General features: G+C 47.5%; 36 protein-coding genes and 1 other annotated feature. Of the genes, 28 read left to right on the plus strand and 8 right to left on the minus strand.

Going from position 1 to position 51,431, the window contains the following annotated elements; genetic code table 11:
* The first annotated feature begins 464 nt into the window (after window positions 1-464).
* From H8730_RS12915 to H8730_RS12935, 5 genes are all read left to right on the plus strand, one after another.
* Window positions 465-3,230: a YfhO family protein gene (locus H8730_RS12915; protein WP_249289896.1), complete on the plus strand. Its 2,766-nt coding sequence runs from the start codon at window positions 465-467 to the stop codon at window positions 3,228-3,230.
* Window positions 3,231-3,242: 12 nt separating this feature from the next.
* Entirely contained in the window at window positions 3,243-3,923 is a 681-nt protein-coding gene (locus H8730_RS12920) for a response regulator transcription factor (RefSeq protein WP_249289897.1), read from the plus strand.
* A gap of 27 nt (window positions 3,924-3,950) precedes the next feature.
* Window positions 3,951-4,949: a sensor histidine kinase gene (locus tag H8730_RS12925; RefSeq protein WP_249289898.1), complete on the plus strand. Its 999-nt coding sequence runs from the start codon at window positions 3,951-3,953 to the stop codon at window positions 4,947-4,949.
* Window positions 4,950-5,036: 87 nt separating this feature from the next.
* On the plus strand, window positions 5,037-5,720 hold the full coding sequence (locus tag H8730_RS12930) for an ABC transporter ATP-binding protein (protein ID WP_249289899.1): 684 nt from the start codon (window positions 5,037-5,039) through the stop codon (window positions 5,718-5,720).
* Window positions 5,717-8,317, plus strand: coding sequence for an ABC transporter permease (locus H8730_RS12935; RefSeq protein ID WP_249289900.1), 2,601 nt, complete (start codon window positions 5,717-5,719; stop codon window positions 8,315-8,317). Before H8730_RS12930 ends, H8730_RS12935 begins: the two co-directional genes overlap by 4 nt.
* Window positions 8,318-8,376: 59 nt before the next feature.
* Here H8730_RS12935 and H8730_RS12940 read toward each other — a convergent pair whose 3' ends face one another.
* A complete protein-coding gene (locus H8730_RS12940) occupies window positions 8,377-8,727 on the minus strand; it encodes a helix-turn-helix domain-containing protein (RefSeq protein WP_249289901.1) in 351 nt (116 codons plus the stop codon).
* A 33-nt stretch (window positions 8,728-8,760) separates the two neighbouring features.
* On the minus strand, window positions 8,761-9,069 hold the full coding sequence (locus tag H8730_RS12945; RefSeq protein ID WP_249289902.1) for a helix-turn-helix domain-containing protein: 309 nt from the start codon (window positions 9,067-9,069) through the stop codon (window positions 8,761-8,763).
* A 328-nt stretch (window positions 9,070-9,397) separates the two neighbouring features.
* Window positions 9,398-9,616, plus strand: a binding site (T-box leader).
* A 53-nt stretch (window positions 9,617-9,669) separates the two neighbouring features.
* On the opposite strand from H8730_RS12945, the gene leuS reads away from it, so the two are divergent.
* Both leuS and H8730_RS12955 read left to right on the plus strand, forming a co-directional pair.
* A complete protein-coding gene (gene leuS, locus H8730_RS12950; RefSeq protein WP_249289903.1) occupies window positions 9,670-12,078 on the plus strand; it encodes a leucine--tRNA ligase in 2,409 nt (802 codons plus the stop codon).
* Between the two features lie 54 nt (window positions 12,079-12,132).
* Window positions 12,133-13,659 (plus strand): alpha-isopropylmalate synthase regulatory domain-containing protein, encoded by a 1,527-nt coding sequence (locus H8730_RS12955; protein ID WP_249289904.1) that lies wholly within the window; start codon window positions 12,133-12,135, stop codon window positions 13,657-13,659.
* Window positions 13,660-14,111: 452 nt separating this feature from the next.
* Here the strand turns inward: H8730_RS12955 and H8730_RS17925 are convergent, their stop codons facing one another.
* From H8730_RS17925 to H8730_RS12970, 3 genes are all read right to left on the minus strand, one after another.
* Complete coding sequence (locus H8730_RS17925; protein ID WP_249289905.1) at window positions 14,112-15,176, minus strand: ArsR family transcriptional regulator; 1,065 nt, start codon at window positions 15,174-15,176, stop codon at window positions 14,112-14,114.
* A gap of 120 nt (window positions 15,177-15,296) precedes the next feature.
* Window positions 15,297-16,367 (minus strand): winged helix-turn-helix domain-containing protein, encoded by a 1,071-nt coding sequence (locus tag H8730_RS12965; protein ID WP_249289906.1) that lies wholly within the window; start codon window positions 16,365-16,367, stop codon window positions 15,297-15,299.
* Window positions 16,368-16,545: 178 nt separating this feature from the next.
* Window positions 16,546-17,841 carry a threonine/serine exporter family protein gene (locus tag H8730_RS12970; protein WP_177717043.1) on the minus strand — a complete coding sequence of 432 codons (1,296 nt, stop codon included), beginning with the start codon at window positions 17,839-17,841 and terminating at the stop codon, window positions 16,546-16,548.
* A gap of 155 nt (window positions 17,842-17,996) precedes the next feature.
* On the opposite strand from H8730_RS12970, the gene H8730_RS12975 reads away from it, so the two are divergent.
* The 13 genes from H8730_RS12975 to H8730_RS13035 all read left to right on the plus strand — a co-directional run bounded on the left by H8730_RS12975 (window position 17,997) and on the right by H8730_RS13035 (window position 35,870).
* Entirely contained in the window at window positions 17,997-19,235 is a 1,239-nt protein-coding gene (locus H8730_RS12975; protein ID WP_249289907.1) for a serine hydroxymethyltransferase, read from the plus strand.
* Between the two features lie 275 nt (window positions 19,236-19,510).
* On the plus strand, window positions 19,511-20,767 hold the full coding sequence (locus tag H8730_RS12980; RefSeq protein WP_177717039.1) for a condensation domain-containing protein: 1,257 nt from the start codon (window positions 19,511-19,513) through the stop codon (window positions 20,765-20,767).
* A gap of 22 nt (window positions 20,768-20,789) precedes the next feature.
* On the plus strand, window positions 20,790-21,887 hold the full coding sequence (locus H8730_RS12985; RefSeq protein ID WP_249289908.1) for a saccharopine dehydrogenase NADP-binding domain-containing protein: 1,098 nt from the start codon (window positions 20,790-20,792) through the stop codon (window positions 21,885-21,887).
* A complete protein-coding gene (locus H8730_RS12990; protein WP_177717036.1) occupies window positions 21,880-22,623 on the plus strand; it encodes an SDR family NAD(P)-dependent oxidoreductase in 744 nt (247 codons plus the stop codon). Before H8730_RS12985 ends, H8730_RS12990 begins: the two co-directional genes overlap by 8 nt.
* 26 nt (window positions 22,624-22,649) lie before the next feature.
* A complete protein-coding gene (locus H8730_RS12995; protein ID WP_177717033.1) occupies window positions 22,650-28,871 on the plus strand; it encodes a non-ribosomal peptide synthetase in 6,222 nt (2,073 codons plus the stop codon).
* Window positions 28,868-29,632 carry a thioesterase II family protein gene (locus H8730_RS13000; RefSeq protein ID WP_177717031.1) on the plus strand — a complete coding sequence of 255 codons (765 nt, stop codon included), beginning with the start codon at window positions 28,868-28,870 and terminating at the stop codon, window positions 29,630-29,632. Before H8730_RS12995 ends, H8730_RS13000 begins: the two co-directional genes overlap by 4 nt.
* Complete coding sequence (locus H8730_RS13005; RefSeq protein ID WP_177717029.1) at window positions 29,622-29,852, plus strand: acyl carrier protein; 231 nt, start codon at window positions 29,622-29,624, stop codon at window positions 29,850-29,852. The genes H8730_RS13000 and H8730_RS13005 overlap by 11 nt, the downstream gene beginning before the upstream one ends.
* Complete coding sequence (locus tag H8730_RS13010) at window positions 29,853-31,085, plus strand: beta-ketoacyl-[acyl-carrier-protein] synthase family protein (RefSeq protein WP_177717027.1); 1,233 nt, start codon at window positions 29,853-29,855, stop codon at window positions 31,083-31,085.
* Entirely contained in the window at window positions 31,082-31,861 is a 780-nt protein-coding gene (locus H8730_RS13015) for a hypothetical protein (protein ID WP_177717025.1), read from the plus strand. The genes H8730_RS13010 and H8730_RS13015 overlap by 4 nt, the downstream gene beginning before the upstream one ends.
* Before the next feature lie 19 nt (window positions 31,862-31,880).
* Window positions 31,881-32,582 (plus strand): ABC transporter ATP-binding protein, encoded by a 702-nt coding sequence (locus H8730_RS13020; RefSeq protein WP_177717023.1) that lies wholly within the window; start codon window positions 31,881-31,883, stop codon window positions 32,580-32,582.
* A 32-nt stretch (window positions 32,583-32,614) separates the two neighbouring features.
* Window positions 32,615-34,855 (plus strand): ABC transporter permease, encoded by a 2,241-nt coding sequence (locus H8730_RS13025; RefSeq protein WP_249289909.1) that lies wholly within the window; start codon window positions 32,615-32,617, stop codon window positions 34,853-34,855.
* A 23-nt stretch (window positions 34,856-34,878) separates the two neighbouring features.
* Window positions 34,879-35,109: a phosphopantetheine-binding protein gene (locus H8730_RS13030; protein ID WP_177717019.1), complete on the plus strand. Its 231-nt coding sequence runs from the start codon at window positions 34,879-34,881 to the stop codon at window positions 35,107-35,109.
* Window positions 35,106-35,870, plus strand: a complete 765-nt coding sequence (locus H8730_RS13035) for a thioesterase II family protein (RefSeq protein WP_177717017.1) — start codon at window positions 35,106-35,108, stop codon at window positions 35,868-35,870. Before H8730_RS13030 ends, H8730_RS13035 begins: the two co-directional genes overlap by 4 nt.
* An 84-nt stretch (window positions 35,871-35,954) precedes the next feature.
* On the opposite strand, the gene H8730_RS13040 is transcribed toward H8730_RS13035, so the two are convergent.
* The 3 genes from H8730_RS13040 to H8730_RS13050 all read right to left on the minus strand — a co-directional run bounded on the left by H8730_RS13040 (window position 35,955) and on the right by H8730_RS13050 (window position 39,476).
* Window positions 35,955-36,857, minus strand: coding sequence for an alpha/beta fold hydrolase (locus H8730_RS13040; protein WP_177717015.1), 903 nt, complete (start codon window positions 36,855-36,857; stop codon window positions 35,955-35,957).
* Window positions 36,858-36,872: 15 nt separating this feature from the next.
* Window positions 36,873-38,810 (minus strand): molecular chaperone HtpG, encoded by a 1,938-nt coding sequence (gene htpG, locus H8730_RS13045; protein ID WP_249289910.1) that lies wholly within the window; start codon window positions 38,808-38,810, stop codon window positions 36,873-36,875.
* 192 nt (window positions 38,811-39,002) lie between these two features.
* Window positions 39,003-39,476, minus strand: a complete 474-nt coding sequence (locus H8730_RS13050) for a DUF5721 family protein (RefSeq protein ID WP_177714019.1) — start codon at window positions 39,474-39,476, stop codon at window positions 39,003-39,005.
* Between the two features lie 269 nt (window positions 39,477-39,745).
* Between H8730_RS13050 and H8730_RS13055 the strand changes: the two genes are divergently transcribed.
* The 8 genes from H8730_RS13055 to H8730_RS13090 all read left to right on the plus strand — a co-directional run bounded on the left by H8730_RS13055 (window position 39,746) and on the right by H8730_RS13090 (window position 50,924).
* On the plus strand, window positions 39,746-44,062 hold the full coding sequence (locus H8730_RS13055) for a 2-hydroxyacyl-CoA dehydratase (RefSeq protein ID WP_249289911.1): 4,317 nt from the start codon (window positions 39,746-39,748) through the stop codon (window positions 44,060-44,062).
* Window positions 44,063-44,129: 67 nt separating this feature from the next.
* Window positions 44,130-44,294, plus strand: coding sequence for a hypothetical protein (locus H8730_RS13060; protein WP_177714017.1), 165 nt, complete (start codon window positions 44,130-44,132; stop codon window positions 44,292-44,294).
* A 151-nt stretch (window positions 44,295-44,445) separates the two neighbouring features.
* Window positions 44,446-45,108, plus strand: coding sequence for a zinc dependent phospholipase C family protein (locus H8730_RS13065; RefSeq protein ID WP_177714016.1), 663 nt, complete (start codon window positions 44,446-44,448; stop codon window positions 45,106-45,108).
* A gap of 37 nt (window positions 45,109-45,145) precedes the next feature.
* Window positions 45,146-45,583 (plus strand): RbsD/FucU family protein, encoded by a 438-nt coding sequence (locus H8730_RS13070; protein ID WP_177714015.1) that lies wholly within the window; start codon window positions 45,146-45,148, stop codon window positions 45,581-45,583.
* Window positions 45,584-45,679: 96 nt separating this feature from the next.
* Window positions 45,680-46,342: an HAD family hydrolase gene (locus tag H8730_RS13075; protein ID WP_177714014.1), complete on the plus strand. Its 663-nt coding sequence runs from the start codon at window positions 45,680-45,682 to the stop codon at window positions 46,340-46,342.
* Between the two features lie 73 nt (window positions 46,343-46,415).
* The gene (locus H8730_RS13080) at window positions 46,416-47,150 is read left to right on the plus strand and encodes a tyrosine-protein phosphatase (protein ID WP_177714013.1); all 735 of its coding nucleotides are present in this window, start codon (window positions 46,416-46,418) and stop codon (window positions 47,148-47,150) included.
* Window positions 47,151-47,550: 400 nt separating this feature from the next.
* Window positions 47,551-49,140: an ATP-binding cassette domain-containing protein gene (locus H8730_RS17930; protein WP_177714012.1), complete on the plus strand. Its 1,590-nt coding sequence runs from the start codon at window positions 47,551-47,553 to the stop codon at window positions 49,138-49,140.
* A gap of 2 nt (window positions 49,141-49,142) precedes the next feature.
* Window positions 49,143-50,924, plus strand: coding sequence for an ABC transporter ATP-binding protein (locus H8730_RS13090; protein ID WP_177714011.1), 1,782 nt, complete (start codon window positions 49,143-49,145; stop codon window positions 50,922-50,924).
* The last annotated feature ends 507 nt before the right edge of the window (window positions 50,925-51,431 follow it).

Raw genomic sequence — 51,431 nt, forward strand, 5'->3', positions numbered from 1 at the left:
TTCTCAGGGCAGCGCCCTGAGCCCTCGGAGAGCTTTTCGGAATCAATATCTGCAATTTTCAAGGTTCATTTGAGCCTGTTTTTTTCGGCTCAGTTTTTCATAGATTACTTGACACTACCACTTAGTATACGGACTGTAAAGCTAAATGAAAGTTGAAGACCCGTCAGCCCTTCCGGTACAATAGTTTCACCACAAAACCAAGTACCTCCAGAAAGAAGACGAGTCTTCATGGCAAAATTATACCAAGTACGCTGTCCTGAGTGCAACAACAAAATGGACGTCCACTGTGATGGAAAGACCAACACCCCGGCTTGCACCGCCCTTTGTCCATTCGGCGGCGTTTTGCAGTTTCCTTTTGTGTATCACTCCAAAAACTTTAAAAAAACGTAATAGTTTATTCAAAAGTTTTTTATGTTTTTGGCATATACTAGGAGCTGTATACTATTGTGACAGGAGATTCGAATGTGATACAAGATGGCCGTAACGCTGAGAGAAAAAGCTGCAAAGCTCCCGCAATCAGATTGGAATACATATTGGCCCCACTTGTTATACTGGGGCTCCTTTTTCTTGTCTATTTTCTCTTTGATCTGTATCCCTTTGGAGACAAGTCCGTAGCCTGGTGTGATATGCGCCAGCAGGTCATACCGCTTCTGATTCAATTTCGGGATGTTCTGCTGGGGGACGCGGACATGTTTTTAAACATGGAAAACGCAGGTGGAATGAATTTCTGGGGCGTCTTTTTCTTTTTTCTGTCCAGTCCCTTTACGTTTTTAACCGCGGTTGTGGATAAAGAGCAGATGTATGTCTTCGTCAATCTGATGGTGGCGTGGAAGATGATGTTGGCCGGGGTAACGGCTTCGATCTGCCTGGGCAGGCTGTTGAGAGGACTTTCCAAGGGGCAAAATATCGCCTTGTCAGTGATGTACGGCTGCTGTGGCTATGCGCTGCTGTACTATCAAAATATGATCTGGCTAGACGTCCTATATCTGTTTCCGCTCATGATTCTAGCGCTCGTCCATCTTGTCATGAAGGGGCGGTTCGGCTGGTATACAGTGATGTTGACCGCGTTTATGTTCGTCAACTATTATATCACCTATATGTTGGTGATCTTTATCATTCTGAGCTTCGGGACGTATATTTTTGCATTTTTTCCGGGAGATCGGGGGATGAAGCGCCAGCGGATTTTTGCGCTGGCGGTGGGAAGTATCTGGGCCCTTTTTCTGTCGGCTGCGGTGTGGCTTCCGGCGATCTTCCAATTTACAGTGTCGGCCAGAGGCGGCAATCTGGTAGACAGTTTGCAGTCAGGAGGGATCCTGACCCACATTGAGACGAAAATGGCGGTCCTGCTGGGGACCGCATTCCTGACCGTACCCGTGCTCTATCTGCTAAAAAAAGAATACCGCCGGGATAACGCGTACCGCTACCTCTGCGTGCTGCTTTTCCTTCTGTTTCTCCCGGTCTTTGTCAATCCCATCAACAAAATGTGGCATACGGGAAGTTATCAGGCCTTTCCGCTGCGGTTTGGATTTATCCTAATCTTTCTTGGGCTACTTCTTGGGGGGATTTTGATACAGTCCATCAATCTGGATCAACCAGCAGCCAAAAGCAAAGGCTGGGCGATCTTGATCCTCCTGGTCATGTTGGGGTTGTACGGCGGCGTTATCTATATGTTGTCGTCTCATGACTTTGACACGCTGACGCGCTACACGAAGAAATTGTGGGTTCCAGAGGATACGTATAAACTATTGCTATTTTTATTCGCCAGCGCCGCCGGCGTATATTTCCTCAGTACGTTTTTTTATAAAGAACGGTGGGTGACAAAGCGCATTTTCACGTGGATTTTGTTGCTCACCACCTGCCTGGAAAGCGGGGTCGGAATCAGTGTGTATATGGGGTCGGCGGCCAATGAAGAGCACAGCTATGAGATCCGTCTCGACTTAGCGGACCGTCTCGAAGAGGATACCTTTTACCGGGTCAAATATCTAGAAAAATATTTTGATGCGAATCTGCTGGGGGGACTTGGCTACAATACGCTGAATCACTATACATCCCTGACGAGCGAGCGCTATATGTCCTTAGCGAAGTTACTGGGATACTCCTCATACTGGATGGAGGTTACCTCCAATGGCGGGACGACTCTGACGGACGCCCTGTGGAGCAATCGGTATGTGATTGCCAAAGATGCCGCAGTAGACCCAGACTGGAACACCGTCTATTCCAACACGAATTATATAATCTACGAAAATCCCAGCGTCTTCCCTCTCGGCATTGTCTCCTCCTCCAACCTGGCCGAGATTTCAGAATTGCCGGGAAAGGACAGGGCCCTCAACCAACAATTTCTGGCGGACATTTTGTTTGGACCGGACAGTCTTGCCCTGCACCGGTACGAATGGACGTCCATCCAGAATCTCCAGTACGAGTATGGCGAGAACCGCCATTCTCTTCAGCGGATCAACCAGTCGATGGAATCCGCAATTCGCTATACCATACAGGTTGGAGCGAAAGAGACGTTGTATTTTGATTGCTTTGATAATGTGAGCACAGCGCTGAAAGAAAAGGTCTATTCCAGCGTATCCGTCTATGTGAACGGGGAGAAAAGGATCGATGCATACCCCAAGCAGAGCGCCAATGGGATTCTGGAGCTTGGAACTTTTGAGCAAGAGATTGTCACAGTGGAACTGGAAGTCTTGAAAGATGTTTCGGCGGAGTCTTTCGGCATTTTTGGCATTGAAACCGGCAGCCTGGAAGCGCTGGTCTCCAGCGCCAATACAGCACAGCTGGAAATCGAGGGGAACCGGATCACCGGAACCGCGCGCGGCACATCGGAGGGCGATTTCCTATTTCTCGCCATCCCCTATGAAAAAGGCTTCTCTGCAACGGTGAATGGGGTTGAAGTTGAGGCAATGGACACCCTGGGGGGCTTTCTAGCCATTCCGCTGCAAGAAGGGGAAAATCAGATATCCGTTCTGTATTGGCCCCGAGGAATCCGGGCAGGCCTCGTCCTGTCAGCGGTGTCGCTTGTAGCCTTTGCTGGATTTCGACTAAAAAAGTTCGTTTCGCCCACGGCGGTCGTTCCCACAGAACATCAAAGGGTGCCGCGCAGGAAGAAAAAAGTGCCAGTCCGCCGTGAGTTCGCGGAGAAATTTATGGGGGTAGCCTTTATTCTTATCTTTATCGGCGTCGCCGCAATCATTTACGTGATGCCGATGGTCATCTTTTTACTGCGGTAGAGGAGAGGTTGGATGGATACAATCTTATTGACAGAGGACGATCAGAGCATCGCCATGGGGCTGATCTATTCGTTGACACAGGAAAATTTCACGGTTCTCCACTGTAAAACGGTGGAGGAATCCTTGCAAGCTTTAACCGATACCACCGTTGCCCTTGCAATTTTGGATATTACCTTGCCCGATGGAAATGGGTACGATATCTGCCGGAAAATACGGGAAACCAGCGATATACCGGTGATTTTTCTGACAGCCTGTGACGAGGAGGTTAACGTTGTCATGGGATTGGATATGGGGGCGGATGATTATATCACAAAGCCATTTCGCATCCGTGAACTGATCTCGAGAATCAAAACCGTGTTGCGGCGGTATCATCAGCATGAGCACAGGGGGGCGGTATTAGAGTTGGGGGATCTCACCATTTTTCCGGAACAGGGAAAGGTCTTTCAGAACGGTCGCGAAGTGGTGCTCACGGTGCCAGAATACAGGTTGTTGCTGGCGCTTGTCAACAATAAGGGGCAGATTTTGACAAGAAGTCAGCTTTTAGAGGCCATCTGGGATGTGGATGGCGAATTTGTCAATGACAATACGCTCTCTGTCTGCATCAAACGGCTCCGAGAAAAAATTGAAGCGAATCCGGGAGAGCCCGCTCACATCCTCACTGTGAGAGGGTTGGGATATAAAGCTATATCATAGAGAGAAACCGAAAGGAATGATGAAGCAATGTGGATTGCCAGAAATCGGGAACTGATCCGCTTTTTCGCGCTGCTTGTCTTGATCACCGCTGCGGCGTCGGGCGCGGCGGCTTTTTTTGTCAGCGCCGCAGCTGGCATCGCGGTAGGGGGACTTGGCTTTATTCTGTTGCTCCTCTTTTTTCTGTTTTCCTACTACCGTTATGGGAAATTGCGGCAGTTGGCAGACTACCTTCGGGATATTCGCCAGGGCCAGTACCGCCTTGCAGTGCAGAACTATGAAGAGGGGGAGCTTAGCATCCTGCGAAGCGAGATCTATAAGGTCACCGTTCTGTTGGAGGAACAGGCTAAGACTTTGGAAAAAGAAAAGCAACAGCTTGCAGACTCCATGTCCGATATCTCCCACCAGCTAAAAACTCCGTTGACGTCCATGCTCATGATGACAGATCTATTGTGCGAACAGCCCATGGACGCTGCCACAGGCAAGACTTTTTTGCTCCAGATTCGGGAGCAGCTGGAGAGGATGCAGTGGTTAGTATCCTCTCTTTTAAAGTTAGCCAAGTTAGATGCGGGGGCCGTCACCCTAAAACGGGAACCTCTGACGGTCTTTCCCCTGATCCATAAGGCGGTTGCGCCCTTGCTCGTCATGATGGAGGACAAAGGCCTGTCTCTCGAAATTTTAGGACAGGACGACGCGTGGATTGTGGCGGATGATCATTGGACTATCGAGGCCCTGACCAATATCATAAAAAATTGCATTGAACATACGAAAGTGGGCGGCTTAAAAATCAGAGCCGTGCAAACGAATCTCTATACCCAGATTCAGATTGAGGATACAGGGGAGGGCATCGCGAAGGCCGATCTTCCCCATATTTTTAAGCGCTTTTATAAGGGGAAAAATGCGGATGAAAATAGCGTAGGAATTGGGCTTGCCATGGCGTACAGCATCATCCGTGAACAGATGGGGGATATAGCGGTCGTGAGTCAAGAGGGAAGAGGGACTCAGTTTACAATCCGTTTCTACCGCTAAGTGACAGAATTGTCACATTCCAGGTCACGTCCGTGTCACGTAGCGTCTGTATACTGAAAGCATCAAAGGATACGGAAGGGAGATAGTATGGAGATCTTACGGGTTGAGCATTTATCAAAGGTATATGGAAAAGGAGATACGCAGGTTAGGGCGCTGGACGGCGTCTCATTTTCAGTGAAAAAGGGAGAGTTTATCGCAATCGTGGGACCTTCTGGGTCTGGAAAATCGACCTTACTTCACATTCTAGGTGGTGTCGATCGCCCCACAAGCGGTCGGGTCTGGATCGACAATACGGATATTTATTCTCTCAATGAAACGAAGCTGGCGATCTTCAGACGGCGTCAGATCGGGCTAATCTATCAGTTTTATAACCTGATTCCCGTTTTGAACGTGGAAGAGAATATTACGCTGCCCCTATTGCTGGATGGCCGCACCGTTGACAGTGCTCATCTGGATGAGATTCTGAGGACTCTGAATTTAAACGATCGGAAGGGACATCTTCCAAACCAGCTTTCCGGCGGACAACAGCAGAGAGCCTCCATCGGCAGAGCTTTGATCAACAACCCGGCCTTGATTTTGGCGGATGAACCCACTGGAAATCTGGATCGGAAGAATGGAGAAGAAATTCTTGAACTATTAAAATATTCCAACAAACGGTTTAACCAGACGTTGATTATGATCACGCATGATGAGAGTATGGCACTGCAGGCGGAGCGCATGATTTTTGTAGAAGATGGACATATCATTCGGGACGAGGTGACAAAGCGATGAATGTCATGAGCAAAATCACCCTTTATAACCTTCGCCGCAACAAGAAACGAACCGTTGTGACCGTGATCGGCGTCATTTTGTCCGCCGCCATGATTACAGCCGTGGCCACCCTCTGCGAAAGCTTTGTCAACACCATGCTGACAGAATCACAGCAGCGGTACGGATATTGGGAGGCGGAGCTGAAGGAAGGGGAGTATGGGCGCGCCGAGAGCTTAGAGGAGCGCTCTGACCTGGAGGAAGTGCTCTATAAGAGATCCGTTGGGTTCTCGCCCCTTAGAGATGGACAAAATGAGTACAAACCTTACTTGTATGTGGAGGAGTGTACCCCTCAGGCATTGGCGCGGTATCCTTACCGCATCTTGGAGGGCCGGCTGCCAGAAAATGATCAAGAACTGTTGATTTCAAACCACCTTATCAGCGACGGAGGCGTTGCGTGGAAGGTCGGAGACACGGTTACCCTACCGCTAGGCCAGCGAGAGCGGAGCGGGGAGCGCCTGACCAATGAGGATGGCTTCTACAAGGATTACCCGGAAGTCTGGACACAGGAGCAGGAGCGGACGTATACCATTGTTGGTATAATGGCACGCCCAGGATCTGAGAATATCATGTCGCCAGGTTACACCGCTGTCAGCTATCTGGATATGGGAACTGTACAGGAGCAAGACATGATGAATGTAGGACTAATCTTTAAAAATCCAACGCGAACCTTGTTTTCCACCTGTGATGAATTAAAACAGGATCTCGGTTTTCTTAAGCTGACGACCAATGACGATGTGCTTCGCTATATGGGACTGAATTCTAGAGACGGATTTTACTCTGTGCTGTATGGAATGGCCACAATTTTATTCGCATTGATCATCATCGGCTCCATCTCTCTGATCTACAATGCATTTGCCATTTCTGTCAGCGAGCGCTCGAAGCAATTTGGTATGCTAAAGAGTGTCGGCGCCACACAGAAACAGGTGTTGCGGACAGTCCTCTTTGAAGGGCTTGTGATCAGTGGAATAGGCGTTCCGCTCGGGATTTTAGCCGGGATCGCGGGGATTGCCGTCACACTTCATCTTTTAGCGCCCTTCATGTCGTCAATATTGAAATACGTAGATGCCATCCATTTACATGTATCGGTACAGGCGGTCGTTCTCGCGGCGGTGCTGGGCATTGCAACCGTTTTGATCTCCGCTGTAATACCGGCTCGCCGGGCGGCTCGAATGTCAGCCATTGAAGCCATCCGGCAGGTTAAGGATGTCTCAATAAAGGGAAAACAGGTTCAGACATCCCGATTGTCCAGACGGATCTTTGGGATGGAAGGCGTGCTCGCGCTTAAAAACTTAAAACGGAGCCGAAAAAAATACCGAACTACGATTTTTTCCCTATTCATCAGCATCGTACTCTTTATTGGCGTCTCCACCTTCACAGAATATATGAAATCATCCACGCAGGTTGTATACTCTGTCGATAATTACAAATTGAGCTTGCACCTTTCCAGCTCGAAGGAGACGGAGCAGGTTCGGAATATGTCGGAAAAATTAGGAGAGATTCAAGGTATCGATCGCTGGTCACTTGTTCGAAATATGTACGTATTTGCCGAAATCCCGAAGGCCTCCATTTCAACAAAATATCTCCAGAACTCTGGGCCATTGGAGGGGGAGAATCCTGATTTTCTTCAGATCAGCATCCCCGTCGTCTCCGTGGGTGATGCGGAATTTGAGCGGTTTGCCGGGGAGCTTGGCCTGGATCCCCTGGAGTATGAGGATCTACAGAATCCGAAAGCGATTCTGCTGAACGAACAACTCCTGTTTCCTGAAAATGAAACGCCTGGACTGTACGAATTTCTTGCGACCCTGCCCTCCTCACCTGTTACCCTGCAGGAGGACGGCATAGAAGGAGAGTCCACATCAGCCGAGGCATCGATCACCATCGGAACCAAAACGGAAACGGCGCCCACAGGTGTCTCGTCTCAGAGGATAGCCATGGTAGTCTCTGACATTATATTCGATGCATATTTACAGAAGCAGTTTCCGTCGGAGGAGTCAACCGGTTCCCGCTTATATATTAATACGGTGGAGGAAAATCCAGCTAGCGTGATCCCATCTGTCCAGGACTTGATCAATCAGTATTTGCCGGTGGGAAGGGCGGACGAATTGTATAACCGCTATGAAGTGGACCAGAGCAATCGAAATCTACTGATTATGATCTCGGTTTTTTCCTATGGATTTATTGCCTTGATCACGCTGATCTCGGTGGCCAATATTTTCAATACAATCTCCACCAACATGAATTTGCGGCGCCGTGAATTTGCGATGCTGCGCTCGGTGGGCATGACGCCGAAAAGCTTTAACCGCATGATCTATTTTGAGAGCCTTTTCTACGGACTCAAAGCACTGCTGTACGGATTGCCGGCGGCGCTGTTGCTCAGTGTCCTAATGGCGATGTCCATCGCTTCCGGCATAACGGGGATCGGAGTGTTGATTCCGTGGGCCCATGTCGGCATCTGTATCGCAGGTGTTCTGCTTATTGTATTCGTCACCATGATGTATTCCATGGCAAAAATAAAAAAAGAAAACATTATGGATGGCCTCCGGGTAGAGGCGCTATAGGGCGCCAAAGAAAAATCCCCCTCTGTGCAGCGCAGAGGGGGATACCCGCGAGAAAAAATTCACTTTTGGATCCGATGTTGTTCTCGCAATAGAGAATCCATATGATCGATGGCTTGAATCATAAAAGTCTGGTACTCCGGCGGAAACGATTGGAGTTTGAGCAGCGCACTCTGAAGCTGATAGTCAGACTGCATATCGCTGGCGGGTGAACTGAGCAGTAGGCCGAGATCTTCCCCCACAGCGCTTGCGATTTTTGCCAAGGTGGAGACGCTTGCATGACTTTGTCCGTTCTCAAGCCTTGAAATAAAGGACCAAGAAACGCCGGACCTTTCCGCCAAGGCTTTCTGCGTCATATGTTTTTTTACTCGGAGTTGCTTCACCCGCATCCCAATTTCCGATGGTTCTGTCATAGATTTCCTCCTAAAATCCTGGTATCCCTGTAATTATTGTTTCATGCGTTTGATAATATATTGTATATGAGAAAGATCATCATTGGATAAGTTCTTTAAATCGTCTACAATTTGATGAAGAAGTTGCGGATTTTTAGTGTCCATTTCGAAAAACTCTGATGGTGTAATTTCAAAATAATCACAGATTTTTAGAAATGAATCCATGGATGGAAGCGCTTTCCCAGATGAGATTCCTTGGATATATGTACGATTCTGTCCCAGGTCCAGACTCATTTGATATTCAGAAACTCCTTTTGAAATCCTTAATTCTGTAATTCGCTCGCGGATTATCTGTCCTTCCATATATGATCACCTCGTTAAGATTATATCCTAAATTTGCCATTAATGATACGGATTTATTGCTTGATCAATGGTAAATTTGAAGGAATGATTCCGCATTAAGTTTAAATTAACTTATCACAAACGATTGGTTTGAAGAATTAAGGATAAAGTTTAAAACTTTTTGTGGAAGAACATATTGTTTGACAAACGCATTGTTGCTCAACAATTTTTGGTCGTGAATTTCCGTTGTCGCGCACGCAGCCCCATAGCGGGGATTTTAAAATTTTCTATCGGTTCTCAAAAAGGAGCTTGCTTTTTTTCGTGACCTCTGATAAAATAAAAGAATCGTAGAATAGTTTAGAAAAGGAGTAGTACGGTACGATTCGTTTTCAGAGAGTTGCCGGCGGGTGCGAGGCAATAGCGACTTGTATTGGAACTCGCCTTGGAGCTGTGGAGGTCAACGCCGGAAGGTCAGTAGTCCCCATCGGGCCTGCCCGTTATAGCAGTGAGAGATGAAAGACCGTCTGGACTTTCGAGTAGAGTGGTACCGCGAGCCGTCGCCTCTATGTGGAGGGGGCGTTTTTTTGTCTTACAGGAAATTCTGAAAAGGAGTGAAGGAAAGTGAAGTCATATGATCACAAGGCGATCGAAAGGAAATGGCAGGGGATCTGGGAGCAAGAGGGGGCTTTTCACGCATCCGATGACAAATCCCAGCCCAAGTTTTATGCGCTGATTGAATTTCCCTACCCATCAGGGCAGGGATTGCATGTCGGTCACCCGAGGCCGTACACGGCGTTGGACATCGTCGCGCGCAAACGCCGGATGCAGGGGTACAATGTACTCTTTCCCATTGGTTGGGATGCATTTGGCCTGCCGACGGAGAACTATGCCATTAAAAACAAGATCCACCCCAAGATTGTAACAGAGAACAATATCGCAAGATTTAAAGCACAGCTCCAGTCACTGGGACTTTCTTTCGATTGGTCTCGGGAGATCAATACCACAGATCCATCGTACTATAAATGGACACAGTGGATTTTTTTGAAGCTTTTTGAGAAAGGATTGGCCTATAAAAAAGAGATGGCCATCAACTGGTGTACATCCTGTAAAGTCGGCCTTGCCAACGAAGAGGTTGTGGGCGGCGTATGCGAGCGCTGTGGTGGGAAAGTTGAACGCCGTATGAAAACCCAGTGGATGCTGAAAATTACGGAGTATGCGCAGCGCCTCATAGATGATTTGGACGATTTGGACTACATTGAAAGAGTCAAAATTCAACAGAAAAATTGGATCGGCCGCTCCGAAGGGGCAGAGGTTGATTTTACGGTGGGTGATAAAAAGCTGCGCATATACACAACCCGTCCAGATACGTTGTTCGGCGCCACCTATATGGTGATGTCGCCTGAGCATCCATATCTTGAGGACTGGAAAGAACAGCTGGAGAATTATGATGAAGTGGTGGCCTATCGGGAGTATGCCAATTCAAAATCTGATTTTGAGAGAACGGAGCTTGCGAAAGAAAAGACCGGAGTTGAGTTGAAAGGAATTCGGGCGATCAATCCGGTCAACGGGCAGTCAATCCCCATCTGGATTTCCGACTATGTTCTGATGAGCTATGGCACAGGCGCGATTATGGCGGTTCCAGCCCACGATACGCGAGACTGGGAATTCGCTAAGAAATTCGGCCTTCCCATTATAGAAGTCGTATCCGGAGGAGAGGTGGAAAAGGAAGCCTTCACGGATATTGCCAATGGCGTCATGGTCAATTCCGGCTTCTTAGATGGAATGCAGGTGAAAGAGGCGAAGAACGCCATCATCGCCTATCTGGAAGAGAAGGGACTCGGGGAGAGAAAGGTCAACTACAAGCTACGGGACTGGGTTTTCTCCAGACAGCGGTATTGGGGGGAGCCGATTCCTCTGGTCTACTGCGAACACTGTGGCAAGTGGGTCCCACTGCCGGAGAGCGAGCTGCCGCTCATGTTGCCGGAGGTTGACAGTTATGAGCCGGGGCCCAACGGTGAATCGCCGTTGGCCAGCATGGAGGAGTGGGTCAACACCACATGTCCTGTCTGCGGTGGACCGGCTAAGCGGGAAACGGACACGATGCCACAATGGGCGGGATCGTCCTGGTATTTTTTGCGCTACATGGACCCGCACAATGATGAATGCTTGGCCAGCAAAGAGAATCTAGAGTATTGGAGTCCGGTGGACTGGTATAACGGAGGCATGGAGCATACGACGCTGCATCTGCTGTATTCCCGGTTCTGGCATAAATTCCTGTATGACATTGGCGTGGTTTCCACGCCGGAGCCATACCAGAAACGGACATCCCACGGAATGATTCTAGGGGAAAACAATGAGAAGATGTCCAAATCCCGTGGAAACGTGGTCAACCCCGATGACATTGTGGAGGAGTTCGGGGCGGACACCATGCGGCTGTATGAGATGTTCATTGGCGACTTTGAGAAAGCGGTCCCGTGGTCACAGAACGGCGTGAAAGGCTGCCGGCGGTTTTTGGAGCGAGTTTGGAAGCTCCAGGACATGGTGTCAGAGGAAGATGACTATACAAAAGAGCTAGAGATTGCCATGCACCGAACGATCAAGAAGGTTAGCCAGGATGACGAAACTCTAAAGTTTAACACGGCCATCGCTGCGCTAATGGCGCTCTTAAACGACTTTTACAGTGCTGGTAAAGTATCGAGAGCTGAGCTTCGAGACTTTTTGATTTTGTTGAATCCGGCTGCGCCCCACATAACGGAAGAGATGTGGGAAAATTGCGGATTTGAAGGACGGATTTATCAGCAGGAATGGCCTCGGTACGATGAGAATAAAACCATAGAGGATACCATTGAAATCGGTGTGCAGATCAATGGTAAGGCGAAGGGAACAGTCAAGATTGCAAAAAATGCGGCCCAGGAGGAAGCCATCGCAGCGGCGAAGGCGGATGAGAAAATTGGATCATTCCTTCAGGGCAAAACCGTGGTCAAAGAGATCTACGTGCCAGGACGGATCATCAATCTGGTAGTGCGGTAGAAGGCCGGGAGGGCACCGTCCCTCCTTTTCTATTTGGAAGGGAGACAAAACGATATGAATCCAATATATGTTTGGGATACGACGCTCAGAGACGGGTTACAGGTTCCCGGCGTTGGACTGACGAGGGAGGACAAAATCGAACTGGCGCGCAGAATAAAAGGATTGGGCGCGGACTATATGGAGATTGGATATCCTGCGGTGTCTGACAAAGCGGTGAGCGAGATCAAAGCCATTGTGGAAGCCATCGGACAGCAGGAGGACTCTCCGATTTTGACGGTCTACGCGCAGCCGGTGAGGGAAGAGCTGGAGAAAGCCTACGAGAGCCTGGAGGGAGCAAGGCATAAAATGCTTCACGTGGTGGTCGGCGCGTCGGCGCAGCAGATGGAACAAAAACTCAAAATGACAAAGGAGCAGGTTTTGTTCCAGGGAATGGAGGCGCTGGCCTATGCCAAGTCCCTCACGGAGATGGTGCAGTACACCATTGAGGATGCGGGAAGAGCGGATGAGGAGTTTGTCCTGCAAATGGCGGAGGCCGCGGCGAGAGAAGGCGCCACGGTCATCAATCTGACGGATACTGTCGGAGCTGCCGTCCCGGAAGTATATGGGGCCCTTTTTGCCAAGGTTCGCCGGCGCCTGGACACCGTCGATCCGGCTATCCTTTTGAGCACACACTGCCACAATGACATGGGCCTCGCCGTGGCCAATACCCTCAGCGCTGTGAAGAACGGCGCTGGAAAAGTGGAATGTACCGTAAACGGAATCGGGGAGAGAGCAGGTCTGGCCGCGCTGGAGGAAGTGGCTGTGGCCCTTCGGTATCATCAGGAGTACTATCAGGGGGAGACGCGAATTAAGATGAACAGCATCCCCAAGGTGTCCCAGTTTGTCAGCTATGTAACGGGTTTATCCGTGCAAGTCAATAAAGCGATCATTGGCGCCAACGCCTTTGTCCATTCCCAGGGAATGCATCAAAAAAATGCCAGCGCCTATGAGGCATTTTCTCCGGTGGAGTACGGCGTCCACAAGCAGGATGTGGTGATTAACGCAGAAAATGCAACCCCGGCGTTGCTGCGCGATGTTCTGGAAAATATTCTGGACTATCACTGCAATGATGAGGGAGAATTCCGGCAGATCGACTCCAAGCTTAAGCTGTTGATTCAGAAAAAAAAGCAGGTTTATCTGCACGATCTGTATTTTCTTTTGCAGCGAAATCACTATGTACAGAAGGACGAGTCCATTGTATATGAACTCAAAAATTTTAAGGTTATCTCCAGCGATGAGTTCCCCTCCGCGTGGATCCGGATTCGAAAGGGTTCAGAAACGATAGAAGAGAATTCCTATGGAGATGGCCCCATCGATGCGCTGTACACGGCCATCAAGAATGCGGTGCAGATGGATTTTCATCTTCTAGAGTATAAGATCAGCAGCGTTTCAAAGGGAAAAGAGGCTCTGGGGCGGGTTTCGGTGCTATTGGAATATGAGGGCGAGCAGTATTACGCCCATTCGACCGATACCGATACGATCAAAGCCAGCGCCATCGCGCTGCTCAATGGAATCAACAATTGTATCCTATCACGCCTGTAACGCAAGTGTCAGGCGGATCATGGATTGACACAGGTGAGCTTGTTTGGATAGCAAAAAATAGATAGAACGAAAGGGGCTGTTTGGAAATAGATAGTCCCAAACAGGTGCCGGTGGGACTCACATGAGCCATACCGGTACCTGAAAAATTTCTCTAAAAAGAAAAAAGATGGCTGACACCACCACCTTTTCTCCCGTTCCATGTTATAATGGAACTATGCTTACCAATGATTATTATAACGACTTTTTTGAGATTGGACAACAAAAATTAACTTCAGTATCTTCGAATTGAGGCCTGCCGCCGGTGGAGGCTATCGAGGAAATTAAGGAAGAAGCGTAATAGGGCGCTTATAATCGGGACAAAATGGGAATCCTCGAACGAGTCGATTCCCACCTTGTCCCGAATTTAAAAGTAAGAGAATTTTTCGTCAAGCAGCGAAAACAGAATGCAAATATCACAATGCTTTATCAGAATCAAGAATCGCTTGATCTAAAAACTCATCAAGGGTAGCTTTTGCGTACCGCAGATATGTCGAATTTAAAGTATAATAAATCTCTGGACCAGATTTGCGTGACCTAACAATGACAAGTTCATTCAATAAATCCTGTACATAGCGTGAAATAGAGGTTCGCGCAAGATGCAGACGGCGGGCTAGCTGAGATATGGTTAAATCTCGTTTTCGAAGTTCATTTACAATCTCAACTTTGACCGGATGACCTAAGGCAATCATGACGGATTGCATAGTGACATGGGGTTGATTGAGCGCGAGGGAAAACACCCTAGACCAATCGACGCCAAGGATAAAAATATATTTTTTGTCGATGCAGAAGTCTGCAACGATATATTGGTTAAGATAACATACACTATATACCTGTTTTTCGAGCTGAACTTCGTGGCTGTCATCAGACTTTAGCCGTCTTTTTTTGACTAGAAGTTGGATGTCATTTACCATAAATTTTTGGAGAGTCTCCACCGTTTCTGCTTTATGTTTGGAGTGATATGTTTGGATGAAAGGAGTAAGCTGGCGCAAGAATTCTATAGCGATATCGACTAATTTACTGAAATGATAAAATAGATCTGTATAATATGTAATATCTACTTTTTTACTGAGAATCGTGGCTGCCTTTAAGACAGTTTCGCCTTCACATAAACACAATTTTTGTAATCCTTTATCATCAAAATCATTGCCGAAATAATACATCATAATAAATTTTTTAAATTTGGATTTATCAAGAAGATTGGAATAAAAACTATCTACTGTATCATTAAAATAGTCAAAGTATTTGTCAAAGTAGGCAGTCATAGGACAACATCTGCGACCATCATAATAAAACAAAGGGAATAAACAGTTAGGTGGATCTGGTACTCGCGTCGTCGCTCTAAGACTGTCATAATGGAATAGTTGTATATGCTCATCAATATTAATTACGGGATCCGCAATTAAGGTTTTTCTATTAAAATAGGTAACGCAATAGAAAAAAGCATCATATATTATCCCAACAGATTCGTTTATATTCACGTTATCCACTCCAATCCACATAATGTATTTTAAGATTACCACGAATATGTAAATGATGTAAGAATACTAACAAATTAATATACTCTCAGATCGTAGTAGAATGATTTATCCCACTCGATCTTATTCTATGTTAGCACACAGTTCAAACAAGATGGTATCGACATAATTTATAAAAGCAGATTTGGATTGAATAAAATATTCCGGGTTCAAGCGCAAATAAATATCGGCGCCCACCTTTTTGACTCTGACAATGGCCACTTCCTCAACCAGATCCTCCACATATCGACCGATGGACGAGCGAGATAAATGCAACTTTCTTGACAACTGTGAAATTGTCATTTCCTTCTTACTCAGTTCGCGTATTATTTCAAGCTTGGTGTCATTGCCATAGGACTTGATCACGGAATATATGGTTATATATCGGTAATTAACTATCTGAGACAGAAGTGAGCAACAATCGTATCCCAAAAGAAATGCATGCTTATTTTTATCTGCACTTCTTTGTCGTACAATTAGATATTTATTAAGTAAGCTCACAGAATAGGTCTGGGATTCAAAATGGACGAGATCATCCATTCTATCAGGACAACATTTCCTGACCATTGCTTGATTATCTTCCGAAATAAAATCTTGAACAACTTGAATCTTATTTTTTTGTGTGCTATGAAAGGCTTCAATAAACGGCTTCAACTGGTTGAGATACGTGACTAAACTATTGATGACTTCGTTAAAATGGTAAAACATATAGGTAAACTGTTCGATATCGATTCGCTTGCTAAGGAGAGCTAATGCCTTGCCAATACTTTCACCGTCGCGTCGCAGAACCTCATCAAGGGACAGCTGTTCGAGAAAATCCGATAAATAATAGGAATACACAAATCGTTTAAACGATGCCTTATCGGACAGCTTAGCAAGGAAAGAATCTATGGTATCATGAAAGAAATCAAAGGCATCTTGGAAAAATTCACTCATTACACATGGTTTATCATTATAAAAACAAAAAAAGGGAAAAAACTGAGGTGGGGGATCTAGATGATTTCTCGCTCTCCTAAGCGTATCATAATTTATAAAAAATGCTTCTCGGTCATAATTAAGGCCAGGATATTTAAGTTCTAGGGACTTTCTATTGAAATAGATGAGATTGTAATAGATCATATCATAGAAAATACCAACGGATTCATTTATATGCAATATTACCCGCTCCAATCCACACAATATGTCTTAAGATTACCACAAACATGTGAATGATGCAAGAGAATTTACAAATTTTCTAGTAAATGGGAAAACGAAAAGCACAGTGGCAACATACGAAGAGATTTGAAAGTAAAAAATGATTGATAAGGGCAATGCGCTAAAGAATGGAATTAAACTATTTTGTACTTCGCCTTCGAATTTGCCGCCAAATCTGTCCAAAAGAATAATGAATTGCGATTCCGACGGCGAGGATCGCTGCAATTTCCATGGTCTCGATAAAAATCCGCCCGCCCCTTGCGTATTCACCGCCAAAGATATAGAACATGGTTCGATACATTCCCGCGCCAGGGACAAGGGGAATAATGCCGGGGGCGAGAAAAACTGTGATGGGAGCTTTTTTAAGGCGGGCTAGATGGCCGGTTAGAATGCTAAGGCCTAAAACAGCAATGAAATTGGCCATCAGGGGACTGAAACCTTGTTGAAGCATGACCGCATACAAGAACCAGGAACAAGCGCCGGCGATTCCACAGCAGATTAAATGGGTCCGGCTTGCGTTAAAGAGGATGGAAAATCCAAGAGAGGCGCCGAAAGCGCAGACGGTCTGAAATAGAATGTCAGGGGAAACCGGCCATTCCCAACCAAAGGAGAACCAATGGACCACTTCAGCCGGCGCCATGGGGGAGAGGGGGGTAAAGGCATAGAAGTGGAGGATGAGGCTGACACCGGCGGCGATGGAAACGGCAGTCAAAGCCGCCTCAACGCCCTGGGCAACGCCGGACAGATAATCGCCATTGAGGGTATCCCGAACGGCATTGGTAATGGCAATTCCGGGAACTAAGGGCATGAGAGCGCCGATGATAATGGGGTCCAGATATTCGCCTAGCCCTAGGGTATACACGAGCAAAACGCCGGAAAATCCAATGAGTACGGAGGAGGCAAAATCTTTCATAAATCGGGGAATCTTGAGGTGGCCAAGGGCCAAAACGAGCAGGCCCAGAAGAACGCCTGTCACACAGGAACTAGCAAAATCCCGGGGACTTCCATTGAACAGGATGGTAAAGAATCCACAGACAAGGCTGTATGTCAGGAGAAGGAGAGGCCAGGGGTACGCGGAGAGGGACTTCAAGCCCGCCAAGGCTGTTTTAGCCTCCTCCAAGCTGAGAGCGCCGGATACCAGTTTTCGGGATATATCATTGGCGACGGAGATCTTGTTGAGATTGGTGGTGTGGGTATAAACACGGCGAACGGTAGTCAGAGGTTGGTCCAGGGCCGGATCTTCTAAAGTCACGAAAATTCCCGTTATTGTGACAAAGGCTTCCGTGCGGGCAAAGCCAGAGATGGACAGAATCCTTGTGATGGTATCTTCCACGCGGTACGTCTCCGCGCCATTTTGTAACATGATCTCACCGGCTAACAGGGCGATATCATGGATCAGCCGGTATTGAACCTGAGTGGGGGATGGGGTCGTCATAATCGGTTTTCCTCGCCAGTTCTAGATAATATCAAAGCAGTATTATTATATGATAGAATAAAACGAAATGCAACTTAAAAATGCAAGGGATTCCGCCGTTGCCAAGTTGCGGAATCTATGCTATAATGGTGGAAAACTAATTGGAGGAAAGCAGAATGTATGAGTTTGAGGAAATTCTGAAAGTTGATCCCGAAGTAGCGGCGTCCATGCAGTCGGAGATCGGCCGTCAGAATCATAAGATTGAATTGATTGCATCTGAAAATTTTGTATCCAAAGCCGTTATGGCGGCGATGGGATCGCCCCTTACGAATAAATATGCGGAGGGATACCCGGGAAAGCGCTACTATGGCGGCTGTGAGTTTGTTGATCAGACAGAGCGTCTCGCCATCGCCCGCGCAAAGGAGCTTTTTGGCGCTGATCACGCCAATGTACAGCCGCATTCGGGCTCCCAGGCGAATTTTGCCGTATACTTTGCCTTTTTGAAGCCCGGCGATACGATTCTGGGCATGAGCTTAGCTCACGGAGGACATTTGACTCACGGGAGCCCGGTCAACGTCTCAGGTTCCCAGTATCATATTGTGAGCTATGGCGTCAGCGAGGAGACGGGCGTGATCGACTACGAGGAGGTTCGCCGGATTGCCCTGGAGGCGAAGCCGAAAATGATCGTCGCAGGCGCCAGCGCGTATTCCCGTACATTGAATTTTGCAAAGTTCCGCGAGATCGCCGATGAAGTTGGCGCGTATCTCATGGTGGATATGGCACATATCGCAGGCCTGGTGGCGGCGGGGCTGCATCCCAATCCGGTTCCCTACGCTGACGTTGTGACGACGACGACCCATAAAACCCTTCGAGGACCCCGAGGTGGCATGATTTTGTGTAAGGAAGAGTACGCGAAAACCATTGATAAGGCAATTTTCCCTGGCATACAGGGCGGTCCCCTGTGCCACGTTGTCGCGGCGAAGGCTGTCAGCTTCAAAGAAGCGCTGCAACCGGAATTTAAAGAGTATCAGCAGCAGGTGGTCAAGAACGCTAAGATGCTGGCCCAGAGCCTGTTAGACCGCGGATTTGACATCGTGTCGGGGGGCACGGACAACCACTTGATGCTTGTGGATCTGCGAAAGAAGAATATAACCGGCAAGGCGGCGGAAAAGGCATTGGATGAGGTGGGCGTAACCTGCAATAAAAACGCGATCCCCTTTGATCCTGAGAAGCCCTTTGTCACCAGCGGGATTCGTCTCGGGACACCGGCCGTGACGACCCGGGGAATGAAAGAGGATGAGATGGTCACCATAGCGGAGATCATTGACCTGGCCATCAGCGATTTTGAAGCGAATCAAGAGCGGTGTAGGGGTATGGTGGCGGAGTTGCTGTCAAGGTTTCCTCTGTACGAATAAGTAGTCTGTGAGACTCGGGAATGCCATTCCTATCCAAGGCAGCGCGCAAGCGGCGGATGGGGGTGGCATTTTATTGCTTGCTGCGCTGCACAGAAAATAATATAAATATGGATTGACAATTTCTGGTACGTGTGGTAATATAGGAGATGTTTTTGGTTAGCTACTACTAACTACGGCGAGGGGATATGATTCTGTCTTTGACAGAGGGGATAGTTTCGCACGTGGTTAGTCATGACTTACCGAGACATAAATCTACATCCAACTGGAGGAATACAATGGACAGGCAAACGAAGAGGCTCCCAATACTTGACAAGCAGAAGAAGATTGTCATCATGACAGATGGAATCGATAATTGCATGAATACTACGGTTGCGCTGCGGATAAAAGGCAAGCTGGACTTTTGCCGCCTGGAAAAGGCAATCCAAAAGGTCATAGATGAAAACGACGCCTTGCGATTTGTTTTTCACGTTGAGGAAAACGGTGAGGTTTATCAGCAAGTTTTAGATAAATATCAGTATACATTGGATGTGAGAAACGCCGAGGGCTCGACGGCGGAAGAAAAAGAGAGGTCGGTACTTCTCCAGGCAAGAGCCATCATGGATGGACACCAAAAATTTGACGGAGGTGTCATGCATCAATTTGTGCTATTCGATTTGCAAGAACAAGATTACATACTCTTTGCGTGCATTAATCACATTATTACGGACGGAGTATCGAACACAATCGCCATGTATAGTATAATCGCTGCCTACAATGGCTTGGAGACACCTCATACTGGCGCTTCGTACCTTGATTTTATTGTGGAAGAAAATCGTTTTATAGAGTCTGAGGAGGGGAAGGCGCAGATCGAATACTGGCAGGAGGAGAGCCGAGGGTATAGCGAGGATTTTATCAAGTTTCCCGTGGAAAACCGCAAGAAATCCGCCCTTAAACTCTTTTTTATGACAGAGTTGAAGCCCATTCGGGAGTTCGCAAGAGCAAATAAAATCAGTGTATCGACTGTCAACGTGTTTTTATGTCATGCAGCAATCTCTGGCGCTTTTGGAGTTGGTGATACGGCTGTTCGTATCGGGGATGCAAACAGAACGAAGGTTTACCGCCAAACCATGGGCTTTTTTGCAACGGTGGCGCTGCACCGGCTGACTTTTACCCCCCAGATGACGCTGCGGGAGGCGTTTGCGATTTCGAACAACAAATATGCTGAAAATATGAAGAATGCCCATCTAGGGAATTTTGCCACTCCGACTTTGTTTACCTTTTCCTATCTGAATTATAATCAGGGTAATGCGAAGATGCCAATGGGAGAAGCCGTGGCTGAACCATATATCGGGATTCATGAATCTAAGATCTGGGATTCGGTCGTTCTGGTTGTCGCAGAGACAGAGGAGAACTTGATTTACAAAATCGGGTGCGATGAAGATGCGTTTCCACCGCAAATTCTGGAAAAAATGCATCGCTCCTTTGCGCTTGCAGTGCAGTGCCTTACAGAACAGGATATGACCTTTGAAGAGTTTTGGAAGGCGCTTGCTTAGGTGTTTTATATAGGAGAGTATGATGGAAGAGTGGATTGGTATACTTGGCTGCGGTGGATCTGTGGGCCGTCATGCCACGGAAAAGCTTCTCAAAGCCGGATATTGGATACTGGGGGGGCAGAGAAGAGAACCTCACCGTTTCAGCGAATATGAAAAGTTCAGTTTCCTTCAGGTCGATGTGGCGGATCGGGACAGTCTGTGTGCTTTTTGCAGACGCTGTCGTATGGTTATCAATTGTGTGAGCCCATCGTTTCTATATGGTGGGTTGATCGCAAGAATCGCCGCCGAAGCTGGCGCTACATACCTTGATCTGACGGATGCTACCGCCGCCGAGGATGCTCTTTCTGAAAAGGGAACCTATATTGTTGCCAGCGGCTATGTGCCAGGACTGTCCGCCTTTCTTCCGAAAGCTTTGTGCAAGCTTGAATTTGACAGCGTCAGCCAGCTTGTTATGTATCAGGGCGGAACGGAGCGGTGCTCTGAAGCGGCCTTTGCGGATATAGCACTAAGTGCAAGGGATTCCGCATATGGGGATACATGGTATCACAAAGGCAAACTCCATCCCTGCCGGATTAAGGCGACAAAACGATATAAGCTGCCCGGCTTTCCCAATGAGGTTCTGCTAAAAGCCAATGTTAGCAAAGAGCTATTACGGATGCTTGCTGCCAGTGGAATTGATACCCTGTACTGGGTTAATGCATTTGACGAGTTTGCTCAGCTGAAGGTTTTGATGGAAGCAGTCGGGTGTACGATTAACTGCGGCGAGGAGGAGGCGACGGGCAAAATAAAAGAAGTATTTCGCTCCTACTGCGCCTCCGCTCCTGTGCAGCCGTGCTATTGTGTTTTGGGAATGGAATTAGAAGGCACAAAATCCGGGCGAAAAAAAATCCTCCGCTGTGAATTGCATCTCCGTGATTCTGCGAGAATATGTGGGTATGTTTTAGCGGAGACAGCCATGGAGGTCCTCACACAAAAAATCAGTCCGGGGCTGTATTTTGCTTATGAAATCCTGAATGAGCGCTATCTATCAGCTCTTGAAAAGGAATTGCAGGTTGGGGAATCTCTGTCTATCTATGAGATAACAGAACACACTATGTTTAGCGGAGGACGATTTGAATAAAAATGTAATGATAACAGGCGCGAATGGAGATATAGGGAGGGCGTCAGCACGGCGCTTTGCGCGCGAAGGCTGGAATGTCTGCCTCTGTGGGCATAGGGAAAGCAGCCTTTACAGTCTGAAGGAATTTGCAGAGGAGCTTTCAGAGAGCTACGGGATCAGAGCTCTAGCCATCTGTGGGGATGTATCGGTCAAAAGGGACTGCGAAGCGATGGTCGCGGCAGCGTTAGAACACGCAGGAACGCTAGATGCGCTAGTCAATAATGCGGGAACGATTGCGTATAGTCTTATGATTAGAACCCGCCAGGAGGATTACAAAAGAGTTCAGTCCTGCAATCAGGAGGGCGTTTTCTATATGATGCAGGCGGCCGGCCAAATTATGAAAAAGCAGATGGGCGGAAGCATTGTCAATGTTTCGTCCATTGCCGGGATCAAGGGCTGCGCCGGTGCGACAGCCTATGCCGCTTCAAAGGGGGCGGTGAACGCCATGACGAAGAGCGCCGCCGTGGAGCTTGCCCCGTACCATGTACGCGTCAACGCTGTTGCTCCAGGCATGATCGAGGGAGGATTAAGCGATATCATGGGCAGCGAGCAAAAGCAGCGAGCCTCCCAGTCCATTGCACTGAAACGTTTTGGGCTTCCCCAAGAGGTTGCAGAGGGAATCTACTTTCTCGCTTCAGAGGCAGCGTCCTATATAACCGGTTCGATTTTAAGAATAGACGGCGGTCTACTAGAGTGATTTGGCTGTCAGGATAGGGGAGACAGATGTTAGAATATAAGGAAAAATTTCCGTTGACAAGTGTTGCATTGGCTTATTTAACTGGCAGAGATGCGAAGACAGAACTTGGCGGGAATGCTACGGGTTTTTATGCTGAGTTTCAGGGAAATTGTGAAGCTCAAAGGCTTGAGATGGCTATTAATCGCGTGATTGCACGCCAACCGATGCTGCGGACCCTACTCTTTTCCGACGGGACACAGGCAGAGCTCACGAAAATTCCGGTCTATCAGCTTCCCGTCACAGATTTACAGAATTACACCTGCGAGGAAATCGAAGCGTTTTTTCAGAAGCTTCGCGCGGAGGAGTCCCATAGAATTTTTCAGCTGGAAAGCTGGCCTATGTTTAACTTCTCATTCTATTTGCTCCCTGGGGGAAAAAGCCGCGTTGTCATCTCCTTTGATATGATGCTGATGGACCGATTCAGTATCGAGATTCTCGTGCGTGAGCTCAATGCGTTTTACCGAGAGGAGAGAGGGCCGCTCAAGCCATTGCCGCACAGCTATCAGGACTATGTGAATCTGGTGGAAGATGAGCGCAGGGACAATGGGGAAGGGGATAGAAAGTTCTGGGAGCAACGCATTCCCCACATGCCGCCAGCTCCGCCCATTGCGATGAAACGGGAAGGAAACAGCGGGGGACGCTTTACCTCCCGTGTAAAGGTTTATGGTAGGGAACAATACCAAAGTTTGCAGGAAAGGCTCTATGACAACCACATTCTTCCCTCTGTGTATATGCTATACTGCTACGGTAAATGTTTAAGCCGATTCAGCTCGGCAAACGATATGTCCGTCAGTATGACAATCGCGCACAGAGCGCCCATGGGACATGTATTTTCGGATTTGATTGGAGACTTCACGAAGCTGCTGTTAGTGGATTTGCACTGGGACGCGGAAGAAAATTGGATTGACGGATGCAGAGCGCTTCACAGGCGAATCAAGGAATACATGAAACACACGGCTTTTGACGGCCTTGATGTCATGAAGGAGTTTGCAAGAGAGCATCAGCTCAGTGGGAAGGCAGTGTTTCCTTTTGCCTTTACAAGCAGTCTGGCTTCGCAGGATGAATCCCATTGGCATTTCCTAGGGGATGTGGTGTATCAGATAAGCCGGACGCCACAGCTGGCTGTCGATTGTCAGATTTCTGAGCATAGGGGACAGCTCGAGATCCGATGGGATTGTCTAAAGGGCATCCTCTCAGACCAATTTCTGGATTCAATGTTTTGGCACTATGTTGACCTGGTTGAGAAAACCATTGACGGGCAGGACTCCCATGCGGGGATTGACATAGACCGGATTGCCTTGTATAACAAGACCGCGGCAGATATCCCCTCTCGTACGCTACAGACCCTTTTTGAAAATCAGGCGGCGAAAACGCCCAGCAATCCTGCGCTTTCCGTTGACGGGGAAACCTATACATATGGATGGCTGCGGGACGCTTCCGATCGCGTTGCCAGTGCGCTCTATGAAAAATACGGCACCGGAGGCGCCATAATGGTTGACGGGCAGAGAACCGCGGAGACGATTGTTGCGATTCTGGGGATCTTGAAATCTGGCAATGCATATGTCCCCTATGACGGCGAATATCCGGAGAAGCGAATTCAGTCCATCAAAGAGAGCTGCCATGCGTCTGCACTTATAACACCTGCGGTATGCCGGGACATGATGGCTCAGGGAGCGCCACCGTTCTCCGCCATTTTGGGAAATCCGGAGGATACGGCGTATATTATTTTTACATCGGGCAGTACCGGAATCCCCAAGGGCGTTGTTATCACGCAAGATGCAGTTTGCAACACGATTTTGGACGTCAATCACCGGTTTGGCCTTCAGGAGACGGATTGTATCCTCGGAATTTCTTCCTTTTGGTTCGACCTTTCGGTATATGACATCTTTGGGGCATTTTCCACGGGAGCGCATCTTGTCGTAAGCCAAAAGGTAGAAATGGAACATATAGTCAATCTTATGAACCGGTACCCTGTCACGTTCTGGAATACCGTCCCGGCGATTCTGGACTTGCTTGTAAGCTCAGATCCCGTGTTGCCCCGTGATATTCTTAAAAATGTACTGTTAAGCGGGGACTGGATTCCCCTTGAGCTTCCTCAAAAAATCCACAGCTTATTCCCCAAAGCGAAGGTGTGCAGCTTAGGCGGCGCGACGGAAGCTTCCATATGGTCTATATACTATCCAATTGAAAAGGTTGAACAAAATTGGAATAGCATTCCATACGGGTATCCCCTCGCCAACCAGACGATCTACGTACTCGATGAGGCGGGAAGGCTTTGCCCAACTGGAGTTCAGGGTGAAATCTGTATTGGCGGACGAGGTGTGGCAAAGGAATACTGTGCAAATGAAGCGGAAACACAGGCACACTTTGTTGACCACCCCCAGTATGGGCGTATTTATCGAACCGGTGATTATGGTTTGATGTCCGAGGAAGGATATGTTATCTTTCATGGACGAATGGACCAGCAAATCAAACTACACGGTTTTCGGATTGAGTTAGGTGAAATCGAATCGGCTTTGCTCAAATGCGATGCCGTTGACAAAGCTATTTCGCTGATTAGGGAGAGCGCCTCCGGTGCAAGCGTGATTGTGGCCTATGTTATATGCAGGGACCGGAAGGTATTTGATGAGGCATCGCTCCGAAGAGCCATTTCGGAAAGCATTCCCCATTACATGCTGCCGTCTGCTATACTTTGTGTTGACGAGTTTCCGCTGACCTCCAACGGAAAAATAGACCGGAAGGCACTTCCATTGCCCGATATAGCAGAATCTAAGAAGGATTTACCGCGAACCCAGATGGAAAGCAAAATCGCAGAAATTTGGGAAAAGGAAATGGGGGCCACGGCTGTATATCGGGAGGACAATTTTTTCTATCTCGGCGGGGACTCCTTAATGGGAATCCGTGTGGCCGGGCAGATACAGAAAGAATTGAAAATCAAGGTGGACGTATCCGAGATCTTCGCATCACCAGTTCTAAAAGAGTTCTGTGAGGGGCTGGAGAGAAAGCGTATCTCCGGTGATGGAGGGGAGGAGGAGCTTCCCGCTATTGTGGTGGATTCTGAAAACGAGAATCGGCCCTTCCCCCTGACAGATGTACAGCGATCGTATTGGATTGGCGCCAAGGGTATGATGAGTTTGAGTGGGGTCACAACACATGCAGTCTGTGAGCTTGTATGCGAAGATATAGAATTTGAGCGCCTTGAAATGGCATTCAATAAAGTTATCGCGGAACAGGGAATGATGCGAGCGGTCGTCTTGCGCGATGGCAGCCAGCAAATCCTTGAAAAGGTTCCGCACTATCCAATTTCAATATTGGAAGCAGATGAAGATACAGTGGAAGAAATGCGTCAGAATATTCGATCTGAAATAGAGAATGAACGTTTTAATCCAGAAATTTGGCCGCTGTTTAAGGTTCAGGCGATTCGGTGCCGGGATACCGTCTTCCTGTATGTGGATCTCGACAATCTGATTTTTGACGGTTTCAGTGTGCAGCTGCTGTTTAGCCGGTGGAGCGAGTATTACCACAACAGTGCCAAAAATGTGGAGAAGCTAGGAGTATCCTTCCGGGACTATGTCAATGCTCTAGCTGCGGTAAAGCAGTCAGCCCAATATGAGATTGACCAGCAATATTGGAAGCAACAGGTGCTAACCATGGCGCCGGCCCCTGATCTTTTTACCATTTCAAGTCCGGATATGCTTGTTGCGCAGACAATTTCACATTATACCGCTAAGCTTGATCCTCAGACTTGGCAGCAACTTCAGGCGAACAGCCGAGCCTACGGCTTAACTCCGGCAACCGCACTTCTGACAGCGTACTCCGTGTTGTTATCCCTTTGGAGCAGAACCTCAGCTTTTACAATCAATGTAACACAGTATAACCGTCTATTTAACCATCCTGAAATCAATGCCCTGATCGGAGATTTTACCTTGCTTTCCATGCTCTCCGTCGATATGTCGGCTCCCGCAACGTTTTGTGAGCATGCGCAGCGGATTCAGAACAAGGTTTCCGACAATATGGCCCACCCGTATTTCAGCGGTGTTGAGGTTCAGCAAGAGTACGCAAAGCTTCACCAGCTCGGTGGCGTGATTTTCCCAATCGTGTTTACATGCACTGTCGGGATGGCTTCGGGCAGGTCAACGGAGAGGGGATTGGGGAAGGTTGAACGAATTACGACGGAGACGCCCCAGGTATGGCTCGATTGTCAGGTGACAGAATTAGAGGGCGGATTGAATATCAGTCTGGAGGCGGTCAAAGAGCTATTTCCAGCAGAGACACCGGCCGCTATGATGGAGTTTTATCGAAAGCTGCTGCTTGTCCTCTCGGAAGATAGACAGATCTGGAAAAGCAGTCTTCAGGACATTCTCTATCCGCATAATCTGATTCCAACGCTTCGGGAGAGAGAGAGGCTGTCTGAGCTTGCGCCTGTGGACCGAGGCAGCACACTTGAAAGCCTATTTGTCAGCCAGGCCCTTCGAGCTCCAGAACGAATTGCGGTCATTGACAGAACACGAACCATGACCTATGGCCAGCTTTACCGTGAAGCGCTTTTGCTGAGTGAAGAGATCGCGGGCAAGAATCAAAGCATTGTGGCAATTCTACTCAAAAAGGGATGGCGACAGGTCGTGGCCGTTGTCGCGACCCTTATGTCCGGCGCGGCGTATCTTCCGCTGGATATGGGAAATCCGGATAAACGGATTGAAGAGATTCTGGACAAATCTCAGGCAAACCTTATTTTGACCGAGGCGGATCTAGCCCAAAGAGCTTCCGGTTTCGGGTGCGACTTCATTGTGATTTCCGGCAAGCCGATGGATACACAGCTGAAAGAGCATCCTTTACAGTGCACAGGCGACAGTCTGGCATATTGTATCTTTACTTCCGGGAGTACCGGAAAGCCTAAGGGCGTTATGATTTCTCACAGGGGAGCCGTCAATACAATTTTGGATGTAAATGAACGCTTCCATATTGACCACAATGACCGCACCCTAGCGCTTTCCGCACTTAATTTCGATTTATCTGTGTATGACATATTTGGAATGCTCGCCTGCGGGGGGGCGGTGGTTATCCCTGGCGAATGGGATCGAAAGGACCCCCATGCGCTGATGGAGCTCATTCACATCTACGGTGTAACCGTTTGGAATAGCGTTCCCGCCTTTATGCAGATGTTGGCTGAGTATGCCCTTGAGGTGAAGGAAACCGCAGAAAACCTGCGGGTCGTCATGTTGAGCGGGGACTGGATTCCACTGGATCTGACGGCCAAAATCAGGAGACTGAGTCAACAAGCAGATATATACAGTCTGGGCGGTGCAACGGAGGCATCCATCTGGTCAAATTATTACCCGATTCGGGAGGTTAAGCCGGAATGGCGCAGTATCCCCTATGGGTATCCCCTCTCAGGTCAGGGCTTCCGGATCTTAAATGACCAAATGCTCGATTGCCCGCCGAATACCATCGGCAAACTGTACATTTTCGGGACAGGCGTGGCGCTGGGATATCTACACGACAGAGCGCTTACAGGGGAACGCTTTATTGAATATGGCCGTACAGGCGAACGCCTCTATGATACTGGAGATTTGGGAATGTATTGGAATGATGGGACAATTGAATTTTGGGGACGGGAGGATTTTCAGGTTAAGATACGCGGCCATCGAATTGAGCTTGGCGAGATTGAAGCCGCGGTCAATCAGAGCCATCTCGTAAAGGAGGCAGCCGCCATGGCGGTTAAAGTGAAGGGCAAACCGAGCCTTGCAGCGGCGCTAGTGCCCATCGATGGAAGCTATCCAAAGGAAGAGATCCTTGCGGATGCTCTGGGGGAAGCGCAAAAGAGGCTTCCCGACTATATGATCCCCTCCATCTGTTTTGTATTGCCAAAGATGCCGTTAACCGGAAATGGCAAAATCGACCGCAAAGAACTTTTGGCGCAGGCAGAAAGGCTTGTGGGGCAGCAGAGACGAGGTGAGCCTGAGCATAAGCGAGATGAGATTGAAACACTCATCGGAGAAATCTGGCAAGAGGTGTTAGGTCTCGATGAACTTCCTGGATTGGAGGAGGATTTCTTTGATTTTGGAGGGGATTCCATCGATATCGTTAAGGTTAAAACCAAGCTGTCTGAGACGTTGGGACAGGATATCGCCATGTCCAAAATCTTTGCGGCACCGACCGTATCGGGAATGGCGCAGGCGGTGAAAGGCGAAGGGGAGGGGCTGCTATGAAAATTATAAACTCGTGTTTTCCCTTTCGGATTCCGGGGACCCACGAACCCCTGCTCTTTTGTTTTCACCACGCAGGGGGAAATGCAGGGCAGCTGAGGAGCTGGTCGGGAGTACAAAATGAAATCGCCGTTGTGCCGGTTGAATACGCAGGCCATGGCTGCCGGATGCGGGAACGCTTTAATCAGACGATACAGGAGATCGCGCAGGAGATCGCGCAAGCAATCTCTCGCGAATGCCAATTCCGCAAAGTTTATATTTACGGCCATAGTCTAGGTTCGCTCATTGCGTTTGAAGCTGTAAAATGTTTAGAGCGCAGCGGTATTTCAGTGGGAGGGCTTGCGGTTGCAGGCAGGGGAGCTCCCTTTGAACAGGACCTGAGTCGTTTCCGCAGCTGGATGGGGCGTGACGCGCTGTTAACTGAGATGAGACGCCTCGGGGGGATGGATCCCCAATTACTTGAAAATAAGGAGTTTATGGATTATTTTGCTCCGATTATTTTAAAGGATTACGCGCTTCACGAGGCATACTGTTATGACAACTCCCCTATCCGTGCTCCCATCATTGCCCATTGTGCCGAGATGGATGTGGATACGTCCCCTCAGCAGATGAAAGAGTGGAAGCGAGTTACAAAGGGGCTATTCAATTTTCGAATGTTTCAGGGTGGACACTTTTTTGTCCTTGAATCCGAAACCTATTTATCCGCATTGCTACAGGACATTAAAAAAATCGATGCTCGAGGGAGGAAATTATATGTCAGTTGAGAAAAAGGAAATCAGGAAAATCGTGGCGGATGTACTGGAAATAGAGGAGGAGGCCATCGGGGACGAGGATCATTTTGTCACCGATCTCGCCATGAATTCGCTTCAGATGCTGGACTGTATTGCAGAAATTGAGGATCAGCTCGAAATCCGCGTTTCTCAGGGAGAGGTGCGTGCGCTCAGCAGCATAAACAGGATCATGGCGTATTTGGAGGCGCTTTAGATGCGCAGACGAGTTGTTATAACAGGGATCGGAACGGCTTCCGTCTGCGGTTTTGGAAAAGCTGCCTTTTGGAATGGCATTCTAAAGGGCGACACTCATTTTCAGAAGGTCAATGATGCATTTTACGGGGCAGACTTCCAGGGGCAATATGGATTTCTGGACAGAGAAGAGCAGAGTCTGTTTGAGGCCCAATATTTAAGCGAAGAAGAGCGGAAGTCGCTTCATCCCTGTGCCAGACTTGCGCTGGCGGTTGCACTGTCTGCCGCCGAGGATGCAGGTCTCAAGAAGTTTGACGGGGAGATTTCCCCGGAGCGGGTGGGAGTATCGGTGGGAACAACTCACGGCGAGATTAACGTCATGGAGAGTATGGTTCAGGAAAATGGGGCGGTTCCAATGGAGCAGATCAAGGACTCCATACATCACATTGACATCGCCGCCGCCATTGCCAGGCGCATGAAAGCGGCGGGGGATGTTGTGCTCCATTCGGACGCCTGTTCGTCCGGCAATGTGGCGGCCGCCTACGGTTTTCAAATGATCAGGCGGGGGCGTCTGGACAGGGTGCTGGCGGGTGGTGTAGATGTATACTCAAAGTTGACAGAAGGTGGATTTACCTGCATCCGCGCTTTGACCTCTGACAGGGTGCGGCCATTTGACAAAAACAGGAGCGGCATCATATTAAGCGAGGGGGCCGGGATGCTCGTCCTAGAGGACTATGAGACGGCGAAGGCAAGAGGCGCTCACATATACGGCGAAATTCTCGGTCAGGGGCAAAGCAATGACGCGTACCACATGGCCTCCATGGACCCAGAGGCGGCGGAAATACAGGTCGCCATGGGAAATGCCGTACAGGATGCCGGCATTTTGAAGGGCGAGATCGAGTACATATGCCTCCATGGAACCGGAACCATCTCAAATGATAACTGTGAAATGAAAGCGATACCAGAATTTTTTGGGGAGAGGGCCGAGACCTTGCATGTCAGCTCCATCAAAGGAGCTCTTGGACACGCCCTTGGAGGGGCAGCGGCCCTTGAACTTGTGGCCTGCTCCCTTTCGCTGGAAAGTGGAATTATACCGCCCAATTGCAATCTTCTTCAAAAGGATAGCCATTGTACGCTCCATCTGGTGAGGCAGCCGTTGAATGCAAAGCCGTCGGTGATAATGAACAGTTCGTATGCCTTTGGCGGAAGCAATTGTTGTATTGTTCTGGGGAAAGTAGGGGAGGGATGTGCTTGAAAATTCCAATGGGACATGCGGCTTTGATTTGTACAGCATCGGAGGATGACAAAGCCAAAGAGAGCGGCCTATCAACGGCGCTTTTCGAGGCCGCAAAATCTGTTATGCCGGCGGCGGACCATCAAGATTACCGTCAGATAGGAATTGCCACTGCCACTTCCTATGGTCCACTCACGCTATATTTACAACATATAGACGCACTTTTCAAAAAGGGGGTTCGCGGACTTCGGCCACAAAAGACAATTCACTGTGTCCTCTGCGAGCCCTCCTGCCAGGTCGGAATCCATCTAAGGGCAAAGGCATTCAACATGAGCTTTCTCGGCGGAGCCTGCTGCGGTTTCAGCGCCGCGGTGGCGGTAACGGACGCTTTAAAGGATCATATGGCCAGCACAGTGCTGCTCCTCGGCGGGGACAATGTGGAAAATGGTTCTTCCGCCGGAGCTGTGATTCTCGGCAATGGGGCTGAATGTGATTGGTATGTAAAGGCAGCGAAAGCGCGATTTGCGTATGATGGGAGCTTGAAGCGGAGGGCGGGAGAGCTTATGCAGTCCCTCTGCCAGGAGGCAGGCCTTTTCGAGAGGCCCCACACCCTTGTCCGATGTCAATCCTGCCTATCTGACATGGGGGACAGCGGGTTTGAGGGGATGGAGGGCGGGTCTACTCTATTCAGCGGACTTATTGTTGCGCAGAACCTGCTTAAGTCGGGCCTTCAAAATGTTTTGTTATTGGACGCGGAGCCCTCAGGGCTTTTGGGCGGGCTCCTTATAGGAAAATAAAGCGATGCAGGAGGTAAAAATGTTTATTGAAATGCGAGATGCGGTCAAGCAATATGGCCACGGTGAAGCAGCTGTTCGCGCGTTGGATCGCGCAAGCTTTTCCATGAAAAAGGGAAAAATCGGGGTGATTCTCGGAGCCTCCGGTTCGGGTAAGAGTACGCTTATGAATATGATAGGCGGGATTGACAAGCTGGACAGCGGGCGAATCATGGTGGACAACTGTGACATAAGCCAATATAGCAGAAAGCAACTTGTCGGGTACCGGCGTGAAAAGATCGGGTTTGTCTTTCAGTTTTATAATCTTATTCCGAATCTCACGGCCAGGGAAAACATTGAAACGACAAGGGATATCGCTGTCAATGAAAGTATTGATATAGACGAGATCATGGACACGTTGAACATGACCTCCTTTGCAAACCGATACCCATCCGAGCTGTCAGGTGGTCAACAGCAGAGGGTTGCCATTGCGAGAGCCATCGCAAAAAATCCAGCCCTTCTTCTCTGCGATGAACTTACAGGGGCGCTTGATTCAAAATCTTCGAAAGATGTTCTATCCTATATTGAAAAGATCAACCGTGAGTACGGGACAACGGTTCTGATCATTACACACAACGAAGCGATTCAGCAGATGGCAGACATGGTGATTCACGTCAAGGATGGAAGGGTCGTATCCCAGGAGGAGAATGATAATAAGATCAGCGCCCAACAGCTGGCATTGTAAATCATATTGGCAGAAAGAAGGATGCGGAATCTATGAAAATGATAAATCGAAAAGTGGGGCGGGAGATAAAAGGAAATCTTTCCTTTTATATTTCCGTAACACTGCTGACTGCGATCACGGTTTTCCTCGTTGCTGTTGCATTTTCAGATGCGGCCATGATCCAAGAGGATATTGGCAAGCTGATGGCGGATTGCCATGTTGAGGATGCTCAGTTTCAGACCATACTGACGCTGGAGGACGAAGACATCGAGAGCTTAGAAGCACAATATGATGTGGAGATTGAGCAGACAGCCTATATGGATGCGGCATTAGGCGACAAGACACTCCGGATCTTCAAGCCTATGGAGAGTGTGAATGTATATACCTTGCTGGAAGGGGAGGACGTTACGGAACAGGATGAGATTCTGTTCGACCGCGATTTTGCCAACGCCAACCATATTGAAATTGGCGACATCTATGCGATTAATGGAAAGTCATTTACGGTGACGGGCCTGGCGGTCCGGCCGGACTATCTGTATTCCAAAAAGAGTCTACAGGATATGTGGATTGACAAAGAAAATTTTGGTATGATCCAGGTTTCGGCGGCTGACTATGAGAGCCTCCTGGCGGAAACAGACTGGAATGAAAGCACCTATTACTCCGTTATATTCCATGACGAAAGTATGATAGAGGCTTTCCGCCAGGCCATCTATGGAGAGTACAGCGCCTACAGTTACCTTTCGGCAGAGGCAAATAGTAGAATCGAAAGTCCCAGGGGAGCGGGCGATGAGATCTTAATGCAGTCATGGAGCCTTGCGCCCATTCTATTCATTGTCATCATGTTACTCATATCGATTGTCATCGGCAGAATCCTTGAGCGGGAGAAAAAATATGTTGGAACGCTATTGGCGCTTGGCTATCAAGATAGAGAAATAAGCCTACATTACTGTATGTATGCCATCCTGCCAGGGTTTATGGGAAGCGTCCTAGGTCTTTTGCTCGCCATATTTGCGGGAAAAGGCGTCGCCATGTATTTTGTTATCGACTACCAGTTGATTAACTATAGCTTTTATATTCGCCCCCATGTTCTGGCGATCTGTCTACTTCTTCCCACGATCCTCTACGGATGCGTCTCTTATTTTAAGTCCATACGGATGGTGAGAAGAAACATTGTCTCCATGCTCAGGGAACAGGATGAGCAAAATGGTCGGAAGAGAAGACGGCGTATGCTGGAGAGAAGTCAGATCTCGTTTCAGAAAAAGTTTAAGATCCGCTCCCTCTTTGCCCATATGGGGCGCACGCTCATGGTTTTATTTTGTCTTTTCCTGAGCTCCTTTCTCTGTGCATTTGGATTTTCATTAAATGACTCTTGCCGGAATCTTGTGGAGGAAGGGACGAATAATGCCTGTGTCTATGAATACAGCTACTACCTAAACGGAATGCACAGCGGTGAAGATTTTGGCGGTCTAGTCGGGCTTGTCGTAACCTATGAGACGGCCAGCCACGGAACCATTACCCTAAGCGGAGTCCCCGCCGGCAGCCGTTTCCAGGACATGGAGATACTAGGGGGCGATTACAGGGAAGATGGGTTTTACCTCACGAACGCCGCTGCGGTTGAGTATGGTCTGAAAGCAGGCGATGAGATGACAATCGTCAATCCGGTTACGCTGGAGGAAACCACCGTGCAGCTTGACGGGATTGCACAGGACAATTCACAGCAGATTCTGTATACATCCTACACCAATGTCAAAGAAATAATCGAGGTGGAGGAGGATTATTTCAATGTTGTGTATTCCGATACAGAGCTTTTCATTGAAAGCGATGCCCTCTCCTATGTGGGCGATAATGACGGCATCCTCGATACATTGATGAACGCCATGACAGCGCTTAATACTATGGTGTACGGCATCATGGCAATCGGTTGCCTCCTGAGCATCATATCGGTGTATCTGATCGTCAATCTTTTAATCGGGGAGAACAAATCGAATATTTCCATGTTCAAAGTTTTGGGGTACCAGAATCGAGAAATTAACAAAATGATTCTCAATATAAACCATATACTGGTAGTCATCGGATTTCTGCTGGCGATTCCGGCTTCTGTGGCCGCTGTCAAGATCCTGTGTATCAATATGGTATCCCTACTGCATATCGTGATCGAACCATCGCTGCGGGCAGGATCGGTGGCTCTATGCGCGGTTATCATACTTTGCAGCTATTGTCTATCTCTGCTGCTTCTGCGCAAAAAGGTGGATCGGATTGATATGGTCACATGCTTGAAAGGAAACCGGGAATAAAAATATAAAGGAGAGAGCCGTATATGCGTGACATTATGAACAGAATTTGGAAGAATATTCTTCAGCTGGAAACACCTCCGAGGAATGATGAGTCATTTTTTGATCTCGGGGGGAATTCCTATATGGCAGGCCAGATTTGCCAAGATTTTTTCGAGGAAACGGGAATGACCGTTGAAATCGCAGACTTTTATGAGCATGAAACCATTGATGAACTCATTGCGCTGATTGCGAGTCGGAATGAAGGAAAAGAATGAAACGCGATATATGCTGGGTCGCCCATGAGCGCTATGATGAAAAAGCGGAGCTGAATCTAATCTGTTTTCCCTATGCAGGGGGCAGCGCAAGTTTTTTTGCTCCCTTTAAAAGATCAATTGACAAAACCATCAATCTCTGGCCCGTCCTGTATCCTGGCCGAGAAAAAAATGCAGGCGTACCGAATTTCAATTCCATTGAGGAGACAGCCCAAGCCTTTGTCGATGCGAATCCGTGGTTATTTGAGAAGAGGTACGCGCTGTTAGGGCATTGTACAGGAGCGCTCATGGCGTATGAGGTGGCGCTTGCCGCAGAGAAGGACTATGGTGCAGCTCCGTGTCTCTTTTTTGCTTCATCAGCGCCAGCGCCCTGTTGTGAACAATTTTTTCAGAAAGATAGGATATCAGGGGAAGAGCTGACAGAACGGATGATCGAGAGCGGGATGATTGACAGAGACTTCGCAGAGGGTGAGGCTTTTTCCACGTACTACTTGCCCCTTTTACAGGAAGATTTAAAAATGCATACGAAGTACACCCCACAGCAGCCCTACTCCCAGATGAAGACCCGAGCCGTCGTCCTGTACGGCGATGAGGATCCCCTACTTCAAAACCCTGATGCAATCCATGGCTGGAATCGCTTCGCGGAATATGGTGTTGCCTCTGTGGCCTTTCCCGGCGGACATTTTTATCTTTCCAGCTGCCGGGAACAGGTTGGCCAAGCCATTTGTCGCGCCCTTTCTGAGGAGCGGTTTAACAGGATATAAGAAAAAACAGTCGATGCCCGGAAAAGCCTTCGGTTTCATGGCTTTCCGGGCATCGTTTTCATTCGCGGTGGCGGGAGATATAGTTTAGTCAATATATTTGTCAACAAAGGCCCGGATTGTCTTCCAATATAGCTCGGGGGCCTGCCGAACACACTGTGCGTGCCCTGCACCTGGGATGGAGAGTTTTTGTTTTTCACAGGTGGCCGTCTCGTAGAGTGGAGCCAGCATAGCATAGGGGACAAAGGTGTCCTCCTCGCCGTGAATGAACAGCATGGGCGTAATGGATTTGGCGACCTGGCGAATCGCGTTGGCATCCCGCAAGGTATAGTGGTCTGTAAAGCGCATTATCAAATTTGCCATGTTTAAAACCGGAAAGGGCGGGAGTTTAAACTGAACATGTAGCTGTTCAGCACATTCAGCCCAGGCAGAAGTGTAGCCACAATCCTCGATAATACATTTCACATTCGGGGGAAGGGGATCGCCAGATACCATCATAACCGTGGCGGCCCCCATGGAGAGGCCAAACAACACAATGGAGGCCGATGGATCCTCTTCTATCAGCCGGTAGATCCAGCGGATGACGTCCCTGTGGTCATGCCAGCCAAAGCCGATATAGTGTCCCTCACTCTCCCCATGTCCTCTCAGATCCGGAACTAGGAGATTGTATCCGTGTTGGTAGAAGCCCCGGCCATAATCCGTCATCCCAAGGCCGCGGTCATGATAGCCGTGGACAAGAATTGCGTATTTATGGGATTTTTCTGGACGATTAAAATAATAGGCTTTCAGCTGGAGATCATCGAAAGATTGGATCTCCCAGGAGGTTATATTGTTTGGACTGATCATGGAGGTCCAGGGTTCCAACAGTTCCTCCGGAGGGCGGGGATCCGGTACACGTTTCACAAAGCGATGGTGGAAATACTGACCGGTTACAACACTGGCTAGAGTGAAGGCCCCAGCAGCGGCGAAAAGTTTGTGCGAACGCTTCACAGGGGAATACCTCCTTTATTTGGAGCTATCATCAACCTTGTCAACCAGTTGGCGCATCAATTCCTGAGAACGGGCGATAAATCCATTTAGCTCTTCGGCTTCGAGAGGGCGATGGCTTAGCCGTGCCAGATCATACAGCTGATTGGCCAGGAGCGCAGCCGTATCATCCTTTTTGGATTCCAGCAGATGGGCGACCAATGGGTTTTTCTTATTCAGCACGAGGATCTCATCCTCGCCGCCGGGCATTCCCATCATCCCCATGGAACCGTACATTTTCATCATATCCTGCATCCGGCGGCTTTGTTCTGACAACTCGATCATCGCAGAGATGGATTCATCCTTTAAGCTCTCCACGCGAACCTTGAGCTTGTCGTTGTTTAAGGCCTTCTTAAACAGTTTTTCCGCCTTTTCCTGGGCCTTCTTGTCCTCCTCCGCATCGGATTCCTTTAGTATTTCATTCAGGTCTGCATCGACGCGAAGAAATTTCACGCCCTCATTTTTGCTCTCCACCATGGAAATAAAGGGAGGATCGATGGTGGTGGTGAGTTCCAGTGCGTCAAAGCCCTGATCCTTAATGACCTTAATATACTGAGCCTGCTGGCGTGGGTCCGTCGTATAGAATACTTTATTCTCGTGGGTCTCTTTTGCCGCCTCCAGATAATCCGGAAGAGTGGTGTACGCTCCTGTAACAGCGGATTTATAGATAATGCTGTCCTGGACACGCTCTAAGAACTTTTCATTGCGCAGGCAACCATATTTGATAAAGGGATGGATGTCGCCCCAAAACTTTTCATAGTTTTCTCGCTCATTGGTGTAGAGCTGTTTGAGTTTATCGGCAACTTTGCGCGTAATGTATTCGGAAATCTTTTGCACCTGCTTATCATTTTGCAGGAAGCTGCGGGACACATTCAGGGGGATATCGGGGCAATCGATGGCGCCCTTTAGGAGCAGCAGAAACTCTGGGATGATCTCTTTCACATTGTCTGCGACAAAAACTTGATTGCAGTAGAGCTTGACTTGCCCTTCCGCGGATTCAAATTCATTGCCGAGTTTGGGGAAATACAGAATTCCCTTTAGGTTAAAGGGATAATCCATATTCAGATGAATCCAAAACAGAGGTTCCTTATAATCCATGAACACCTTTCGGTAAAATTCCTTGTACTCGTCGTCGGTGCAGTCATTCGGATTCTTCAGCCACAGAGGCGACACTTCGTTTAACGGTTTCGGCTCCTCCGGCACCGTTTCAGCGGGGGGCGTCTCTTTGCCCTCTTTTGCCGCTTCCTCGGCTTTCTTTGCCGCTTCCTCCGCCTTGCGTTTCTCGTCCTCCAGATTGGTCAGATAGATTGGGACAGGCATGAAGGAGCAGTACTTTTCAATGATGGTTCGCATTTCCCACGTGTTGAGATACTTTTCGCCGTCCTCGTTGACATGGAGGGTGATGGTTGTGCCGCGCTCCGCGCGGGTACCCTCCTCCATGGAATATTCCGAACCGCCATCACAGGACCAATGGACAGGCGTGGCACCTTGCTGGTGGGAGAGGGTATCAATCTCTACCAGGGTCGAAACCATAAAGGCGGAGTAGAAGCCGAGTCCAAAATGTCCGATGATGGGATCTTCTGACGATTCCTTATACTTTTCCATAAACTCCGCGGCGCCAGAAAATGCAATCTGATTGATGTACTTTTTTACTTCCTCGTCCGTCATTCCAATGCCATTGTCGGTGATGGTGATGAGCTTATCCTCAGGATTTAGGACGACATCCACACGATACTCCGGATTTTCCTCAACTGTCGCCTCTCCCAGGGACGCTAGCTTGCGAAGCTTGGCAATGGCATCGACGCCGTTGGAGATCAATTCGCGGATAAAGATATCCTGGTCCGAATAGAGCCATTTCTTTATAATGGGAAAAATATTTTCACTGTTAATTGATAGACTTCCCTTTTCCTGTGTCATTTGTAATATCCTCCTTGCAATAGAATCTTCTTGTATGACCTATTTTTGATAGTCCGTTGTGTCTGAGAATTCGCATAAGCAAACTCTACCTATATAATATATCGTTCTATACCATAAGTCAAGAGAAAAATTAGCACTCACCTCGATAGAGTGCTAATTTTTTGTAAACAATCAATGAAATCGCATACACGACTATTCCAGTGAATACGCAATGGAATGCTGCTTGCAGAAAGAGGGGATATAGTCATCCCACATATGTTCAGCGCTTCTGTCCAAACTGAAAGCTTTCATGGAAATCCCTGTGATCAGGTGTAGTACGCCTCCATCAAACTGAATGTTTAACAACAGTGATTCGATGGAATCGGTGGAAAAGGAGGTCAGCTGATCTTTCGGAAAGGCAAGCGTCAGTTTCATCGATGTTGGGGTTCGACCTCCGCGGATAAGCTCATATATCTTTTTTCGCACATCCCGCCATAAGAGATGAGTCTGTTCTGACCTCAGCTTTGCCTCCTGGTCATTTAAATAGTCGCGGTTGATGACGCCGCTGATGGTGTACCGTGTGAGGATATTGAGCTCGCAGCCTCGCAGCTCCCAGGGATCGAACAATGTGTTCTGCAATAAAGCGGACATGAATGGCTTGACATCAGGTATGGAAAGAGCAATCATGAAAAACCCCCTCGAAATAAATTCACAATCTTTATTATAACAGCTTTCATTCAAATTGCAAGGAGCATCAGCGCCAAAATTCGCCAGCATTCTTAATAAAAACAATGGTTGACAAAATCGCCAAAGAACCGTACAATTAATTGGAAACGTTTTTTGCCAGCAAGAATGACAGCGTTGTCATTCATGTCAATAGATAGCTGGTCGCTGTGCCCTCCGGTCATTCTGACCGGCGCACAGCCGACAAAGAAATTTTTTGGGAGGTAGATAGAATGGAGAGACTATACCACGTTGGCCTGGATGTTGGGTCCACGACGGTCAAAATCGCGGTGATCGACGAAGATGCGAATTTAGTCTACCAAGAGTATAAACGACATTTTGCCAATATTAAAGAGACGATCCGCGATGTGGTGGAACGGGCATATCAACAGGTTTTGGCTGGTCAGACTGTCACGATCAATGTCACGGGTTCTGGAGGATTATCCGTGTCCAAATGGCTTAAGATTCCCTTTGTGCAGGAGGTAATCGCCTGCACACAGACCGTTGAGCGGCTGATACCCGAGACAGATGTAGCCATCGAGCTCGGAGGAGAGGATGCGAAGATCACCTATTTTGGCCAGTCGGTGGAACAAAGGATGAATGGCACCTGCGCCGGCGGTACGGGAGCCTTCATCGACCAGATGGCCATGCTCTTAATGACAGATGCGCCAGGACTCAATGCCCTGGCGGAGGATGCGACGATCATCTATCCCATCGCAGCTCGATGTGGTGTATTTGCAAAAACGGATATTCAACCGCTTTTAAATGAAGGGGCACCAAAGTCGGATGTTGCGGCATCGATCTTTCAGGCGGTGGTCAACCAGACCATCGCGGGATTGGCGTGTGGGAAGCCTATCCGCGGAAATATTGCATTTCTTGGCGGTCCTCTGTCTTTTTTGCCCCAGCTGCGCAAGCGTTTTATTGAGACCCTTCATTTGACGGAGGAGCAGGTGATCATCCCTGAAAACTCTCAGCTGTTTGTCGCCATGGGCGCTGCGTTTGCATCCTGCAATGGGCCTCTCTTTGCCTTTGACGATATTCAGAGGGCGGCCAATACTATGTTGGACGCTATTGATCAGGAGGTCTCCCGCCTAGAGCCTCTTTTTGACAATGAGAAACAGTATCAAGCTTTCGTGCGGCGCCACGACCGCGACCAGGTGAAGCGGCAGCCCCTTGAGACCTATGAGGGGCCTGTTTATCTGGGGATCGACGCCGGTTCTACCACGACGAAGGCTGTGTTGATGGGAAAAGACCGGCAAGTTCTGTATACGTATTATGGCAGCAACGAGGGGAGTCCGGTAGACAAGGTAAAAGAAATTCTGGATGAAGTATACGAGATACTCCCGGAAAAGGCGTATATCGCAGGTTCAGCTTCCACCGGCTACGGTGAGAAATTGATTCAGGCCGCCTTCAACGTCGATGAGGGGGAGATCGAGACCATGGCCCACTATAAGGCGGCGGAGTTCTTTCTCCCAGGTGTGGAATTCATTCTGGACATTGGCGGCCAGGACATGAAATGTATTCGGATTCAGGACGGCGTGATCGCGGACATCCTTTTGAACGAAGCCTGCTCTTCCGGCTGTGGCTCCTTCTTGGAGAACTTTGCCCAGTCGCTGAATATGAAGATTGAGGACTTTGCTGCCTCTGCGCTGCAGTCCCAGTATCCTGTGGATTTAGGGTCCCGGTGTACAGTCTTTATGAATTCTCGAGTCAAGCAGGCGCAGAAGGAAGGCGCCAGCGTGGGCGATATCTCGGCAGGACTGTCCTATTCCGTTATCAAAAACGCGCTACAGAAAGTTATCAAGATCCGGGATTATGATGAAATGGGACAAAAGATCATTGTGCAGGGCGGAACTTTCTTCAACGATGCGGTGCTGCGGGCCTTCGAGAAGATCACAGGCCGTGAAGTGGTGCGTCCCGATATCGCGGGCATGATGGGGGCCTACGGCGCCGCCCTGATCGCTCAGGAACGAGTTCCAGCGGAACAGAAGAGAAGTCATTTGATTTCCAGAGACGAGCTCTCTACCTTTCGCGCAGAGACAGAGCAAACCCGCTGCGGAAAATGTTCCAACAACTGCCTGCTCACCATTAACCATTTTGGGGATCGCAAATTTATATCCGGAAATCGATGCGAGCGCGGAGCTGGGGAGGATGAGAAGCAAAAAGAGGAACTTCCCAATCTCTACGAATTTAAGTATAAGCGAGTCTTTTCTTACTATAAACCTCTGCCGCTGGACCAAGCACCCAGAGGGGAGGTGGGGATTCCGCGGGTTCTCAATCTGTACGAAAACTATCCCTTCTGGTTCACCTTTTTTACGAAGCTGGGATTTGCTGTCAAGCTCTCGCCGCGCTCCACAAAGAAGATCTTTGAGGAGGGGATGGAGACGATTCCATCGGAATCCGTTTGCTATCCGGCCAAACTCGTACACGGTCACGTGATGCATCTGCTGCGACAGGGGGTAAAATTTATCTTTTATCCCTGTATACCATATGAGGAGAAGGAACAGAAAAAGGCGGATAACCATTATAATTGCCCCATTGTCACCTCGTACCCGGAGACGATCAAACAAAATGTGGAGGAACTTCAGGAGCAGGACATCGTCTTTATGAATCCTTTTCTCAATCTGGACAGCCCGGAGAGCGTCAAGGAAGAATTGTGGACCTATCTGGCTCCCCAATTTTCCATTGCCCGGGAGGAAATCGACAGCGCAGTGGACGCGGCATACGCGGAGCACAAGCAGTATCGAGCAGATGTCCAGGCGAAAGGGGAAGAGGCCCTTCGCTATATAGAGGCGCATCATATAAAAGGGGTGGTTCTGGCAGGACGCCCCTATCACGTGGACCCAGAAATCAACCATGGACTGGAAAAGATCTTGTTAGATCTGGGAATGGCGGTTCTGTCGGAGGACAGCGTCGCGCACCTAAATCATTTGAAACGGCCAATTCGAGTGCTCGACCAATGGAGTTACCACTCTAGGCTCTATGACGCCGCTGATTTTGTGGGGACGCGGCCTGACTTGGAGCTGGTCCACCTGGTTTCCTTTGGCTGTGGCGTGGACGCTGTGACTTCGGAGCAAGTGCAGGAGATTTTAAAAGCCCACGGAAAAACCTATATGCTCATCAAAATTGATGAGGGAACGAATTTGGGAGCGGTCCGGATACGCCTGCGCTCGCTGAAAGCTTCGATCTTAGAGCGGGACAGCAAGGGCGGTATACCGGAAGAACAGCTCTGCCGGGCCTACGAATTTGACAAGGTGCTCTTTACCAAAGAGATGAAGAAGGAGTATACGATTTTGGCGCCGCAGATGTCTCCCATTCATTTTCGCCTGTTGCAGCCAGCCTTTGCGAAATCTGGATACAACATCGAAATTCTTCCGTCTGTTGATCATCAAGCGGTGGAGGAGGGATTGAAGTACGTAAACAACGACGCCTGTTATCCCTCTATTCTGGTGGTGGGACAGATGATGAACGCTTTGAAAAGTCAGAAATATGATTTGAATAAGGTTGCGCTCATTGTGACCCAGACCGGAGGCGGGTGCCGTGCGTCGAACTATATCAGCTTTCTGCGAAAGGCCCTGCGGGACGCGGGAATGTCCCAGATTCCGGTCCTCTCCCTCAGCGCCGGAGGGCTGGAGAAACATCCGGGCTTTTCTATTACGCCCGGACTGATCAATCGAGCTATGATGAGTGTCGTCTACGGAGATCTGTTTATGCATCTGCTCTACCGTGTACGTCCGTATGAACAGGTACCGGGTTCCGCAAATGCGCTGTATGAAAAATGGAATGCCATTGCCACAGAGAACGTACAGAACGGAAATTGGTTTACCTATGTGCGAAATATTCGGCAGATGGTGGCGGAGTTTGATGCGTTCCCCGTATTGTCCATAGAAAAACCAAGGGTGGGTATTGTAGGCGAAATTCTGGTCAAATATCATCCGACCGGCAATAATAATCTGGTAGAGGTTTTGGAATCGGAGGGCGCGGAGGTCTGCGTTCCGGATCTGATGGATTTCTTCCTATACTGTGCGTATAACAGCACCTTTAAGGCCGACCATCTCGGCGGCAGCAAAAAGACAAAGCGGCTGACAAATCTGGTCATCAGCGGGATCGAACTCTATCGAAAGCCGATGACAACGGCTCTTAAGAAAAGCTCACGGTTTAGACCACCGACGAGGATTCAGGAGAAAGCGAAATACGCTGATGGCATTATTTCTCTTGGAAATCAGACAGGGGAAGGCTGGTTCCTGACGGCTGAGATGGTGGAGCTGATGGCTCACGGTGTGAATAATATCGTATGCGTGCAGCCCTTTGCCTGCCTTCCGAATCATATTGTGGCGAAATCCATGATCAAACCGATTCGGGCGCGCTATCCAAAAGCGAATATTGCGGCTGTGGATTATGATCCGGGCGCTTCGGAGGTCAATCAGCTCAATCGCATTAAGCTGATGCTGGCGGTTGCCTTCAAAAATGCGAATTTGGAACCCAATAAAATGGAAATTAATTCCAATGAAGAGTCTCTGGAGCAAAAGACTGACGAGAAATACGCATAAATTTTGAAGGGCCGAGGAACAATATCACCTGTAAGTCTATTTCATTTAAAATCAGGAGGAATTGTTCATGAATAAGAATCAAAACCAGGAACAGCAGCAGAACCAGCAGCAGCGCCAAAATCAGCAGAGACAGCAGCAGCAGAATCAGAAACAGCAAAACTGCCCGAGCAATCAGTTCCGCAACGAGGAAGAAGAGAACCAGCAGAACCGCCAGAATCAGAACAATCGCTAAGGCGGTAGCTAAAAAGAACATTTTCGATGTGTCATCGAAAATGTTCTTTTTTACATTTAAAATAAATTTTGAAAAAATAGTAGACAATTTTAGAGGAAGGAAGTATACTAGTAGACATAGAATTGAATATGGATGGAAGGAAGGCTATGGATTGAAATTAAAAAGTCATATTCTGATTGCGGATCGGACGGCGGAGGTGCTGGAGGATTTGATGGGAATCAGCATTCACAGGGGCTGGCTGCACTATGGCGCGGTATTACCGGATATCCACCCATTTCGCAGAGTACAGCTTCATACACCGTCGATTGTAGCACATCATTATGTAAAAGAGTTCCAAAGGCTTTTGACCCGCAATTTTTTGGTGAACCGGCGATACCGGATCTCCATGATCATCGGATTGCTGACCCACTATATCGCGGACTCCTGTACATTGTCGCACAATATTTTCAACAAGGATTTGCGCAAGCATGTTCGATATGAACAGTTGCTCGATGATTTAAAATATGAGATTCCGTATGCATACAATGTCATCATGGATGAGGTGAAAGAGCATATTGGAGAATTGAAGGATATTCGGTTTACAGGCTCGGAGGCGTTCACAGACCCAAAGGATTTTGAGAGAACGTTTTTGCAATATATGGAGGAGCATATCGAGCAAATTAACGGGATCTACATGGAGACGGCTTCCATCGAGAACTGGCATGAGAATATCCAGCATGACATGGATCAGGCGGTTGTCAACGCTTCTGTGATGATCACCAAGTTTATTATGGAGCTTCAATCAGTAAAACCACTAAAGGTTGCAATTCTGTAGCGCATTTTGGTGCAGCAAAACAAAGGAGGAATGGAGTATGTTAAAAGGAATCCCCCCGATTTTATCCCCTGAGCTGTTGAAGATTTTGGCGGAGATGGGTCATGGCGATGAATTGACCATCGGAGATGGCAATTATCCAGGACACAGCTTGTCGGATCGCGTGATCCGATTGGATGGACACGGTGTCCCTGAGATTTTGGATGCCATTTTACAGGTGATGCCGCTAGATCAGTATGTGGAGCATCCTGTCGCCTTGATGCAGGTCATGCCTGGCGACACGGCGGAGACGCCCATCTGGGACACTTACAAGGAGATTGTCGCGCGCCATGACGAGCGCGGAGCCGGTGCCTTTGAAGAAGTGGAGCGTTTTGCTTTCTATGACCGGACGAAGGAGAAATCCTATGTGGTGATCATGTCCGGCGAGACAGCGATTTATGCCAATATTATTCTGAAAAAAGGTGTTGTCAAGCTCTAATACCACCAGGATGCCGGAATTTTCCCGGCATTCTTTTTTCTGCGTTGACAACCGCATTTTCGGCGCAGCCATTAATTTCACGAGGAGGTGGATAGGATGCAATATCCTTGGAAAGCCGCTATATTCGATATGGATGGCACCCTAGCATGTTCTATGGGGGTATGGCGCAAAATCGATATCCAGTTTTTAGATAAACGAGGGATTGTCATGCCGGAAGATTATGGGGCGGCGCTTCGCACGATGAACTATCAAGAAGCTGCCGCTTACACCATATCCCGTTTTTCTCTTCAGGAGACAGTACCTGACGTGATCCGGGAATGGCATGAGATGGCAGTTTTTGAATATGGGCATACGATCGGCTTAAAGGATGGGGCTAAGGAGTTTATTGAGGCATTGCGAAAACAGGGGGTTATGATTGCGCTGGCAACGGTTTCATCGAGGGAATTATATGAACCCTTCTTGCAAAATAAAGGAATTCATCAATATTTTGACGTGTGCGTGGATACATCCCAAGTTCAGCGGGGCAAGGGGTATCCTGACGTCTATCTTTTTGCTGTCCAGGAGCTATCGCGCTCATTGGAGCACCCCCTAGCGCCCTCGGACTGCATAGTCTTCGAAGATGTCCTCCAGGCGATTCAGGCAGCCCGCAAGGGGGGCTTTCAGACATGCGGGGTTTATGACCCGTCATCGGGGGAGGAGTGGGCCTCTATACAGAGGGCAGCGGATATGACGGTCCGAAATTTTATGCAATTGTTGTAAAGGCAAAAAACAGAAGAGATGAGGATGCTGTTTTAGGTGAAATCCATTCTTTGGGGGGAAAGGAAGGTTGCAAATGTACGATTATACTGCTGATTATGTGCGATTGCCCATATCGAGTGTTAAGAACGTTCGCGAGATTGGGGGATACCCGACAAAAGATGGAGGCATGACGCAGTGGCACCGTGTTTTGCGTGCCGGCGATATGACGGAATTATCGGAGGAGGATCGGTCTTTTTTGCTGGGGTATGGTCTGACCACGGTTATTGACCTGCGTAGCGCGGATGAGACTGCATTGCGGCCCAATCCTCTGGCGGAGGACTCCCGAATTGCATATTATCAGCTTCCTTACATCGCGGGGGACTTGACAGCCATTGATTTTACTGTGACTGACTCCATGACACTGCCAAAGTTGTATGTGCAGATGGCGGAAATGGCAAAGGAATCCATAAGGAATGTCTTTCAGATCATCGCCCGGGCCAAGGGAACAGTGCTGTTTCACTGCACAGCGGGGAAAGACCGGACAGGCGTAACGGCAGCCTTGCTCCTTCTGTTTGCAGGCGTATCCACGGACGATATCATTTCCAATTATCAGGTATCGCAGACATATTTTACTTCGGCGGCCACAATTTTGACGCCAATGCCGGAGGAGGCGTTCTCCTACTTAATTGCATCTGACACATCCTATATCCAACACTTTTTGAATTATATCCTGGAGCGCTACGGCTCCGCCGAATCCTATCTCTGCGATATAGGGGTATCGCAAGAAGAGTTGCAGATGCTCCGTGATAAGCTGACAAAGAAAGGATAGATGCCGAGTTCAAATAAGCAAACCTTTTGTCAGGATAATAACGACATTATTGTAATGCGTCAGTGCTAATCTGCTGATTGGTATACCAGGATTTACCGAACGGCTGTCTCTTAATGTGTACGATTCCATCCTTTGGTTGGATAAGCTGGGAGTGGATCTAATCTCTTCAGTAATGAGGCTATGTCCCATTCAGTTTATGTTCATATTCAGGACAATAAGATAGGTAAGTTTGAACGTGTGGAAAATATGTCACCAAGCAAAGGAGAATGCGTGGAATGATTTTACGGAGTAAAGATCAATATACATATTGATTCCTAGTTTAAAAATGTTAAGTACGAGTTCGTTTATTGATACCACTCTTTCGATCTTACGCGGGGAGGGGATCATTGGCGACGTTATAGTGCCAATCGTATCGCTATTCTTAATTACTATCTTTGAGTATGGGGCCAGTTCGTTGCTTGATTTTGCGACTGTAAAGCTAAGGTTAAATATTAGAGGGAAGCTACGTCCAGAACTTATTGAATTATGTAGTAATCTAGACTATCCGTGTATAGAAAATGATAAGACGCTTGACTTGATTTCCCGGGTTAAAACGAACCCTGAGGAATGGGTATATAAAGTTTTCAACGATTTAATCTCGCTAACTGTTCTTGTAATGAAGGTTGGCTTGATTCTAGGAATTTTGGCATATAATGTTTGGTGGGCAGTACTAATTATTATAGCAATATTGATACCTTTTTCGAAGTTGTCGATAATAAGTGGTAGGGTTAATTACGAAGCGAACCGGCAAGTAACCAAGCAGCAACGCAAATATTTATATTTTGGAAAAGTTCTATCGAGCAGAGATTATGTTGAAGAGCGAGTTTTATTTCAGTATGGTAATCGTATTAACGAAATGTGGCTGGATAATTATGAGATTGCTAGAAAGTATCAGTTAAAAGTAGAAAAGAAATGGTTTATTAGGATGAAGAGCAGCGGTTTTATGACAGCTGGTTTCTGTATCATTATACTATTTTTGTTGCTTGCGCCAACCTTAAATGGTGTCATTTCAATCGGCCTGTATGTTTCATTTATAGGGATTATTTTTGAGTTAATCGATTTATTATCCTGGGACCTGACGAATAAAATTGATGCGATGACTCAAAGTAAAGAGGCTGTGAAAGATTTAAATAGCTTTTTGGAACTGGAAAGGATTGAAGGGGCGAATATAAAGAGCACTGCTCCGCTGAAATTTGAAAGTTTAGCATTCCGCAATGTAAAGTTCAAATATCCAAATGGCTCCTGTAATGTCTTACAGGATGTTACATTTGAAATGAAAGCAGGAAAGCATTACGCTTTTGTTGGTGAAAATGGGTCTGGGAAAACAACGATAATTAAACTTATAATAGGTTTATACAGAGGGTATGAGGGAGAGATTTTACTTAACGGTAAATCCTTGAAAGACTACAAGCTAGCGGATATCAATGCCACATTCTCAAATGTTTTTCAGGATTTTGCAAAATATAGCATGTCAATTCGAGATAACATAGAGATTGGAGATATAAATGCTGTTGAGACAATGACGGATGAAAAATTGCATCAAATAGTTGAGGATATAAATTTAAAAGAACAGATTGAAAAATTAGATAAAGGATTAGATACACAGCTTGGGAAAATTAATGAAAGCGGCCTTGATATTTCTGGCGGACAATGGCAGAAAATTGCGATAGCCAGAACGATGGTCAGTTCAGCACCGGTTCGGATTTTAGATGAACCAACCTCCGCATTGGACCCAATTAGCGAAAGTGAAGTATATCATAATTTTCAGAGAATTAGTAAGGAGTATACGACTATTTTTGTAACACATCGCCTTGCCTCGGTGAAGGAAGCGGATGAAATATTTGTACTAGAGGGAGGGACTATTATAGAACGGGGGAGTCATAAGGAATTGATTGATAAAGGTGAGAAGTATTGTAAGATGTATGAAACTCAGAAAGGCTGGTATGTATAATTATGGATAAAAAAAGTAATTTTTTAAATATTTTGAAAATTATTTTTTCTGTCATTATTAAGGCGTGTCCTGCATATTTTATATTTTACGCTCTAAGCGATATGCTGCAAGGTTTGTCATATGGATTTAATTCCTTTTTGATGCAGAAATTTTATGACTCCATCAACACAATACTTGATAACGGAGGTTTAGCAACGATGAGCTACCTGTTGGCGGGGGCGGTATCGTTAGTGATTATATCATCACAATTGTTGGATGGAGTAGCAAATTTTATGTATAGTAATATGACAAAAAAATTATCAGGACATATGAACTATATCGTCAACCAAAAATTAATTCGCCTAAAAGCAATTTTATATGAAGATCCAAATAAATTAGATCTTATAAATAAAGCGTTTGAGTCTTCTACAAAATGTGTAGGGTTAGTTTTTACTTTTATCAGCATGCTGGCATTTCATATTCCATATTTAATCTTCATGCTATTCTATTTAGCCTCCATTCAACCATGGCTTTGTGTTATTCTTTTACTTATGTTTGTGCCAATGTCTGTTTCTCAGCTAATCAAAAGTACGTTTTTTGCTAAGCAAGAAGATCATTCAGCGCCCTTGCGCAGATCATTGGAAGAATATGAAAATAATATTTGCAGTAAAACTTTTTTTAAAGAAACTAGAACGCTGGGCATATATGGATTCTTTAGGAAACGGTATATTAATATTTTAGATGATTTGAATAAGCTAAATTGGAAAACGGAGCGCAAATCTTGTATTATTGAATTATGCACGCGGTTAGTGGCTATGATTGGATATATGGTTCTGTTAGTTGTACTCATTGTATTTTCAGTTCAAGGAATTATTTCAATCGGCCAATTCGCAGCAGTGTTCTCTTCAATTGGATTAGCTTTTTCTGTAATGCAAGGCGTCGTAGACCGCAATTTAGGGTTAGTGTCCAGAAATATAGGATTTACTAAAAATTATGTTAATTTCATGGACCTACCTGAATTATCTCCTGAGTTCAATTTTTGTGAAAGTGACAATGACGATATTATTTTAAAAGATGTCAGTTTTCAATATCCAAATGCGAATAGTTTTGCATTAAAAGACATAACTCTTACTATTAAAAAGAATGAAACAGTTGCGGTTGTCGGAGAAAATGGATCGGGTAAAACAACGTTGGCCAAGGTGTTGACTGGAATTTATGAACCAAGTACCGGAAGTGTAAGCGTTATGGGATGTGATATTTCTGAAAAGCTACCATATTCGAGGATATCAGCCGTTAATCAAAAGTTTAATCGTTACGCGCTTACATTAAAAGAAAATATTACCATATCGGATCAAAAGGGGGATGAATCTGCTATTCCAGAAATAATAGAAAAAATCAATTTAGAGCTAGATCCACAAATTTTTCCGGATGCTTTGGAAACTCCTCTTACAACTGAATTCGGAGGAGTTGATTTATCAGGTGGACAATGGCAAAAAGTAGCAATTTGTAGAGGGATTTATAGGAACCATGATGTCATTGTTTTGGATGAGCCGACGGCTGCAATTGATCCCATAGAAGAAAGCAGCGTATACCGGAGTTTCACAGAAATGTCTAAAGATAAAACGGCTATCATTATTACCCATCGTATTGGGTCGGCTAAGATTGCCGATCGAATCCTTGTGATGGATCAAGGCAGGATTATGGAAACCGGTACCCATGACGAGCTGATAAAAAAAGGAGGGAAATATGCAGAAATGTATAATTTGCAGGCGGACTGGTATTTAATAGAGGGTAGCAATACGTGATAATGTCTTCTATATTTCAAATGACGACTATGTGGACTTTGTTATTAAAGGTGAAGTCGAAATTTCTTTTCAGAACTATTATCAGCGTTAGAACAAAATTATGTCTCTTTCTAAAGCTACTGGACTTTTGAATTCTTGACCATTGTCTGTAAGGATTACCGGAAAACTTTTTTTGAAGCCCTCTGTCCCCAAAAGGCCTGCTAAAACCTGCAGGCAGGCGCTATTTCATGAAAGGGTAAAATCTGGCATGTGGATACAACTGCTATCCAAGAATATGAAAGAATAAAATCCTCAGAAATAGAAGTAAGTGAAGGAATGGGCTCAGTGGATATAAAGCGGAATCGATTTTCCCGTAAATTCCCAAAGTAAGTCCCACAGAGGAAACAGAGATGGAGTTACTATGAGAAACGTAGTGGAAATAAGCCTGGGAAAGCTAAAAAAGAGGCAGAAATAAGTGGAAACAGAGACAGAAAAAGAGGAAAAGGGATTGCAAACTGTAAAAAAGGG

Origin of the sequence: Bianquea renquensis (assembly GCF_014384895.1) — a bacterium.
GTDB classification, from domain to species: Bacteria; Bacillota; Clostridia; order Lachnospirales; family Bianqueaceae; genus Bianquea; species Bianquea renquensis.

What these genes read in the sequence shown, in the direction of transcription:
- H8730_RS12920 (WP_249289897.1), top strand. Translation starts at nt 3,243, where the DNA reads ATGGATACAATCTTATTGACAGAGGACGATCAGAGCATCGCCATGGGG.
- H8730_RS12925 (WP_249289898.1), top strand. Translation starts at nt 3,951, where the DNA reads ATGTGGATTGCCAGAAATCGGGAACTGATCCGCTTTTTCGCGCTGCTT.
- H8730_RS12930 (WP_249289899.1), top strand. Translation starts at nt 5,037, where the DNA reads ATGGAGATCTTACGGGTTGAGCATTTATCAAAGGTATATGGAAAAGGA.
- H8730_RS12935 (WP_249289900.1), top strand. Translation starts at nt 5,717, where the DNA reads ATGAATGTCATGAGCAAAATCACCCTTTATAACCTTCGCCGCAACAAG.
- H8730_RS12940 (WP_249289901.1), bottom strand. Translation starts at nt 8,727, where the DNA reads ATGACAGAACCATCGGAAATTGGGATGCGGGTGAAGCAACTCCGAGTA.
- H8730_RS12945 (WP_249289902.1), bottom strand. Translation starts at nt 9,069, where the DNA reads ATGGAAGGACAGATAATCCGCGAGCGAATTACAGAATTAAGGATTTCA.
- H8730_RS12955 (WP_249289904.1), top strand. Translation starts at nt 12,133, where the DNA reads ATGAATCCAATATATGTTTGGGATACGACGCTCAGAGACGGGTTACAG.
- H8730_RS12970 (WP_177717043.1), bottom strand. Translation starts at nt 17,841, where the DNA reads ATGACGACCCCATCCCCCACTCAGGTTCAATACCGGCTGATCCATGAT.
- H8730_RS12975 (WP_249289907.1), top strand. Translation starts at nt 17,997, where the DNA reads ATGTATGAGTTTGAGGAAATTCTGAAAGTTGATCCCGAAGTAGCGGCG.
- H8730_RS12980 (WP_177717039.1), top strand. Translation starts at nt 19,511, where the DNA reads ATGGACAGGCAAACGAAGAGGCTCCCAATACTTGACAAGCAGAAGAAG.
- H8730_RS12985 (WP_249289908.1), top strand. Translation starts at nt 20,790, where the DNA reads ATGGAAGAGTGGATTGGTATACTTGGCTGCGGTGGATCTGTGGGCCGT.
- H8730_RS12995 (WP_177717033.1), top strand. Translation starts at nt 22,650, where the DNA reads ATGTTAGAATATAAGGAAAAATTTCCGTTGACAAGTGTTGCATTGGCT.
- H8730_RS13000 (WP_177717031.1), top strand. Translation starts at nt 28,868, where the DNA reads ATGAAAATTATAAACTCGTGTTTTCCCTTTCGGATTCCGGGGACCCAC.
- H8730_RS13005 (WP_177717029.1), top strand. Translation starts at nt 29,622, where the DNA reads ATGTCAGTTGAGAAAAAGGAAATCAGGAAAATCGTGGCGGATGTACTG.
- H8730_RS13010 (WP_177717027.1), top strand. Translation starts at nt 29,853, where the DNA reads ATGCGCAGACGAGTTGTTATAACAGGGATCGGAACGGCTTCCGTCTGC.
- H8730_RS13020 (WP_177717023.1), top strand. Translation starts at nt 31,881, where the DNA reads ATGTTTATTGAAATGCGAGATGCGGTCAAGCAATATGGCCACGGTGAA.
- H8730_RS13025 (WP_249289909.1), top strand. Translation starts at nt 32,615, where the DNA reads ATGAAAATGATAAATCGAAAAGTGGGGCGGGAGATAAAAGGAAATCTT.
- H8730_RS13030 (WP_177717019.1), top strand. Translation starts at nt 34,879, where the DNA reads ATGCGTGACATTATGAACAGAATTTGGAAGAATATTCTTCAGCTGGAA.
- H8730_RS13035 (WP_177717017.1), top strand. Translation starts at nt 35,106, where the DNA reads ATGAAACGCGATATATGCTGGGTCGCCCATGAGCGCTATGATGAAAAA.
- htpG (WP_249289910.1), bottom strand. Translation starts at nt 38,810, where the DNA reads ATGACACAGGAAAAGGGAAGTCTATCAATTAACAGTGAAAATATTTTT.
- H8730_RS13050 (WP_177714019.1), bottom strand. Translation starts at nt 39,476, where the DNA reads ATGATTGCTCTTTCCATACCTGATGTCAAGCCATTCATGTCCGCTTTA.
- H8730_RS13055 (WP_249289911.1), top strand. Translation starts at nt 39,746, where the DNA reads ATGGAGAGACTATACCACGTTGGCCTGGATGTTGGGTCCACGACGGTC.
- H8730_RS13060 (WP_177714017.1), top strand. Translation starts at nt 44,130, where the DNA reads ATGAATAAGAATCAAAACCAGGAACAGCAGCAGAACCAGCAGCAGCGC.
- H8730_RS13070 (WP_177714015.1), top strand. Translation starts at nt 45,146, where the DNA reads ATGTTAAAAGGAATCCCCCCGATTTTATCCCCTGAGCTGTTGAAGATT.
- H8730_RS13075 (WP_177714014.1), top strand. Translation starts at nt 45,680, where the DNA reads ATGCAATATCCTTGGAAAGCCGCTATATTCGATATGGATGGCACCCTA.
- H8730_RS13080 (WP_177714013.1), top strand. Translation starts at nt 46,416, where the DNA reads ATGTACGATTATACTGCTGATTATGTGCGATTGCCCATATCGAGTGTT.
- H8730_RS13090 (WP_177714011.1), top strand. Translation starts at nt 49,143, where the DNA reads ATGGATAAAAAAAGTAATTTTTTAAATATTTTGAAAATTATTTTTTCT.